Source organism: Streptomyces sp. NPDC107581, assembly GCF_055657175.1.
In genome coordinates, this window is record NZ_JBVKBH010000010.1 from 166,727 (window position 1) to 223,972 (window position 57,246).

Annotated in this window: 47 protein-coding genes and 3 pseudogenes (2 of these 50 only partly in view); 24 read left to right on the top strand and 26 right to left on the bottom strand. The window is 70.1% G+C overall.

Translation table 11 applies throughout. The features are described from left to right. A protein-coding gene (locus tag ACZ7P3_RS25815; RefSeq protein WP_472085415.1) for an inorganic phosphate transporter crosses the window boundary here: on the bottom strand, positions 1-284 show its 5' portion. It extends 856 nt beyond the left edge of the window; 284 of the gene's 1,140 nt are visible here — the first part of the coding sequence; the start codon lies at positions 282-284; the stop codon falls past the left edge of the window. A gap of 382 nt (positions 285-666) precedes the next feature. On the opposite strand from ACZ7P3_RS25815, the gene ACZ7P3_RS25820 reads away from it, so the two are divergent. Next, a complete protein-coding gene (locus ACZ7P3_RS25820; RefSeq protein ID WP_472085416.1) occupies positions 667-1,581 on the top strand; it encodes a hypothetical protein in 915 nt (304 codons plus the stop codon). 248 nt (positions 1,582-1,829) lie between these two features. Further along, positions 1,830-3,440, top strand: coding sequence for a purple acid phosphatase family protein (locus ACZ7P3_RS25825; protein ID WP_472085417.1), 1,611 nt, complete (start codon positions 1,830-1,832; stop codon positions 3,438-3,440). A gap of 485 nt (positions 3,441-3,925) precedes the next feature. Here the strand turns inward: ACZ7P3_RS25825 and ACZ7P3_RS25830 are convergent, their stop codons facing one another. After that, positions 3,926-4,780, bottom strand: a complete 855-nt coding sequence (locus ACZ7P3_RS25830) for a MurR/RpiR family transcriptional regulator (RefSeq protein WP_472085418.1) — start codon at positions 4,778-4,780, stop codon at positions 3,926-3,928. Positions 4,781-4,840: 60 nt separating this feature from the next. On the opposite strand from ACZ7P3_RS25830, the gene ACZ7P3_RS25835 reads away from it, so the two are divergent. Further along, complete coding sequence (locus ACZ7P3_RS25835) at positions 4,841-5,677, top strand: EamA family transporter (protein ID WP_472085419.1); 837 nt, start codon at positions 4,841-4,843, stop codon at positions 5,675-5,677. 164 nt (positions 5,678-5,841) lie between these two features. Here the strand turns inward: ACZ7P3_RS25835 and ACZ7P3_RS25840 are convergent, their stop codons facing one another. Next, positions 5,842-6,396, bottom strand: a complete 555-nt coding sequence (locus tag ACZ7P3_RS25840; RefSeq protein WP_472085420.1) for a TetR/AcrR family transcriptional regulator — start codon at positions 6,394-6,396, stop codon at positions 5,842-5,844. A 316-nt stretch (positions 6,397-6,712) separates the two neighbouring features. On the opposite strand from ACZ7P3_RS25840, the gene ACZ7P3_RS25845 reads away from it, so the two are divergent. After that, on the top strand, positions 6,713-7,585 hold the full coding sequence (locus tag ACZ7P3_RS25845; RefSeq protein ID WP_472085421.1) for an SGNH/GDSL hydrolase family protein: 873 nt from the start codon (positions 6,713-6,715) through the stop codon (positions 7,583-7,585). Between the two features lie 233 nt (positions 7,586-7,818). Next, positions 7,819-9,270 carry a WGR domain-containing protein gene (locus ACZ7P3_RS25850; RefSeq protein ID WP_472085422.1) on the top strand — a complete coding sequence of 484 codons (1,452 nt, stop codon included), beginning with the start codon at positions 7,819-7,821 and terminating at the stop codon, positions 9,268-9,270. 118 nt (positions 9,271-9,388) lie between these two features. On the opposite strand, the gene ACZ7P3_RS25855 is transcribed toward ACZ7P3_RS25850, so the two are convergent. After that, on the bottom strand, positions 9,389-9,529 hold the full coding sequence (locus ACZ7P3_RS25855; protein ID WP_472085423.1) for a hypothetical protein: 141 nt from the start codon (positions 9,527-9,529) through the stop codon (positions 9,389-9,391). Positions 9,530-9,754: 225 nt separating this feature from the next. Continuing rightward, positions 9,755-10,354 (bottom strand): TetR/AcrR family transcriptional regulator, encoded by a 600-nt coding sequence (locus ACZ7P3_RS25860; RefSeq protein WP_472085424.1) that lies wholly within the window; start codon positions 10,352-10,354, stop codon positions 9,755-9,757. Between the two features lie 100 nt (positions 10,355-10,454). Here ACZ7P3_RS25860 and ACZ7P3_RS25865 point away from each other — a divergent pair, with 100 nt between their 5' ends. The 4 genes and pseudogenes from ACZ7P3_RS25865 (at position 10,455) to ACZ7P3_RS25880 (ending at position 16,037) form a co-directional block, all read left to right on the top strand. Then, positions 10,455-11,468 carry a zinc-binding dehydrogenase gene (locus ACZ7P3_RS25865; RefSeq protein ID WP_472085425.1) on the top strand — a complete coding sequence of 338 codons (1,014 nt, stop codon included), beginning with the start codon at positions 10,455-10,457 and terminating at the stop codon, positions 11,466-11,468. A gap of 467 nt (positions 11,469-11,935) precedes the next feature. After that, positions 11,936-12,208 (top strand): annotated as a pseudogene (locus tag ACZ7P3_RS25870) (TetR/AcrR family transcriptional regulator); the annotation flags it as partial. Positions 12,209-12,361: 153 nt separating this feature from the next. Beyond that, positions 12,362-13,231 (top strand): hypothetical protein, encoded by an 870-nt coding sequence (locus ACZ7P3_RS25875; RefSeq protein WP_472085426.1) that lies wholly within the window; start codon positions 12,362-12,364, stop codon positions 13,229-13,231. 325 nt (positions 13,232-13,556) lie between these two features. Beyond that, on the top strand, positions 13,557-16,037 hold the full coding sequence (locus tag ACZ7P3_RS25880; RefSeq protein ID WP_472085427.1) for a CehA/McbA family metallohydrolase: 2,481 nt from the start codon (positions 13,557-13,559) through the stop codon (positions 16,035-16,037). A gap of 40 nt (positions 16,038-16,077) precedes the next feature. Here the strand turns inward: ACZ7P3_RS25880 and ACZ7P3_RS25885 are convergent, their stop codons facing one another. The 3 genes from ACZ7P3_RS25885 to ACZ7P3_RS25895 all read right to left on the bottom strand — a co-directional run bounded on the left by ACZ7P3_RS25885 (position 16,078) and on the right by ACZ7P3_RS25895 (position 17,606). Then, positions 16,078-16,551, bottom strand: coding sequence for a hypothetical protein (locus ACZ7P3_RS25885; RefSeq protein ID WP_472085428.1), 474 nt, complete (start codon positions 16,549-16,551; stop codon positions 16,078-16,080). Between the two features lie 83 nt (positions 16,552-16,634). Then, entirely contained in the window at positions 16,635-17,012 is a 378-nt protein-coding gene (locus tag ACZ7P3_RS25890; protein WP_472085429.1) for a VOC family protein, read from the bottom strand. Positions 17,013-17,144: 132 nt separating this feature from the next. Next, a complete protein-coding gene (locus tag ACZ7P3_RS25895; protein WP_472085430.1) occupies positions 17,145-17,606 on the bottom strand; it encodes a MarR family winged helix-turn-helix transcriptional regulator in 462 nt (153 codons plus the stop codon). A gap of 102 nt (positions 17,607-17,708) precedes the next feature. On the opposite strand from ACZ7P3_RS25895, the gene ACZ7P3_RS25900 reads away from it, so the two are divergent. Continuing rightward, positions 17,709-18,557 carry an SDR family oxidoreductase gene (locus ACZ7P3_RS25900; RefSeq protein ID WP_472085431.1) on the top strand — a complete coding sequence of 283 codons (849 nt, stop codon included), beginning with the start codon at positions 17,709-17,711 and terminating at the stop codon, positions 18,555-18,557. 434 nt (positions 18,558-18,991) lie between these two features. On the opposite strand, the gene ACZ7P3_RS25905 is transcribed toward ACZ7P3_RS25900, so the two are convergent. From ACZ7P3_RS25905 to ACZ7P3_RS25920, 4 genes are all read right to left on the bottom strand, one after another. Beyond that, positions 18,992-19,507 (bottom strand): CGNR zinc finger domain-containing protein, encoded by a 516-nt coding sequence (locus ACZ7P3_RS25905; protein ID WP_472085432.1) that lies wholly within the window; start codon positions 19,505-19,507, stop codon positions 18,992-18,994. 366 nt (positions 19,508-19,873) lie between these two features. Then, entirely contained in the window at positions 19,874-22,258 is a 2,385-nt protein-coding gene (locus ACZ7P3_RS25910; protein WP_472085433.1) for an FUSC family protein, read from the bottom strand. Positions 22,259-22,973: 715 nt separating this feature from the next. Beyond that, positions 22,974-23,957: a zinc-dependent alcohol dehydrogenase family protein gene (locus tag ACZ7P3_RS25915; protein ID WP_472085434.1), complete on the bottom strand. Its 984-nt coding sequence runs from the start codon at positions 23,955-23,957 to the stop codon at positions 22,974-22,976. 119 nt (positions 23,958-24,076) lie between these two features. Continuing rightward, on the bottom strand, positions 24,077-24,649 hold the full coding sequence (locus ACZ7P3_RS25920; RefSeq protein ID WP_472085435.1) for a TetR/AcrR family transcriptional regulator: 573 nt from the start codon (positions 24,647-24,649) through the stop codon (positions 24,077-24,079). Between the two features lie 294 nt (positions 24,650-24,943). Between ACZ7P3_RS25920 and ACZ7P3_RS25925 the strand changes: the two genes are divergently transcribed. From ACZ7P3_RS25925 to ACZ7P3_RS25945, 5 genes and pseudogenes are all read left to right on the top strand, one after another. Then, positions 24,944-25,351 carry a YciI family protein gene (locus tag ACZ7P3_RS25925; protein WP_472085436.1) on the top strand — a complete coding sequence of 136 codons (408 nt, stop codon included), beginning with the start codon at positions 24,944-24,946 and terminating at the stop codon, positions 25,349-25,351. Between the two features lie 8 nt (positions 25,352-25,359). After that, on the top strand, positions 25,360-26,505 hold the full coding sequence (locus tag ACZ7P3_RS25930; protein ID WP_472085549.1) for an RNA polymerase sigma factor: 1,146 nt from the start codon (positions 25,360-25,362) through the stop codon (positions 26,503-26,505). A 426-nt stretch (positions 26,506-26,931) separates the two neighbouring features. After that, the gene (locus tag ACZ7P3_RS25935; RefSeq protein ID WP_472085437.1) at positions 26,932-28,989 is read left to right on the top strand and encodes an ATP-binding SpoIIE family protein phosphatase; all 2,058 of its coding nucleotides are present in this window, start codon (positions 26,932-26,934) and stop codon (positions 28,987-28,989) included. 107 nt (positions 28,990-29,096) lie between these two features. Then, positions 29,097-29,339: pseudogene (locus ACZ7P3_RS25940) on the top strand (IS256 family transposase); the annotation flags it as partial. A 104-nt stretch (positions 29,340-29,443) separates the two neighbouring features. Beyond that, on the top strand, positions 29,444-30,025 hold the full coding sequence (locus ACZ7P3_RS25945) for a shikimate kinase (protein WP_472085438.1): 582 nt from the start codon (positions 29,444-29,446) through the stop codon (positions 30,023-30,025). Positions 30,026-30,241: 216 nt separating this feature from the next. Here the strand turns inward: ACZ7P3_RS25945 and ACZ7P3_RS25950 are convergent, their stop codons facing one another. Together ACZ7P3_RS25950 and ACZ7P3_RS25955 are read right to left on the bottom strand one after the other, a co-directional pair. Then, entirely contained in the window at positions 30,242-30,679 is a 438-nt protein-coding gene (locus tag ACZ7P3_RS25950) for a subtilase-type protease inhibitor (RefSeq protein ID WP_472085439.1), read from the bottom strand. A gap of 496 nt (positions 30,680-31,175) precedes the next feature. Further along, positions 31,176-31,553: a VOC family protein gene (locus ACZ7P3_RS25955; protein ID WP_472085440.1), complete on the bottom strand. Its 378-nt coding sequence runs from the start codon at positions 31,551-31,553 to the stop codon at positions 31,176-31,178. Positions 31,554-31,759: 206 nt separating this feature from the next. Here ACZ7P3_RS25955 and ACZ7P3_RS25960 point away from each other — a divergent pair, with 206 nt between their 5' ends. Continuing rightward, entirely contained in the window at positions 31,760-32,524 is a 765-nt protein-coding gene (locus ACZ7P3_RS25960) for an SAM-dependent methyltransferase (protein WP_472085441.1), read from the top strand. 57 nt (positions 32,525-32,581) lie between these two features. Here the strand turns inward: ACZ7P3_RS25960 and ACZ7P3_RS25965 are convergent, their stop codons facing one another. The 4 genes from ACZ7P3_RS25965 to ACZ7P3_RS25980 form a co-directional block, all read right to left on the bottom strand. Next, positions 32,582-33,040, bottom strand: a complete 459-nt coding sequence (locus tag ACZ7P3_RS25965) for a MarR family winged helix-turn-helix transcriptional regulator (protein ID WP_472085442.1) — start codon at positions 33,038-33,040, stop codon at positions 32,582-32,584. Between the two features lie 154 nt (positions 33,041-33,194). After that, entirely contained in the window at positions 33,195-34,634 is a 1,440-nt protein-coding gene (locus ACZ7P3_RS25970; protein WP_472085443.1) for an MFS transporter, read from the bottom strand. Positions 34,635-34,642: 8 nt separating this feature from the next. Continuing rightward, a complete protein-coding gene (locus ACZ7P3_RS25975; RefSeq protein WP_472085444.1) occupies positions 34,643-36,655 on the bottom strand; it encodes a PEP/pyruvate-binding domain-containing protein in 2,013 nt (670 codons plus the stop codon). Further along, on the bottom strand, positions 36,652-38,025 hold the full coding sequence (locus ACZ7P3_RS25980) for an ATP-grasp domain-containing protein (RefSeq protein ID WP_472085445.1): 1,374 nt from the start codon (positions 38,023-38,025) through the stop codon (positions 36,652-36,654). Before ACZ7P3_RS25980 ends, ACZ7P3_RS25975 begins: the two co-directional genes overlap by 4 nt. Before the next feature lie 440 nt (positions 38,026-38,465). On the opposite strand from ACZ7P3_RS25980, the gene ACZ7P3_RS25985 reads away from it, so the two are divergent. Then, positions 38,466-39,755 carry a PAS domain-containing protein gene (locus tag ACZ7P3_RS25985; RefSeq protein WP_472085446.1) on the top strand — a complete coding sequence of 430 codons (1,290 nt, stop codon included), beginning with the start codon at positions 38,466-38,468 and terminating at the stop codon, positions 39,753-39,755. Between the two features lie 184 nt (positions 39,756-39,939). After that, complete coding sequence (locus tag ACZ7P3_RS25990; RefSeq protein ID WP_472085447.1) at positions 39,940-40,713, top strand: hypothetical protein; 774 nt, start codon at positions 39,940-39,942, stop codon at positions 40,711-40,713. 157 nt (positions 40,714-40,870) lie between these two features. Here the strand turns inward: ACZ7P3_RS25990 and ACZ7P3_RS25995 are convergent, their stop codons facing one another. From ACZ7P3_RS25995 to ACZ7P3_RS26010, 4 genes are all read right to left on the bottom strand, one after another. Then, positions 40,871-41,620 (bottom strand): transposase, encoded by a 750-nt coding sequence (locus ACZ7P3_RS25995; RefSeq protein WP_472085448.1) that lies wholly within the window; start codon positions 41,618-41,620, stop codon positions 40,871-40,873. A gap of 167 nt (positions 41,621-41,787) precedes the next feature. After that, positions 41,788-42,864 carry a hypothetical protein gene (locus ACZ7P3_RS26000; RefSeq protein WP_472085449.1) on the bottom strand — a complete coding sequence of 359 codons (1,077 nt, stop codon included), beginning with the start codon at positions 42,862-42,864 and terminating at the stop codon, positions 41,788-41,790. 191 nt (positions 42,865-43,055) lie between these two features. Then, positions 43,056-44,276, bottom strand: a complete 1,221-nt coding sequence (locus ACZ7P3_RS26005) for a hypothetical protein (protein ID WP_472085450.1) — start codon at positions 44,274-44,276, stop codon at positions 43,056-43,058. Positions 44,277-44,280: 4 nt separating this feature from the next. After that, the gene (locus ACZ7P3_RS26010) at positions 44,281-44,760 is read right to left on the bottom strand and encodes a hypothetical protein (RefSeq protein ID WP_472085451.1); all 480 of its coding nucleotides are present in this window, start codon (positions 44,758-44,760) and stop codon (positions 44,281-44,283) included. Between the two features lie 429 nt (positions 44,761-45,189). Between ACZ7P3_RS26010 and ACZ7P3_RS26015 the strand changes: the two genes are divergently transcribed. Next, complete coding sequence (locus tag ACZ7P3_RS26015; protein ID WP_472085452.1) at positions 45,190-45,978, top strand: AAA family ATPase; 789 nt, start codon at positions 45,190-45,192, stop codon at positions 45,976-45,978. Positions 45,979-46,184: 206 nt separating this feature from the next. On the opposite strand, the gene ACZ7P3_RS26020 is transcribed toward ACZ7P3_RS26015, so the two are convergent. Both ACZ7P3_RS26020 and ACZ7P3_RS26025 read right to left on the bottom strand, forming a co-directional pair. Further along, positions 46,185-46,742, bottom strand: a complete 558-nt coding sequence (locus ACZ7P3_RS26020) for a hypothetical protein (protein WP_472085453.1) — start codon at positions 46,740-46,742, stop codon at positions 46,185-46,187. Positions 46,743-47,099: 357 nt separating this feature from the next. Beyond that, positions 47,100-47,855: a hypothetical protein gene (locus tag ACZ7P3_RS26025; protein ID WP_472085454.1), complete on the bottom strand. Its 756-nt coding sequence runs from the start codon at positions 47,853-47,855 to the stop codon at positions 47,100-47,102. A 401-nt stretch (positions 47,856-48,256) separates the two neighbouring features. Between ACZ7P3_RS26025 and tap the strand changes: the two genes are divergently transcribed. The 5 genes and pseudogenes from tap to ACZ7P3_RS26050 all read left to right on the top strand — a co-directional run bounded on the left by tap (position 48,257) and on the right by ACZ7P3_RS26050 (position 55,744). Then, positions 48,257-50,401 (top strand): telomere-associated protein Tap, encoded by a 2,145-nt coding sequence (gene tap / locus ACZ7P3_RS26030; RefSeq protein WP_472085455.1) that lies wholly within the window; start codon positions 48,257-48,259, stop codon positions 50,399-50,401. 75 nt (positions 50,402-50,476) lie between these two features. Further along, positions 50,477-52,315, top strand: a complete 1,839-nt coding sequence (locus ACZ7P3_RS26035; protein ID WP_472085456.1) for a helix-turn-helix domain-containing protein — start codon at positions 50,477-50,479, stop codon at positions 52,313-52,315. After that, positions 52,312-52,914, top strand: a pseudogene (locus ACZ7P3_RS26040) (AAA family ATPase); the annotation flags it as partial. The gene ACZ7P3_RS26035 and the pseudogene ACZ7P3_RS26040, both read left to right, overlap by 4 nt. Before the next feature lie 71 nt (positions 52,915-52,985). Next, a complete protein-coding gene (locus tag ACZ7P3_RS26045; RefSeq protein ID WP_472085457.1) occupies positions 52,986-53,438 on the top strand; it encodes a hypothetical protein in 453 nt (150 codons plus the stop codon). Continuing rightward, positions 53,435-55,744, top strand: a complete 2,310-nt coding sequence (locus tag ACZ7P3_RS26050; RefSeq protein WP_472085458.1) for a TniQ family protein — start codon at positions 53,435-53,437, stop codon at positions 55,742-55,744. Before ACZ7P3_RS26045 ends, ACZ7P3_RS26050 begins: the two co-directional genes overlap by 4 nt. Positions 55,745-55,784: 40 nt before the next feature. On the opposite strand, the gene ACZ7P3_RS26055 is transcribed toward ACZ7P3_RS26050, so the two are convergent. Next, complete coding sequence (locus ACZ7P3_RS26055) at positions 55,785-56,654, bottom strand: IS5 family transposase (protein WP_472085459.1); 870 nt, start codon at positions 56,652-56,654, stop codon at positions 55,785-55,787. Between the two features lie 485 nt (positions 56,655-57,139). Then, positions 57,140-57,246 carry the 3' portion of an ornithine cyclodeaminase family protein gene (locus ACZ7P3_RS26060; RefSeq protein ID WP_472085460.1) on the bottom strand. It continues 967 nt past the right edge of the window, so 107 of the gene's 1,074 nt are visible here — the last part of the coding sequence; the start codon falls outside the window, past its right edge; its stop codon occupies positions 57,140-57,142.

Sequence of the window (57,246 nt, forward strand, 5' to 3'; positions counted from 1 at the left end):
ATCAGGTTCCAGAGGATCGCCCCGACCAGACCGGCGAAGATCATCACCAGGGACACCTTCGCGTCGTCCACGATGCCGCCGGAGATGGTCTTGGCCACGGCCGTGGACAGGTATGCGCCCGCCAGGTTCAGCACCCCCGCGACGGCGACGGCGAGACGTGGTCTCAGGGCCCCGGTGGCGACCGAGGTCGCCATCGAATTGGCGGTGTCGTGAAACCCGTTGGTGAAGTCGAAGGCCAGAGCGGTCAGAACGACCACGATGAGCAGGAACGAGACGTTACCCACTGGGAAACCTCCCGAGGCATGCCAGCACCCGCGCCCGCCGTGCGTGCCTCGGACGCGCTTTGCGTCCCACGCTAAGCGGCACTTCGAGAGCCCGCGACCGCGGAGACCGCGCACGCCCGGGTTGCACCCGATGACCGCGCACGCCCGGGTCGCACCTGATGACTGCGCACGCCCGGGTCGCACCTGATGACTGCGCACGCTCGGGTCGCACCCGATCACCGCGGCGGATCCGGCGGGTGGCGCGCGGTGCTCCGGGTGAGGACATGGAAACAGCCCGGTTCTCGGTGCTCTCCGCGCCGGTACGGCTGCGGTCGGGCGGCGATCGGGTCACGTGTCGGACGCGGGAGGTGGATGGACCACGCCCGGGCAGAAGGCTGTCCGCATGGGGATGAACGGGGAGTGGAGAAGGGCCGGCCACGAGCCGGTGCGGATGGCGGGTTCCGTTGAACGGGGTGGTGTCGTCGGGGGTCTGTTGAACTGCTGTCTCGCGGTGCTGGTGCTCGTCCTGCTGGTGACTGGCGGCGTATGGCTGTGGCTGTGGCTGGCTCCCCGCCACTGGGAGCACGAGGCTCGCGACGAGATGGATCAGGGCGTGGCGGAGACCAGGTCCAGGCTGGCGGACGCGGCCGCCGACGGTGACCTGCTCGGCACCGAGATCGACCGGGACCTGCGGCTCGGACCCCTGGCGGGTCCGGTCGAGGTGCGGCGACAGGGCGGCACCGTGACCGTGACCGCGCCGTTCGAAGGGTTCGGGCCCGGTCTCATGGGCCGGACGCAGACGACGGGCTGCTACCGGTTCCGTGTGGTCGGGCGCCGGGTCACCAGTGCACGCGTACCCGACGGTGCGTGCGGCCGCCGTACGCTCACCGTGTACCGGCCTCCCGCGGAGGTCGCGGACGACGTGGTCGTCGAGGCACGCGCGGCCCTCGACCAGGGCGGCCTCGTGGCCGTGAGTCATGCCGAGGTGTGGCGGACCCGCGGTATCCAGGTCGAGCGCGAGGAGCTCACGCAGGGCGGCCTCACGGTCACCGTCCAGCTGCTCAAGGGCGTCGGCGGCTATTCCACCGACTGCTACGCCTTCCGTGTCCGCAAGGACCCGCCCTCCGTGACGGCGCGGGAGCTGGCACCGGGCGGCTGCGGCCCCACCGGCGGCCGGACGGAACCGGCGGGCGCCGCCCCACGACCTGCCGGCGATACGGTCGTGCCGGTCGCCGCCGTCCGCGCGGCCACGCCCTGGCTGAGCCGCCACCGCGCCCATGGAGGCCCCGAACCTGTCGGCCACAGGCAACCGGCCTGACCCGAACCACGTCCGCCGCGGTCGAACCAGTATTTGTCGTAGGGCTGTTGCACAGGTCGCCCACAGAGTGCGCGACGCTCGGGGCAAGGGCGAGGCGGTCACTGGCAAAGGCGTGGGCAAGGAATGGTTTCGCGATCCGCTCGGCTGTCGCGCGATGGCTGTGTGGCCATACGGCGTTCACTCGGACGCCGTTGAGGGGCGGCAGTGTGCGGTGCTCGTCAGCTCAACTGCTCGTCAGGGAGGGGACCATGACCGCACAGTCAGGTACATCGGACGGGGCGCCGCAGTCGTCCGAGGGGGTCAGCCGCCGACACGCGCTGGGCCTTCTGGGTACCGCAGGGGCCGGAGCCGCCGTAACTCCGTTGCTGGGAGCGGGCACGGCACAGGCCGCCCCGTTCGCGGCTCCGGCCCTTCACCGCACCGCGGACTCGTCCGGCGCGCCACCGGTCCAGGGACTGCACCTGACCTTCGGGGCGGACCCGCGTACCCAGATGACCGTGTCGTGGATCACCGACAGGCCGGTGACCAGACCCGTGGTGCACTACGGCACGCTGGAGCACGGTTTCGGGTCCAGCACGAGGGCCCGGACGGTCAGTTACGTGGACGGCACGTCCAGCCGCACCGTCTACGTCCACCACGCCACACTGAACCGGCTCACTCCGGGCACCGACTACATCTACCTGGCCACCCACGAGGGAGCGACGCCCGACAGCGGTACGTTCCGTACGGCGCCTCGGGGACGGATGCCGCTCACCTTCACCAGCTTCGGTGACCAGTCCGCTCCGCAGGTGACGTGGGCGGCCGACGGCACGGTGGCGCTCGACGCGAACTCGACGCCCGCGACGAAGGACATCGTCACCGGCATCGAGCAGGTCGCTCCGCTCTTCCATCTCCTCAACGGCGACCTGTGCTACGCCAACCTCGACGTCGACCGGGTGCGCACCTGGAACAACTTCTTCACCAACAACTCCCGTTCGGCGCGCTTCCGACCCTGGATGCCGGCCGCCGGCAATCACGAGATCGAGAAGGCCAACGGCCCCCTCGGCCTCGGTGCCTACCAGGCCTATTTCTCCCTGCCCTCCACCGAGACCGAAGCGGAACTCGCCGGTCTGTGGTACGCGTTCACGGCCGGCTCGGTACGGGTGATCGTGCTGCAGAACGACGACAACTGCCTCCAGGACGGCGGCGACGTCTACATCAGCGGATACTCCGGCGGACGCCAACTCGCCTTCCTGGAGAAGGAACTGAAGGCGGCTCGTGCGTCCCGCGACATCGACTGGGTGGTCGTCGCCATGCACCAGGTCATGATCAGCTCCTCGGACGCGAACGGCGCCGACCTGGGCCTGCGCCAGAAGTACGGCCCTCTGTTCGACAGGTACGGCGTGGACCTGGTGCTGTGCGGTCACGAGCACAACTACGAACGTTCGCTGGCCGTCCGCGGAGTCGTCCAGGGCAGCGAAACCCTCACGCCGAACCCCGTCTCCCGGGCCACCGACTCCATCGACACGGGACTGGGCACCGTGCACATGGTCCTCGGCGGCGGAGGCGTCTCGGGCACCACCAACCAGAAGTTCTTCACCGACGGCACCGCGAAGGTGATCACCGCGGTGTCCGCGGCAGCCGGAGCGAACGGCAAGCGCACCTCCACCTACACCAAGGAGGAGGCGGTCTGGAGCGGCGTCCGTGACGTGGAACACCCCTACGGCTTCGCGGCCTTCACCGTCGATCCCGGCCGGCACCCCGGTGACACCACCCGGATGCACGTGACCTATTACAACGTGGACAAGCCGCACGGCGAGCTGTCGGTGTTCGAGACCTTCACCCTCCACCGCAAGCGCTCCGACGGCCACGCCGGATAGCGGCGCGGCGGTCCGCGACCGGCCCGTGGAGGCGGGCCGGGCAGCTGCCGTCCGGCCACCCGGGGCCGAACCGCCCGGTTCATCCCACCGCGGAGCGGCGCACGTGACACCCCGGCGTGCGGGGAGGAGCACCCTCGTTCATCTGGGGGTTGGAGGACCAGCACCTTCGAGGGCCCGCCCGGCATCCACCGGGCGGGCCCTCGTCGCAGGTGTCCGGGGGCGGCTTTCCGTTCCGGCTGACCTGTGGAGGCGGACAGGCCCGAGTGTTCCCGGCCCTTTGCACTGGGCCCGCCGGAGCGCCACTGGCCGCCCGGAGTGCCACTCGCCGCAGACCCCACCCCCGTGCAGAAGCACCAGCGGATCAGCGCAACTGCGACGACGCAGCGTGCCGTCGACACCATGGGCATCAGCGGGCGCCGCTCGCCGGGCGGTGTACGGGCCGGTGGGGGACCGGGCTGTGCGGGCGACAGCCGTGGACGGGAGGGTCAGTAGGCGTGGTCGGCCGTGATGTCGGCGGACAGGTCGAGATGGTGCTGTGCCGTCTCGGGGCGCAGCGCCATGAGGGTGTGCGTGAGGGCGTCCACCGCGGCGAGGTGGGCGATGCGGCTGGCGGAGGTCTCCAGACCGAAGACGAGGTCTTGTCCACCGGCGACCAGGATGTGGGTGCTGGTCTCGCTGAGCGGTGACCGGGCATAGCTGGTGAGGGCGACGACGGTGGCTCCGGCGCGGTGTGCGCGGCGCGCGGTGTCGACGGTCGTGCGGGTCGCGCCGGTGTGACTGATGGCGAGGCAGACGCCGTCAGGGGGGAGCTGGGCAGCGGCGAGCTGGGCGGTCAGGGCGTCGGCCGGGGCATCGACCGGGCAGCCGAGAGCGCGCAGGCGGTAGGCGGCGTCGAGGGCGACGGCGGCGGAGAGCCCGGCCGCTGCCACGACGACACGGGGAGCCGTGTGGAGTGCGGCCGCCGCCGCGGACAGAGCGGCGGCATCGAGGGTCGTGGCGACGCCGTCCAGGGCGTCACGCGAGGCTCGGACCGTCTCGGTGATCGCACGGTCCGCCGGGTCGTCCGAGGGCGGCGGGGCCGGGGCGGTGGTCAGTCGTGCGGCCTCGATCTTCAGCTCCTGGAAGCCGCGGAAGCCGAGCCGCTGGCAGGCGCGTACGACCGTGGACGCGGCCGTGCCCGCCAGGGCGGCCACGTCGCTGACGCTGAGGTGGACGAGTGCGGCGCCCTGGTCGAGCACCACCTGTGCCACCCGGGCCTCGGTCTCGCGCAGCTCCGGGAGCCGGGCCCGGACCTGTGCGGCGAGCCGGTTCCCGGACCCGCTCGCGGAATTTGGTTCCATGGGCATAGTCTAGCGGGGAATTCCATTCCAGTCCTCCCCTGTCTCAGGAGTCGCTCCGCCATGCCCGCATCGGCCTACGCCGCCGTACTCACCGCCGCGGTCCTGCACGCGCTCTGGAACGCGATGGCCCACCGGATACCCGACAAGTTCATCGGCTTCGTGCTGATCAACTGCGCCTACACCGCCGGCGCGGCCGTGCTGGCCTGTCTGACCCCGCTTCCCGCGTCCGGTGCCTGGCCCTTCCTCGCGGCCTCCGCCGTCCTGGAGGTCGCCTCGCAGCTGTTCCTGCTCCGCGCCTACCAGCTCGGGGACTTCGGGCAGATGTATCCCCTCGCCCGCGGCATCGCCCCGCTGCTCGTGGCCGTCGTCTCGGTCACGGCCCTCGGCGGCAGGCTGACCCTGGTCCAGGGAGCGGGCGTGCTCCTCGTCTCCGGCGGCCTCGCCGCGCTGGCCCTCGCCGCCGGACGCCTCGGCCGCGCCCAGCTCCCGGCCCTGGGCGCGGCGGTCGGGACTGGCGTGCTCATCGCCTCCTACACCCTGGTGGACAGCTCGGGCGTGCGGCATGGCGGTGACGTCCTCTCGTACATCGCCTGGCTCTTCCTGTTCCAGGGCCCCGTCCTGCCGCTGATCGCACTGGTCCGGCGCCGTGGCGCGGTACTCGCGGAGGTGCGCCCGGTTCTCGGCACCGGACTGGCCGGCGGGTTCCTCTCCTTGGCCGCATACGGTCTGGTGATCTGGGCCCAGGCGCACGGTGACGTCGCGGCTGTCGCCGCGCTGCGCGAGACGGGCATCCTCGTCGCCGCGATCATCGCCACGCTGTTCTTCCGCGAACCCTTCGGACGCCTGCGGCTGGTGGCCGGCGCGGTGGTGCTGACCGGCATCGGCCTCATGCACTGAGGGTCCGTCCGCGCAACCACCGGCGAGGCCGTCGCCGGCGCCCACCTGCTGACTCAAGGGGGGTGCGTCACGGGCTCGGGCCCGGGCTCCCCGCCCGCGTCCCGGAAGTGGGAAAGAGGCCGGAAACGCTCGGCGAACCCGGCCCCCGGGCCCGCAGCGACGTGTCATGGACGAGGTGTCAGAACCTCCTGGAGGAGGGCGCCGTAGCGCGTGATGAGTTCCTTGCGGTCGGTCCGCCGCAGGGACTCGTCCCGCGCCACCCACAGGGCGTACAGCAGTCCGCCGGCCATCGAGGCCGCCAGCCGCGCACGCAGGTCGGCGTCAGGGCCGGACAGCCGGCTGCGCAGCGGCTCGATGAACACGTTCTCGTGGGTCTGCCGCAGTCGGTCCAGGATCTGCGGTTCGATGCTGCCGTGGACCAGGGCCAGGAAGATGCCCCGGGCGGAACCGTCTAGATCGAGCAGGAGTTCGGCGAGCCGTTCGCCCAGCTGTTCCAGCGGGACGTCGAGCAGCGGTGCGTCGTCGATGGTCAGGTGCATCGTCTCCAGGAACAGCAGCTCCTTGCTCTTGAAGTGACGGATCACCAGCGCCGGATCGGTCCCGGCGTCCGCAGCGATCCGGCGGACGGTGGTCCTGGCGAATCCCTGGTCCCGGAACAGCTGGGTGGCGGCGGCGTGGATGGCATCGCGGGTGGTCGAACCGGATCCGGTCTGCAACATGCGGCACAGCATAGGCGGCGCACCGGCCGCCCCCGGTGCGCGTGAGCCGCTGGTGAGCGATTCAAGAAGTTCGGTCAACAATGTTGACTCCGCCGTTCGGCGCCCGCACATTACCTAGCAGTAGAACCGCGTAGTAATCCCGTGACAGCCGAGAGACCGGTCCTCCACGGCCGTTGGCGTGCTCCGTTTCGCCTGCGTCCTCGGCCTGCACCTCCCATGCTCCGAGCCGCCGCATTCTCGCGCCCCACAACGCCCGCGGGCACCTCCCTGTCCGCGTCCCGCGTCCCGCGTACCCGTCCCGAGAAGAGAGAGCATCATGCCCCTGCATGGCCTTCGCCGTGTCATGAGCGCGACAGTCGCAACGATCGGTGCCCTGACCCTCGGCGTCACCGGCACCACCGCCCACGCGTCCACACCCTTGGACTACGCCGCCCTCGGCGACAGTTACAGCGCCGCCTCCGGCGTGCTCCCCGTCGACCTCACCAACCTGCTCTGCCTGCGCTCCACCGCCAACTACCCGCACGTCATCGCCGCCCGCACGGGAGCCCGTCTGAAGGACGTCACCTGCGGCGCCGCCCAGACCAAGGACTTCACTGCGTCCCAGTACCCCGGAGTCGCACCCCAGGTGAACGCGGTCACCCCGGACACCGACCTGGTGACACTGACCATCGGCGGCAACGACAACGGCACCTTCATCAACGCCATCCTCGCCTGCGGTACGGCGGGCGTCCTCAGCGGCGGCACGGGCAGTCCCTGCAAGAACACCTACGGCACCTCCTTCGACGACGCGATCGACGCGAACACCTATCCCGCGCTCGAGTCCGCCCTGCGCAGCGTCCGGGCCAAGGCGCCCAATGCCCGTGTGGCCGTGCTGGGTTACCCGTGGATCACACCCGCGACGGCAGACCCGTCGTGCTTCGCCCGGCTGCCCATCGCCTCCGGCGACGTGCCCTACCTGCACGCCCTCCAGGCGCACCTCAACGCCGTCGTCGAACGCGCGGCCAGGGAAACCGGTGCCACCTACGTGGACTTCTCCCAGGTGTCCGCGGGCCACGACGCATGCAGCCCGGCCGGCACCCGCTGGATCGAACCCCTCCTGTTCGGGCAGAACATCGTCCCGGTCCACCCCAATGCCCTCGGTGAGCAGCGCATGGCCGAGCGCACCATGAGCGTCCTCGGCCTCGGCTGACCGGGGACCGTGCGGCGACAGGGCCGGCCCGCCATCCGCTCGACGACGATCGTCTGCGGATGGCGGGCCGGCCCCGGCAGCAGGGCTGGGGGACTCTTCGCAGGCCGGCTCCGCCGCAGTGCCCGTCTCCAGGCCCACCGCTCTGTCCGGGTGATTGTCAGTGCCTCGCTCTACCTTTTGATCAGTTGGACCTGCGGAGCGGACCGCGGGTTCGTTCCGGGGAGGGGTCTGGCATGGCCGACAGGTCCGAGGTGTCCACGACGTATCTGGAGCTGTCGCAGGAAGGGCGCGGGGCGCACAAGTTCTACGAGGTGGCCGTGGCCGGGCCAGTGGTGACGGTGCGTTACGGGCGGATCGGCGCCGCCGGGCAGACGCAGGTGTCGACGTTCTCGACGGTCGACAAGGCGCGGGCCGCCGCGGCCAAGAAGGTGGGGGAGAAGGTCCGCAAGGGCTATGCGCCGGCGGTTCCCGGGACGCGCGCCCCACGCTCGGTGACCCGGCGTCAGGTGGTGTCGGCCCCGTCCACCGCACGGGCGGTCGCACCGGTGCTGTGGCGACTGCGCACCGGCTCGGCGGCGTTCGGCATCCACATCGACGACGAGCGCTGCTGGGTCGGCAATCAGGCCGGCGATGTCTACACCCTGGACCATCACGGCGACGTCCTGGCCCGCTTCAGCCTTCCGGACGGAGTGAAGTGCCTCGTCGCGGACGAGTTCTGGATCTACGCCGGCTGCGACGACGGCAAGGTGTACGACCTGTCCTCGAAGCTCCCCTTCGCCGCCTACGACATCGCCGCCGACGTCGACATCTTCTGGCTGGACATCCACGAGGGCGTCCTCAGCGTCTCGGGCCGTGACGGCCGGCTCACCGTCATCGACCACGAGGACGAGCACCAGTGGGCCCGCCGCAGCCAGGGTGAGCACGGTTGGATGGTCCGCGCCGACGAGCGGGCCGTGTACCACGGCCATCACAAGGGTGTCACCGCCTACGCCCCTGACGGCAGTGGCGAGTTGTGGCACGCTCCCACGCGCGGTGATGTGCTGTTCGGCTGGCAGGAGAGCGACGCCGTCTACGCGGGAACCGCGCGTCATGCGGTCCAGCGGCTGTCGAAGGCCACCGGTGCCGTCGAGGCCACCTATGCCTGTGACAGCGCCGTGTACTCGTGTGCCACCTCGCCCGGCGGACGGTTCGTCTTCGCCGGTGACGCGGCGTCCTCCGTCTACTGCTTCGACCAGGACGGCACACGCCTGTGGAAGCTCGGTACGGGCGGCGGCTCGGCGCTGTCCATGCAGTACCACGACGAACGGCTGTACTTGGTGACCACGGACGGTTCGCTGGTGTGCGTGGACGCCGGCGAGACGTCCATCAGCGCCGCTCAGCAGGGCACCGTGCCCGTGGCGCGGGACGTCAAGCTCGCCGCGGCCATGCCCGCCTCGGTGCCGGCGACAGCCGCGAGCGCGGTGTCCACCGTGACCCGGGCGCCGGCCGGATCGATCGTGGTCGAGTGCGTTCAGGAGCACGGCAGGGTGCGGGTGCACGTGGTGTCGGCGGGCTACGACTCCTCGTGGAAGGTCCAGTTCCCGCGGGCGATACGAGAGCCCGGGGCGCGCTACGTGGTGGACGCGCTGCACCCGGCCCCCGGCGGTTTCTACCGGGTCCGCGGGGACATCCGTCGGCTGCTGTGAGGGAGTGGCCGCCGGCCACGACGCCGTTTCGGTCTGCCGCAGCCGCAGCCGCAGCCGCAGCCGCAGCCGCAGCCGCAGCCGCAGCCGCACGGCCCGGGCACCTGCCTGGGCTGAGCGCCTACAGGCCGATGTTGGTGAGGGGGATGTTCCAGTCGTTGCTGATGACGTTGTCATGGCCGTCCTGAGCCGTGACCGTTCCCGCGGACAGCACCAGTCCGGCAACGGCAATGGCCAGGACGGCGACGATACGACGCTTCACGGTGCCTCCTCGACGACGACAGCACCGACCACCTTGCTCGGGAGCGGCAGCCCACCCGTCCAGACACGCCGGTGACCACCTCCGAGTTCGGCACCTGGCCCTGGAGCAGAGGGCGAAACCCTGGGCATCCCGATTCATTTGGGCGTGGGGCCGGGCGGTGCGGGAAGTCCGCGAGGCGGGCCGCTCGGCGTGGGGCCGGGCGGTGCGGGTAGTCCGTGAGCGCCCTCACTCCGTCCGGGGCAGGGCGCCCTTCAGCGTCAGATCGACCAGTCCCGTCACGAGCGTGTCGTCAAGCGGAGCTCCACTGAGCAGCACGCGGACGAAGAGGGGGCCGGTGACGGCTTCGATCACCAGGCCGGGATCGGTGTCCGCTGCCAGCTCGCCGCGCTCGACGCCCCGTCGGACCATGACCGTGGCACGTTCGAGGCGATCGCTCCAGTAAGGCCCGCGGCGGTCCTCCCAGGCCTCGTCGTGCTCCACACTCAGCCGCAGCAGCGCCTGCCCCTGTGCGGAGCCGAGCAGCCGGCTCAGGGAGGAGAAGAAACGCAGCAGGTCCTCGCGGACGAGGCCGGTGTCGGGGACCGGCAGTGCGGAGTCCAGCTCCGTGGCCAGCGCGTCCAGGATCAGGTTCTCCCGGGTCTTCCACCGCCGGTAGACCGATGTCTCGTGCACCCCGGCCGTGCGGGCGACCGCGGCGACCGTCGTGCCGGTCAGGCCCTGGCTCGACAGGAGCTCGACCACGGCGCCGAGCACGGCTCGCCGCATCCGCTCCCCACGGCGGCGCAGGGGCGGGGCGGCGGGCTCGGGGGACTGTGGACCGGTCATCGAACCAGCTTAAAGCGACTCCACTTGCGTTGGGTGTACGGTTAACGCAAGTCGACCTGCGATAGAGCACAGCGGTCGCCACCCGAAGGAGGTCATGGTCATGGAGCAGATGCTTGCGGCCCGCCTGCACGTGCCGAGCCGCACACTGCGTGTCGAAGAGGTGCCGCGGCCGCAGCCGGGCCCCCAGGAGGTGCTGGTCAAGGTCGAGGCGGCCGGGGTGTGCCTGTCCGACGTGCACCTCATCGACGGCACCCTCACGCCTCTGTACCTCCAGGGCGACACCGTCACCCTCGGCCACGAGGTGTCCGGAACCGTCGCGGAGGTCGGCGAGGGCGTCACCGCCTGGACACCCGGACAGCGCGTGGTGCTGTACGCCGGAGAGCTCCGCGGCGGGAAGACGTACACGCGGGGTGTCGACTACGACGGCGGCTGGGCCCAGTACGCCGTGACCGCCGCGAACGCCCTGACTCTTCTGCCCGACTCCATCCCCTTCGACCAGGGCGCGATCATCCCCGACGCGGTGTCCACGCCCTGGGGTGCCCTCACCGCGACCGGCGGCGTGCGGCCCGCAGAAGCGGTAGGTGTGTGGGGCGTGGGCGGGCTGGGCGTGCACGCGGTGCAGATGCTGCGGGCCATCGGCGCCTGTCCGATCGTCGCGGTCGATCCGAACCCTGTCGCCAGGGAGCGCGCCCTGTCCGCCGGAGCCGACTTCGTCCTGGACTCCGCCGACCCGGGTCTGCGTGCGGCCGTAGCGAAAATGACCGGCGGTGCCGGGTTGGCCGCCGCGTTCGACTTCGCGGGCGTGCCGGCCGTGCGTGAGCAGGCAGTGTCCGTCCTCGCCCCCAAGGGGCGACTGGTCCTCGTCGGACTCACCAACCATCCGCTCACCATCACCGACGGCACCCGTTTCAGCTATCTCCAGCAGCAGGTCCTCGGCCACTACGGCTCGGACATGCCGGTGGCCCTGCCACAGCTGCTGCGGCTCGTCCAGGCGGGCCGCCTCGACTTCTCCGGATCCATCAGCGCGACCCTGCCGCTGAGTCAGGCCGCCGAGGCGGTCGCGCGCCTCGAGAAGAAGGAGGGAAACCCGATCCGCCTGATCCTGCGCCCGTGAAGCGACAGGTTCGCCAGGGTGCGCAAGGCGCTTGAGCGCCATGTGATCCGACTCGGCGAACAGCCGGGGACGTGCACGAGCCCGTCACGACCGGACACGTGCACGAGGCCGTCACGACCGGCCATGTGCACACGGCCGTCACGACCGGCTGCCCTTCGCGTCGGCCGACGGGTACGGGGCAATCCGGTGCCGGCGCAGGGCAGTTCGGAGGTCCGGCTCCCGGAGCGGTCCTCGTGCGTCCCGCCCGGCACATCGTCTGGCGGACGTACCGTGCGCCCGCCGAGGACCCCGAACCGCCCGGCATCCCTGGTTCCTCCTGCGTGTCACCGGCCGTGAACGTCGTCCTTCGGCCGGGCGTCCGCCGTCTCCTCGGGCGGGAGAGGCACGGGGTAGGACTCGGCGAAGTCGGCCGAGCGGCTCACCGGCTCCCAGGCGGTTGCCTGGGTGAGCCTGCGGCGGTCGTGCTCAAACTGGCGACACTCCATGAGGTCGCGCTGATCGGCGGTGAGTTGCAGCGACTGCTCGGACTGACCGAGCAGCAGGCCGTCGACACGATCGCCACGGCGACCGGCCTGGCCGGCGCGCTGTGGCAGATGGCCACTCCAGGCCCCCGCCTGAGAGAGCTCTGCACGAGCGACCCGCGGCTCGCGCATGCCGTCGTCGAGGTGGAACCCCGGCTGAGCCGCGTCCTCACCGCCTTTCTCGCCGGGCTCGGTGTGGAGCCCGCCGCGAACGTCTGAGGTGCGGACCGGGGCGCCGGGGCGACGGCGAGGTGCTCCCGGGCATGTCACGCGGCCTTCTTCACGGCCGACGGCGGGCTGATGACGGGTCGATGGCGGCCGACGGTGCCGGTGTGCTCCGCCGGATCAAGGGCGCGGCGATAGGCTCAGCGAATGGGGCAAACCGGACAGTGTGGCGAAGGTGCGGGGCCGTTCACCACTCGGCTCACCTGGAACCTTCCCGAGGGCGGTACGGCGATCTGGGAGTCGCGTCCTGCGCGCAAGCGCGGACAGCTGACCGTGCGCGCCGAAGGGGCGGCTGAGGGCCGGCCGCGCAGCGCGGACACCCTGTCGCTCGTACGGCTGCGCAGGCTGAATGCCGTCGCGGCTGTTGCGTTCTGTGCCGGCGGACTCCTGTTCGCCCTGGGTGCGGGTCTCGCGCAGTTCGGCTCGGGCGGCCCGACGGCAAGTGCCTCGACCTACTTCACCGGGGGCCTGTTCTTCAACGCCGGTGGCTACGCCTCCCTGCTCCAGGCGATCAACACGCCGCACCGGGCCGACCACGGTGCCCTGCTGACCTCCGACTGGAGGTGGTGGAGCTACGAGCCGTACCGGATCGACTGGCTGAGCACCTTCACCCTGTTTGCCGGAACGCTCGTCTTCGGCGTCAACCTTCTCGATTCCTTCCTGCGCGGGCTCAGCGTGCAGCAGGCCAACCGGCTGGTCTGGACCCCGGACATGATCGGATGTGCCCTCTTCCTCATCTCCGGGCACCTCGCGTTCGGTGAGCTCTGTCATGGGTGGCCGTGGCCGTGGCCCTGTCTGCACGTGCGGAGTCTCGGCTGGTGGATCGTCGCGATCAACCAGCTGGGTTCCTGGCTCTTCCTGGTGTCCGCCCTGGCCGCCTTCACCCGCCCGGCCACCGGCAGCCTGGTCAACACCTCAGTGGCCAACTGGGGCACCCTCGCAGGCGCGCTGTGCTTCGCGGTCGGCGGAGTCCTCCAGTACTTCGAACGGCCGGCCGGCACGGGCACTTCCTCCTGACCGCCCTGAACGGTGCAGCACACGGCGGGAAGGGGTGGGCGGCGGGCCGACGGTGCCTTTCCCGTCGCCGCCGACATGCGGTCACGACGGAGTGGCTGGGCGCAAGCGACAGGAACAGGCGGGTGCCTGCAGGGAGGGGCTTGTTGGGCCATCTCCGGGTACTCTGCTGCTCGTTCGAACGAACAGCAGGGGCCTCGACCGAACGAGGGAGGCCTCGGCCGAACAGGAGAGACCTCCCTTCCGTCCCGGCGGTTGACGGGGGCGGGAGGGGTGGCAGGTGCACAGATGCTCTGAGTTGACAGGTTCATGATATTCGGAGGAAGCCATGCCGAGTGATCTCGGTTCTGCCGGACACGGAGAGCCGGAAGCGGACGGCCTGCCGCATCGCCGCGACCTGCTGCGCCTCGGCACACTGCTGGCCGTCGGCGGCCTTGCCGCCATGGTGCCCGCCGGCGTCGCCAGGGCGGACGTACAGACCGATGGCAGTCAGGTGACCAAGACCTATCAGGGGCACTCCCCGCTGGGATTCGACCAGTGGGCCTACATCGATTTCGACGTCCCCGCCGGAGTGAACCGAATCTCCGTCACCTCGACTTTCGACCCCTTTGTTCTGGTGCCGGGCGTCATGTCCAACGTCCTCGACATCGGCATCTTCGGCCCGTCGGGGTTCCGCGGGTGGTCCGGCGGAGCCAGACGTGACTTCACTCTCTCGGCGGCGGACGCCACTCCGGGCTACGTCCCCGGCCCGATCGAAGCAGGCAAGTGGTCCGTCGCCCTCGGTCCCATCGTCTACAAGGCCTCCGGCATGGGCTGGCAGGTCGGCGTCACCCTGGACCACGGCCCTCCGCTCCAGCCGGTGCCCTACGACACGCTGCCCGACTCGGTCCGCGGCCGGGCCACCGCCTGGTACCGCGGCGACCTGCACCTGCACAGCGTCCACTCGGACGGCGCCCGGACCGTGGACCAGATGGTCGCGGACGCCCGCACGAGCAAGCTGGACTTCATGGCCACGTCGGACCACAACACCAGCTCCACCGGCGTGTCATGGCACGGCAACATCCCCTCGGACCTCCTGGTGATCAATGCGGAGGAGGTCACCACCCGCCATGGCCACTGGCTGGCCCTGGGACTACCGCAAGGGGAGTGGGTGGACTGGCGCTACGCCCCCGGCGACCAGGGTGAACTCGACCGGCATGTCCAGCGGGTGCACAGTCTGGGCGGATTCGTGGTGGCCGCGCATCCCATGACTCCGGGGCCCGGATCGTTCTGGGAATTCGGCCTCGACCACGTCGACGCCATGGAAGTGTGGAACGGCCCCTGGACACTCGACGACGCGGCCAATGTCGCCGTCTGGCACGGCGCGCTGTGCCTGGGCAAACGCATTCCGGGCCTGGGCAACAGCGACGCCCACGCCACGACGGACACCATCGGTCTCCCGCACAACGTCGTGAACGCCTCCGCACTGTCCACAGCGGCGATCCTCGACTCGCTCCGGCGGGGCAAGTCCTACGCCGCGGAATCGGCCACCGTCACCGTGGACTTCACGGCCGCCGGTGCCGGCCGCACCGCCGGGCCGGGCGAAGAACTGCCGCTGGGCCTGTTCGACGCGGTCGATGTCACGGCCTCCGTCTCCGGCGCCCCCAACACCGTCGTCACCCTCTACACGGAGTGGGGGATCATGGCGTCGGAGTCCATAGGCGACAGTGGTTCGGGACACCTGCACTGGCGTGGCTGGGGCAAGGCCTCGCTGTTCGCCCGTGCCGAGGTGCGCCGTCTGCAACCCGGCTCCAGCACGCTCGACCAGATGGTGGCCATCACCAACCCCGTCTGGTTCTACGGTGCGAACCGCCCGCCGTACGCCGTCGAGCAGCGCGTGCTGTTCCGGAGCGCCCGCAGACCGGACGGAAGCTGGACCGGCATGAGGCCTCTGTCCGGCACCGGAGGCGACCCCGCCTTCGCCGGTGTCCAGGTCTCCGCTGCCGGCATGCCCGACGGGTCCGTACAGGTCCTCGGACTGAAACCGGACAACAGCCTGTGGTTCGCCACCCTCAACGCATCCGCCGTGTCCCGGCCGTGGCAGCGCCTGGACGCTCCTGATCGGCAGAGCGACTTCACCGCGCGCGAGGCGGCCATCACGGCGCTGCCCGACGGAACCAGCCAGCTCGTGGCCACCGGCATGGACGGCACGCTGTACCACCAGCAGCGTCGTACGGACGGCACACTGACCGGCTTCCGCCCGGTGCCCGGCTTCACGCCGAGCAGCGCCTGGGGTGCTACGAAGGTCGCCCTGGCCGGCATGCCCGACGGCTCGGCCCAAGTCCTCTCGTACAACACTGACGGTGCCATGTATCTGTGCGTCCGCCGCAAGGACGGATCCTGGACGGCCTGGACCCGGCCGGCCGGATTCGGCGGGGCGCCCACCTTTTCCGGGCCGGCCCTGGCCATCACGGGGCTGCCCGACGGTTCCTCGCAAGTCGCGGCGATCGGCCTCGACGGATGCGTCTACCACCAGGTGCGCCATTCCGACGGGCGCTGGGACGGTTTCGCTCCTCCGGCAGGTGTCGACTCGAACAGAATGGGCGCCAGCAGCATCGACATCGCCGGCATGCCGGACGGGTCGGCGCAGATGGTCGTCGTCGGCCGCGATGGCAATGTCTGGCACAGCATCAGGAAGGACCACGTCTCCTGGACGGGCTTCGCTCAGATTTCCGGCCCGAGCGGAAGCGACCCGTTCCCCGCCGGACAGGTCCGCATCACAGCCCTGGCCGACGGCACCGCACAGGTCCTGGGCATCAGTGCCGGCTAGGCGGTCCGGGCGATCCTGTGACTGCACCGTGTCCGGGTCGTCAGTTGTCGAACCAGACCACCAGGCGGACGTTCTCGGCGCCGTGCCGCTTGGCGAGGGTGCGCATCACCGTCCATACGTCGCCCCACTCCTCGTCACGCACCGCCTGCCGCCGGGTCAGCCGTTCCTCACGCGCCGCCTGCCGTGTGGTCGATTCCCTTTCGTCCCAGTCCGCCTCCTGCAGTTCTGCCCAGCTGATCCAAGAAGGGCTGTGCGAGTCCCCCCGTTCCCGCTCAAAGGCTCGTGCGACAGCTCGGGAGGCGTCCTGCGGGAACCCCCGCTGCGCCGCAAGTGGCGCGAAGGACCGTCCACGGACGCCGAAGAGGCAACCGAAGGCCGGATAGGACCGATCGCCATAGGCTTGGTCAAGGGCCATGGCCGGATGCCAGCGGAAGAACAGCTCGGCGTCCTCGGGTTCGGAACTGTCGATGCAGCTGTTCCTGACCTCGATGAATCCATGGATGTCCGTGCCCATGAATGCGATCCTGCCTGGCGGGCGGGATGCTGACCAGCGGATATTCGCCGTTGTGCTACGGCCCGTTGTGCCGGGCCCCGGCGTCAGCCGGTCGCCCGCTCCGCCGCGCTGCGTTCCACGCAGAACTCGTTGCCTTCGGGGTCGTACAGCGTCACCCACCCGGTTCCGTCGGGCCTTCGGTGGTCCCCCTGGAGCGTGGCACCGAGCGAGAGCAGGCGCTCGACCTCCTCGTCCCGGGTGCGGTCCTGGGGCTGGAGATCCAGATGCACACGGTTCTTCACCGCCTTGCGGTCATCGACCGTGACGAACAACAAGGTGGCAGCCTCAGACGTGACCAGGGCTTCCGGATCCCCCGGAAAGTCGTCATCGGCGAGCGAGCCATTCAAAGCCTGGGCCCAGAAGCCCGCAAGGGCATAGGGGTCGGCGGAGTCGATGGTGATGTGACGGATCAAGGAACTCATGCCCCGAGCCGATCATGAATCCCGGTCGCCGTCCAGGGGCAGCAGACGTCGGCGCCGTCCAACTGGCAAGACTCTGAACGTGGTTCTTCACCTCGCGGCCGTCTTCACCGCAGATGGCCGAAGAGCCGGAACCTAGGCGTCCTTGTTGGCCTTGAGCTTCTGCCACACCGTGCTGAGTGCCTGCAGGTCGTCCTGGTCGAGGAGGTCCGTGAAGACGGGGGCGAGGCACTCGCGGCGGGTGGCATCGGCCGCCTCGAAGAGCCGGTGGCCCTCGGGGGTGAGCGAGACCTCGACGGAGCGGGCGTCGCGCGGCGAGGGGGTGCGGGTGACCAGACCGCGGCTCTGGAGGGCGTCGACGACACGCGAGACCTGGCTGCGGCTGAGCATGGTGCTGTTGCCCAGGACCGAGGCCGGAACCGGGTCGGGGCTGGAGGCCAGCCAGAGCAGGACCTCGAACCAGGAGACCGGAAGGTCGTGCGCCTTGCTCAGGGCGCGGTCCACCCGGTCCGTCAGGACGGTCCCGGCCCACACGAGCCCGTAGAAGGCGTGGTCGGCCACCGGCATCTCCGCCTGTGTGAGCTTCTTCTTCGGCATGTCACCAGCTTAGCGGTTGCGTGTACACGCACGTATCTGCATGATGGTGTGTGTACACGCACTCAAATGCGTCGAGATCCTCGTGCTGCGAAAGGCTTCGTCATGTCCTCCCAGTCCCCCAAGGTCGTCCTCATCACCGGCACCTCCTCCGGCATCGGCCTCGCCGCCGCCGTTTCCGCCGCGCGCGCCGGCTGGACCACGGTCGCCACCCTGCGCGACCCGCGCCGCTCCGACGCCCTGCGCAAGGCGGCCGCCGAGGCGGGCGTGGAGCTCGACATCCGCCGGCTCGACGTCACCGACGAGGCGTCGATCGCCTCCGCGATCGACGGTGTGATCGCCGACCACGGTCACCTGGACGCCGTGGTGAACAATGCGGGCGCCGGACACCTCGGCACCCTGGAGAACGAGACCGTGGCCGAGGTCCGCAAGGTCATGGAGGTCAACTTCTTCGGCGTGCTCAACGTCTCCAAGGCGGCCATGCCCCACCTGCGGGCCACCGGCGGCCGTCTGATCACCGTCACCAGCGTCGGCGGCGTCGTCGGACAGCCCTTCAACGAGGCCTACTGCGCGGCCAAGTTCGCCGTCGAGGGGTACATGGAGAGCCTGGCCCCCGTGGCCGCGGCGCACGGTGTGTCCGTCTCCGTGGTCGAGCCCGGCGCCGTGGCCACCGAGTTCGTCGCCAACGTGGGCGTCGAACTGGAGGAGGCCGTTGCGGCCGCCGGGGTGTACGCACCCCAGCTGAGCGCCTACCTGAACCGCACGGTCTCGCAGTTCCTCGACGGCGCGCAGACCGCCGAGGGCGCGGCCGAGTCGGTGATCGAAGCACTCACCGCGGACGAGCCTGCCTTCCGGCTCCAGACCTCCGACTGGGCCCGCGGCTTCGTGGGCACCAAGATCACCGACCTGGACGGCTCCGCGGTCCTGGGAATCACCAACGGCTGGGTCGCCTGACCCGCAGACATCCGGCGAGGGGCGAGCCACGACAGGTTCGCCCCGGACGCCGGTCGGGGCCGACGCGCAGCGAACGTAGCGACTGTGCTCGCTTTGCCGGGTTCGCCGACCCCGACGGCATTGCGTGGAACTGCAGGAGCGCGGTTTTCGCCCTTGGTGAGGTGGAGGCGCGGCTCAGACTTTGCAGGTGTATCCGGACGCGAAAATCCGGCCGCGGCGGGCGTTGCGTATCCCGGACCCCTGCCGCGCTGAAGAAGCGGTTCTTTGCGGTACTTGCGGAAACGCTTCATGGCGGCAGAAACGCTCTTCCGGTGCGGGGGTATCAGCGTCCAGCGCCGGGGGTCGGGGCGACGACCGGGACTGCGCACGGACACATCTTCCGGGGGCTTGTGGACGGCTCGTCCACCGGTGCCGGGACGCCTGGCCGGGAGGTGTCACCGGGCTGCGGCGTCGCGGGTGCGCCGGTAGTGGCGTCTTGCCTTCATGCGGTTGCCGCACAGGGCCATCGAGCACCAGCGGGCCTTGTTGGTCTTGCTGCGGTCGATGAGGAACCGCCGGCACTCCGGGTTGGCGCACGGCCGCAGCCGGACGGGCGCCGTCTGCTGGACGTCGCTCCAGGTCAGCACGGCTTTCACAGCCATCCGGCGCTCGGCAGGGGCGTCGATCCGCCACGACACTCCCGCAGCTGAGAGATACGGGTGGGAGGTGACGCCTTTGAGCAGCGGGGCCAGTGACGCGCCGGGCCGGGTGCCGCGCACCACGTCCTGGAGGGCGTCGCGAGCCTGCAGGAGGCTGACGAGTTCTTCCGCGGTTCCGCTGCCGCCGTGGGCCTGCTGCCAGGTCCTGGCCGCCTCCGGATCGGCGAGCTGGTCCTGCACGAGCCCGTGGACCACCGGCGTGCTGTTGAGGAGCTCCAGCAGCGCGTCTTCCTGCTCTCGGCCGGCCACCATCGCGCCTCCTGACCCGAGCGGTTCACTTCACAGGTTACGTGAACGCGGGGCTGCCTAACCGGAAAAGTTTATTCAACCGGTTAGGGCCGTTCGCGTAGCGGGCCGTTCGTTGGGGGCCGTTCGTCCAAGCCGCACGTCTCGACCGGGCGCCGCGTCGGCTGGGTGATCCGCAGTGGTGACCGACACAGGAGCGTGGGACGCTCTCGGCGGGCAGGACGAGGCCGAACCCAAGGGGCGTGCGGTGGTCGAGGAGACCCGTTGCCCCGGAGGCACCGGCACATCGCCGCCACCGCTCCCCACGGTGTGCGCCGCGGCTCGGCCACGTCCTCCGGTAGTCGGGGCTGCTTCCGCCGACACCCCCGGGTCTCAAGCCGATCCGATGACGGCAGCCCGCGCCTCAGCGTCACCCGCCGCGGCCGCGACGGTCGGCTGAAGCCGCCGCACCGCTTCCAGATGGTCGCCCGTCCAGATGATGCGGACGCCCGTCCCGGTCGCCCTGCCGTCGGCATCACGCAGGTCGCGGCGGACCGCCTCGACCAGCCGGGAGGTGATCTTCCGGTCGGTCTCCAAGGGCGCGGGCACCGGCCCCTCGCCCTGCAGCCCCTCGGCCAGACTCCGGTACCACCGCGCTACGCGATCCGCCATGACCAGCAGCTCCTTCTGGGCGGCGGCGCGGTCCTTGAGCGGCACGCCGCCCGCGGATCGCCGCCACAGCCCCAGCACCGCATCGGCGGCCAGGCGGAGCCCCACCACACCGGTGACCAGAGTGATCATCTCGCACAACGGGACGGCCTTCGCTCCGCGCTCGGCCAAGTACGTCCGGAAGGCGTCGTCCAGCCGGCGCGCCGCGGCCGCCGCCCGGCGGGCCTCCGGCGGGAACTCGAGGTTCCCGGGCCCTGAGACACAGCAGGACACCGCATAGCCCACGGCGCCGTGCAGGTAGCGAGCGCTGTCGGCGTACGCCTCCGCCAACGCGTTGGCGACGGCGACGGACGCGCCCCGCGGCCAGAAGAACAGGCCGACGACCAGGCTCACCGCACAGCCGAGCGCGATGTCCTCGATGCGGAACAGGACCACCGACAAGCCCGCAGGCTGGGCGATGCTGAAGAGGATCACCAGGGCGAGTGTGAAGGCGGCCTGCCCGGCGGCGAACGAGATCGCGGCCGGGACGACGCCCGCGGTCATCACCGCGACCGGCAGCAGGATCCACAGCACGGTCGTGTTGTCTCCGATGAGCTGGAGCAGACCGGCGCCCAGAATCGAGCCGGCCAGGGTGCCGCCGAGGACACGGAAGGCGTTCTGCCCGGTGTTGAGGGCGTTGGAACGCAGGACCGACAGGGCGCCCAGCATGACCCAGAAGGCGTGCTGAACACCGGTGAAGTCGGCCAGTGCGACCGCGATGCCCAGCCCGATGGCGCCGCGGATGCTGTTGTGGAGCCAGACCGAGTGAGGGTCGACATGGGCCGCCGCGCGTTCCGCGGCACTGGTCAGGGCACCGGTCGACGAGCCGGGCTCGCGACCGAGCAGACGGTCCGGCCAGCTGCGCTGCTCGGCAGCCCGGGCAATGTCGACGTTCTGGGCGATCTGCAGGACGACGAAGGCCATCTCCTGGGACCGGAAGGACACGTCGAGGCTGTCGACGAAGGCGTCGAGGTCAAGCCCGCCGTCTGCCCCGTCTGCCTCATCCACTCCGTCCGTGCCGTCCGTGCCGCCCAGCCCGTCCGTGCTGTCTGCCCCGTCCGTGCCGGCTGTGGCGTCTGCCCCTTCGCCAGGCGTCGGCAGGTGGTTCACGGCACTGTCCTCCAGCGCGGTCAGAGCCTGACGAAGGTCGTCTGCCCCGGTGCGAAGCCGGTCCGGCGTCATGCTTGGCTCTTCGAGCATCTCCGCCGACAGATCCAGCACTTCGGCGGCGGCTCGACGTACCGCCGAGGACTGCCGGGTGCCCGTGGGACCGGCCTCGACCGCCGGGGCGGCCTCCGCGAGGATGGTGCTCAGCCAGGTCAGCTCGTCGACGAGGCGGACCAGTGCCCGCGACCCGGTGGACAGGCCGGTGGGTCGGTAGGGGGTGGCCGTGAAGGCGCGCTGCAGCCGCTGCGTGCTCGATACGGTCTCCCGGGCGCAGGCGCGACACTCTCCGAACACGGGGTCGCAGGTGCGGCCCGCGAAGTAGTCCGCGTCGGTGCGCAGCTGCTTCGCCGCGGCTCGGCAGACCTGCGCCGCCGGTGCACTGAGCGGGTCCGCCTGCGGCCTCGGCCAGAACAGCCAGACCGCGATCATGGACACCCCGGCTGCCAGCGCCACGCCGATCAGCCGGTCGGCCAGCTGCGCCGGCGGAGCGGGGGTCGACACCGGCAGAAGGAACGCCAGGAGCAGCGATGTCGTGGTGTCGGCCAGCACCGAGCTGACCACGCCCGAGAACAGCAGGGCGAAGCTCACCACGACCGTCGCCGCCGTCGCGGTCCAGACCGACGGCGCGACCAGGGTGCCCAGCGTGACGAGCACAAGCCACGCCGCGGTGAGCGCCGTATGCGCCCCCAGCCGCTGCGCCGTGGAGCCGGTGAAGTCGACCAGCAGGAGCATCGCGAACGCGCCGAACGCGGCGAAGGTGCCTGTGACCGGCGCGTGGAAGACCTGGGTGCACAGCGCGAAGAGGAAGGGCATCACCACAGCGGCCCTGGCCGCACGCCGCGTGGCAGCCAGGTCCGGATCCCGGCGGCGCAACCACGCGGTGAGCTGACGCATCTGGTTCATCACCCTCCGCCTCGACGAGTCGGTAGCACGGAAAGCTCAGCCGTATCCCTCACCTTTCTCAGTACTTGACCTGTCCGCCACTCGGCGGCCCCGCACCAAGGCCGACAGGGCAGGCCCCGGCCGATACGGCCGATACGGCCGATACGGCCGACGCGATCGGCACGAAGGCCGACACGGCAGGCTCCGGTCGACGCGATCGGCACCTCCGCCCCACAGCCGACCATCCGGCGTCCGCAACCCCACCGCTCATCGGGCCCGGCACCCGCGCTCACGACATGGCCGGCGCTGCTGCGGGACCCGGCACGCATCGGAGTCGCCCCCGGAGCGGTGGATACGGACTCCGGCACCGACCTGGCCGAAGCGCACCCGCCACCCGAAGCGCACCCGCCGCCTGAACTGCACCGGGCACCTGAACCGCACCCGCCACCCGAAGCCCGTGGCGACCTTCGATGAGAGGCACTACAGCCACATCCTCGCCGCTCACTTGGCCCACCGCCTGGCGGGGGAGGCGGGAACGGGAACAGTGACAGCCGAGGCTCGCCCTCATTCCGTGAGTCGTGGCCGAGAGACACCGCGCCTCAATCGATTCGAACCGAACCGAACCGATTCGAATTCGAACCGATTTGAACCGAATCAATCGAACCGGCCCGGCTCGTCGAGCCGTACTGCGCACCTGCCTGCCCGTGCACACCGGTCGATGGCGGACGGAGGGGCGTCAGCCGACGTCGACCACGATCTTTCCCTGGGCGGTGCCGCTCTCGACGGCCGAGTGGGCGTCGGCGACGTCGGCGAGCGTGAAGTGCCTGGGGTCGAGCAGCGGCTTGAGCGCCCCCGCATCGGCGAGGGCGGCGGCCTCGCGCATGATCTGTCCGTGGTGCTCCCGCCCGCGGCCGGTCAGCATGGGCAGCAGCGTGAAGATGCCGCTGTAGGTCGCCCCGCGGAAGGAGAGGGGCGCGATGCTGTGCGTCCCCCAGCCCAGAGCGCTCACGACGTGCCCCGTGTAGGTGCGAACCGCCGCGAAGGATGCGTCGAGGACGGAACCGCCGACGGTGTCGAAGACGACATCGAAGCCCTCGCCGCCGGTGTGCTCGGCGACGTACTCGTCCACGGCGGTGGTGGTGTAGTCGATGGGAGTGGCCCCGAGGCGCTCGACGGTCTCCAGCCGAGCCGGCGAAGCGGTGGCGAAGACCTCGGCACCGCGGGCCCTGGCGATCTGCACGGCGACGTGGCCGATGCCGCCGGCCCCGCCGTGGACGAGAACCTTCTGCCCCGCGCCGACCTGGGCCCGGTCGACCAGGCCCTCCCAGGCCGTGATGACGACCAGGGGCAGGGCCGCGGCCTCGCACATGGTGAGCGAGGCCGGCTTGCAGGCGAGCAGACGGGCGTCGACCGCCGCGAACTCGGCGAGCGAGCCCTGCAGATCACCGACGCCTCCGGTCATGCCGTACACCTCGTCGCCGGGCCCGAACTCGCAGACGCCCGCACCGACCTCCTCGACCACGCCGGCCAGATCCAGGCCGAGGACGGCCGGCAGCGTGCGCCGGGCGTGGGCCGCCCGGCCGGCCCGGATCTTGGTGTCCAGCGGGTTGACGCCGCTGGCCCTCACCTTGACCAACACCTGGCCCGGGCCGGCGTCGGGCTTCTCGATCTCGCCGAGAACCAGCGGAGCGCCGAACTCTTCCAGGACTACTGCTTGCATGGCTGCGGCTCTTTCCTGTCATGTCGGACGGGAGTGCGGGCGGTGCATCGCAGGGGGCTGCCCAGAGAGCCGGGGACGCGTGCGCCGCTCGCCGCGCCCCGGGGTGCGTTCGAGTGCGATCAGGTGTGATCGGCGACGAGCCGGCGTGCCGCGGACTTCGCCTCGTCCACGACGGTGCGGTCCTGGAGCAGGCGCCCGGAGGCCAGCGCGCCGTCGATCAGGAGACCGAGATGCCGGGCGAGCGTCGCGGGGGCACCGGCGCCGGCCTTCTCGCTCAGCTCGGTCAGCCATGCCTGACGGCGCCGCGTGTGCTGCACGGTGATGGCCCGTGCCTCCGAGTCGAGGTCCGATTCCACCGCCGCGCTGATGAACGGGCAGCCGAAGAAGCCGTGCCGGTCGAAGGCGTCCGCCAGCGCGTCGAACAGCCCGACAAGCTGGTCGCGGGAGTCGTCCCCGGCGCGTGCCGCGGCGTCCTGCAACTGTGCCGTCCAGGAGTCGTCGGTCCTGCGCAGATAGGCCGCGACGAGCTCCTCCTTGGTGCGAAAGTGCACGTAGAGGGTCGATTTCGCGACGCCCGACGCCGCAATGACCTGATCGATGCCCACTCCGCGCAGACCGTGCGCATAGAACAGCCCGGCCGCCGCAGCGAGGATCTTCTCTTCCGACTTCGTCTTCCTGACGCGCGTCGCCATGTCACCGATCACCTCCTTAATCAAACAGACTAGTTCGTTCGATTAAGCCCGGCAAGCGTGCCGCCCGAACCATGGTGTGGGCCGCACCGGGGACCGTCACCGTCCTCCCTCGGGGGCGGCACCGGATACGAACCCTCGCGCCACGCCGTGAACCGGACACTGCGGGACGGCTCATTCGGGTTCATCCACGAGAAGCAAAAAAACTTGGACGGCGATGTCGAGAACGCGTAACCGGCTCCGTCCCCGGGGTGAACGCGACCACAATGGGTCGCAACAGCACCGAGGAGACCCACGATGGCCAAGTACCTGCTGCTCAAGCACTACCGCGGCGCTCCGGCCCCGGCCAACGACGTGCCCATGGACCAGTGGACGCCGCAGGAGATCTCCGCGCACGTGCAGTACATGCAGGACTTCGCGGACCGGCTGGAGAAGACCGGCGAATTCGTCGACGGTCAGGCTCTCGCCCCCGGGGGCACCTGGGTCCGCTACGACGGCGAGGGCCGCCCGCCGGTCACCGACGGCCCGTTCGCCGAGACCAAGGACCTCATCGCCGGCTGGATGGTGATCGACGTCGACACCTACGAGCGCGCCGTCGAGCTGGCCGGAGAGCTGTCGGCCGCCCCCGGGGCGGGCGGGAAGCCGATCCACGAGTGGCTCGAACTGCGCCCCTTCCTGGTTGCCCCGCCCACCATCACGGAGTGACCTCATCGATGAACGAGGCCCTGCTGCGCAGCCTCACGCCGAGCGTGCTCGGGATCCTCGTCCGCCGCGGAGCCGACTTCGCGGCGGCCGAGGACGCCGTCCAGGACGCGCTGGTCGAGGCGGTCCGCGTCTGGCCGGCCGACCCGCCGCGGGACCCGAAGGGCTGGCTGGTCACCGTGGCCTGGCGCCGGTTCCTCGACGCGACCCGTGCGGATGCGGCCCGCCGCCGGCGTGAGGACCTCGTCGACGAGGAGCCTGCGCCCGGGCCCGGGCCCGCCGTGGACGACACGCTCCAGCTCTACTTCCTGTGCGCCCACTCGTCGCTCACGCCGTCGTCCGCGGTCGCCCTCACGCTCCGCGCCGTCGGCGGGCTGACCACCCGCCAGATCGCCCAGGCCTACCTGGTGCCCGAGGCGACCATGGCGCAGCGCATCAGCAGGGCCAAGCGCACCGTCTCCGGTGTCCGGTTCGACCAGCCGGGCGACGTCGCCACCGTGCTGCGCGTCCTCTACCTGGTCTTCAACGAGGGCTACTCCGGCGACGTCGACCTCGCCGCCGAGGCCATCCGGCTCACCCGACAGGTCGCGGCCGCGATCGACCACCCCGAGGTGGCGGGGCTGCTCGCCCTCATGCTGCTCCACCATTCCCGGCGCGCCGCCCGGACCGCGCCCGACGGCAGCCTGGTGCCGCTGGCCGACCAGGACCGCGGGCGGTGGGACACCAGGACGATCGCCGAGGGCGTCGAAATCCTGCAGACGGCCCTCGCCCGCGACCGGCTGGGCGAATTCCAGGCCCAGGCCGCCATCGCAGCGCTCCACGCCGACGCGCCCACCGCCGAGGAGACCGACTGGGTGCAGATCGTCGAGTGGTACGACGAGCTCACACGCCTGACCGACAGCCCGGTCGTCCGGCTCAACCGCGCGGTGGCCGTCGGTGAGGCCGACGGACCGCGCGCCGGCCTGGCGGCGCTGGCAGAACTGAACGACTCACTGCCCCGCCACACCGCCGTGGCCGCGTACCTCCACGAGCGCGACGGTGACCTGGCGACGGCGGCACGGCTGTACACCGAGGCGGCCCAGAAGGCCCCCAACCTCGCCGAACGCGACCATCTGACGCGCCAGGCCGCCAGGCTCAACGCCCGCCCTGCCGGCTGAACGGCACCATGGAAAGTGACCGGTATACGACGGCTCGGCCACCCGAAATACGGCAGGTCCCAGCTTGTCCACGAAGAGCCGTGAACGCATTGGTCCACACAGTCGGAGAATTCACCGACGGGCGTCGCTCGCCGGGACAATTCAATGCCGCCTTTTATTGATTGCATGCGGCTGTGCGTCTGGATGAGAGACAACCCGTGATGCTGACCATGATGATGCTTACCGCGGTCTGAAGCCGGACAAATTACGAAGAGTGTGAGATCGGCGACGCGGAATTAGATCACGCACGGCCGCGCGTGCGCACGGTATGGAACGCCTTGGTCTGCGTGGCAGTCGCGAACGGGCCACCGGCAGAGTAATTTTGTTGAGACCAAGGGGAGCGAGGTGGATCATGCCCGGTGCGCAACATCGTCAGGGGTCCAGCTCATGACAGGCAACCTCACATCGGACGGTGACGGTGCTTTCGAGGAGGCTTTGTTCCGCCAGTCCAAAGCCGGGATCGAAGTCTATGACAAGCGGCTGCGGGTGATACGGGCCAACCCTGCGGCACTGATTATGCGCGGCCTTCCCGCTCGTTCGGTGATCGGAGCCACGCTGGAGGACTTGGGGTCGTCATTGCCCATTGCCCATCTGATGAGAGGTGTGATCGACTCCGGTGACACCTCCTATGGCGAGAGTGTTTCGGTGGGTCCAGGCGTCGATGCGCATCCTCGACGCGACTATGCGGTGACGGGCTTCCCTCTTTTCGGCAATGGAAGTCGGCTCGTAGGCGCCGTCGCAGTGATTCATGACGTCACGGACCAGGTGCGGCAGAAACGGGACGTAGACCTCCTGACCGCTGCACAGGGCAGGATCGGCAGGACTCTGGACGCGCTGCGCACCGCGCAGGAACTCGCCGATGTCGCCGTGCCCCGACTCGCGGACGCGGTCGCCGTCGACCTGCTGGAGTCGGTGCTCGTCGGGGACGCTCCCGTAGGGCCGCTGAGCACGGCGCCGACGATGCGGCGAGCGGGATTTGCCGCGGGGGAGGGGCAGTACGGCGCCTACCCGGTCGGCGGGGTCAGCTACGTCGCATCACCTACGCCTTACACCCAGGCGCTGGGGGACCTGCAGCCACGCCTGATCGGAGTGCTGCCGTCGGATGCGAGCTGGCTGGAGTACGACCATGTGCGGGCCGATTTCTTCGCTCGGTGGCGGGTCCACTCCCTCATCGTGACGCCGCTGGCCACGCATGGAGTGGTGCTGGGCGTGGCCAGTTTCTACCGAAATCCCTCCCACCCCGTTCCTTTCGACGAGGAGGACCTCTCACTGGCCACCGAGCTTGCGGCCCACACCGCACTGTGCCTCGACAACGCCCGCCGCTTCACCCGGGAACACACGATCGCCACCGCGCTCCAGCGAAGCCTGCTGCCACGGGCGGTGGCGGACACTGCGGCGGCGGAGTCCGCGCACTGCTATCGACCGGGCCGGTACGGTGCCCACTGGTTCGATGTGCTCGCGCTGCCGAGCTGCCGCGTCGGGCTGGTCATCGGGTACGTCCCCGGTGAGGACCTGCGTGCGTCGGTCGCGATGGGGCGGCTGCGGACCGCGGCGTCGACGCTTGCCGCGATGGAGCTGCGCCCCGACGAGCTGTTGATCCACCTCGACGACGTGACGCAAGGCATGGCACAGGAGCAGGAGAACGACCCCGCGGCCCTGCAGGGTTCGCAGCCCGCGCTCAGTGCCTCCTGCCTGTACGTGACCTACGACCCGGTCACGAGGCGCTGCGCCGGTGCCGCGGCCGGCCATGACGGTCCCCTGCTGGGCAGTTCGAGCGGTGCGGTCCGGATGCTCGACGTGCCCCGCGGGGCACCGCTCGGCAGAGGAGCCACCTATGAGATGGTCACGGCAGAACTGCCCGAGGGGACCCTGCTGGCTCTGTATTCGGACAGCATCGTGGGGCGCTATCCGGCCGAGGCACAGGACCGCCTCAGCCGATTGCGGAGCGTGCTGGCCGACACCTCGGCAACCCCACAACAGATCTGCGACACCGTCGCCTATCAGTTGATGCGCAGCACCCCGCAGGACGGGGCAGCACTGCTCGTGGCCAGGGTCCATGGCCTCGATCCGGACCGAGTCGTCGCCTGGACCTTTCCCGCCCAGGCGTCCTCGGTCCGCGAAGCCCGTGAGACGACCCGTGAACGACTGCGGCATTGGGGGCTGCAGGAGCACGCCCCGCTCACCGACCTGGTCGTCAGCGAACTCGCCACCAACGTGATCCAGCATGCCGACGGCCCCATCAGGTTGCGTCTCATCCTCGACCGCTCCCTGACCGTGGAGGTCTCCGACGACGCCGACACGGTCCCGCACCTGCGCCACGCCAGGCTTCAGGACGAGGGCGGACGCGGTCTGTTCATCGTCGCCTCCCTCGCCCATCACTGGGGCACCCGTTACGAGGAGGACGGGAAGACGATCTGGGCGGAGCTGGATCTGACCGCCGCGTGACACCGAGCGCGCGGTGCATCGGCTCGGGAGGGCGTACCTTCGCGAGTGATCGATCGACTGGTGTCGAGTAGACCCGGCGTTGCCGCGCGGGTCGGGAGGACGTGCCCGTGCTGAGCGTAGTGAACGCCGACGGAACCACCGCCCATGGATCCTCCCTGATCGACGAGATCGTCCGAGAGGGGGTCCGGCGGGTGCCGGCCGCCGTCCTGGAGGCAGAAGTCGACGCCTTTATGGCCGAGTTGTCTGACGAGCGTGACGACAGCGGGCGCCGTCCGGTGGTGCGCTACGGCTACCACAGGCCTCGGAAGGTGAGCACGACGGCCGGAATGATCGAGGCGCAGGCACCGCAGCCGTGGCGGGCCGTGGACGCATCCCACCTCGCCGCCCTCGTCCGTGCCGGAGCCGCATGCTTCGAACGCGGACTCCTCGTCGAACGTGTCGAGGTGACCGTCGCGTGAGCAGGCATGCGCCCGCAGAGGCACCTTGGACGGTTCTGGTCGGTCCGGCCGGCACCGGAAAGACCGCACTCGGCCGGGAGATCGCGGCAAGGACGCAAAGACCGTTCATCGACCTGGACGCCGTTGCGGACGGGTACTACGCGCAGGTGGGATGGAGCATGGCCAGACTCCGCGAGCGCATCGCCGCCATCGGGCGCCTCGCGGCCGAGGCCGAGTGGGAACCGGCCCGAGCACACGCCGTGGCATGTGCCGTCGCCGACCACCCTGACGCGGTGATCGCGCTGGGCGCAGGCCACACCAGCTTCACCGACGAGCAGCACCTGGCCACGGTCCGCACCGCACTGGTTCGCTGCCGTGAGGTGGTCCGTGTCCTGCCCTCCGCCCACCGTGAGACCTCGTTGACCGTCCTGCGGCGACGCTGCACGGCGGACAAGGGCCGTACCTGGATCATCGACGGACACGACTTCCTCGCCCACTGGCTCGACGACCCGGGCACCCAACTGGTCGCGACACGGACGATCTACACCGGAAACGAGACTCCCGCCCAGACCGCAGCACGGCTCCTCAGACACAGCTGAGCAAGGCACACGACCAACACAACACAGACCCACGGATATCGACAATTATTCAGTGACGCCGATGCCCACCGACATCGGTTCTCGCTCTTCACCTGCGCAGCCACCAAGGCGGCGCCCGGACCGAGATCCGAGCGCCGCCTCCGGCTTCGACGCAACCGCCGGCCGGCCGTCACCTCGTCGACCCGGCCGGCCTGGGCCGGGTCTGCGCCGGTGAGGTCAGAAAGCGAAGAGGCTGCTCTGTCCGACCGCGTTGTTCATTTCGCAGGAGTTCGCAAAGGTGTGTTTCCAGGCGGTGCGTGTACCCTGCCAGACGCCGTCGACCGTGATGGTGACGGGAGACCAGAGCCGCATACAGGCCTGCCCGGGTGCCGCGGACAGCAGGGAGTCGAGCCTGCCGTCGGCGTTGCGCAGCTCCGAGCAGGCCGCCGCAGGGGCGGGATGGCTGCCGGTGGCGCCGGGCGCACAGCTCAGGGTGACCGCGCGAGCTGCGGTGTCGGTCGATCCTCCGGGGTAGGACAGGGTGAGGACCAGTGCCGAGGGTGCATAGAGGCCGGCCGGCGCTGCGGTGGCCGTGCCCGAGACCGCGGTGAGTGCGGCACCGATCAGGGTGACGGCGGCTGCGGTGGCACCGGCGAAGCGCAGGTTCATGCGCATGAAAGCTCCTTGATGAGGATTGGGGGCCTTGTGGGCCGGGAGAAGCTTCACCTGAGCAACGGTGCAAGGCCAGTTGATCGAGCACCTTTTGGACGTGCTCGAACTGTGTGCATGCTGTGAATCACATGTGTGCAGGTCAAGTGCGTGACCACGACTGAGAAAATCTTCATTCACTGTGAACGTGTTTGAATTTGTATAGTCTTGATTGGGGATAAGGCCAGTTCAGGCAGGTCGCCGCGCTGCACAGAATGGCCGGAAGTCAGGGCGTGCGGTCGTCGTGGCCTCCAGGCCTGACGTTCCGTCGGGCAGCCCGAGAGAACGACGCATCCCGGCGGCACAGCCCACCGGTGGGGCCCGGGACCCAGCCACGAGGAGTACATCAGGGGTCGGCCAGGGCAAGCGAGGAGCCGCGTTCCTGGGTACCGTCACCGCCGCCGCACACGCTGCCTGGCTCCGGTCGTCATCACACTGGGCGTCGGCGCCCGCAGCCTCTTCGTCAGTGACGGACCAAGCAGAACGGATGGCCCGCAGGGTCGGCGTATACCCGCCAGCTCCGTCCGTCCGCACCGTCGTCCAGCAGCCTGGCGCCCTGGGCCAACGCCTGTTCTTGAGCGCGGTCCAGGTCGGCCACACCGAAATCCAGGTGGAACTGCTGTGGCCGGCTCGGGTCCGGCCACAGCGGCGGCTGGTACTCCGCCGCCCGCTGGAAGGCCAGGACGAGGCCGGACGCCGTGTGCAACGTGGCCCAGTCCTCGCTGAGCGCCCATCGCCGGTCCGGCTGATCGACGGTGCCGCCAAGGAGCGACCGGTAGAACTCGGCGAGTTCACCGGGGTCGGAACAGTCCAGCACCACGCACTGCAGGTCAGCGATCACGGGTGTAGATCCTAGGCGGCTGTCCGCAGGCTCGACCACTCATAATGGAGAACGCCGGCACCCTCACCGCACTCCTCATCCGGCTCCACGCGTGACCGGAGAGACGGGATCGACGGCGGCGGCATCGTGACACGCGGGCGTAGAGCCGCGGTGGTGAGGCGAAATCAGGTTGTGTCCGGGGCGGTGATCGGCTTGGGTTCGTGCTCGTGACTGCCTTGAGTGACCTTGCACGTCCGGACCGGTATCCGCGCTCTTCTCGCTATGCCCCGGCCTGGTTGCTCGACCTCGACATGGGCCCCAATCCGTTGTGGCTGCTGGAGGACCTCGTCGAGAACCTGGATCTGCGCCCGGGAATGCGCGTTCTCGACCTCGGCTCCGGCAGGGGCGCCACGTCGGTGTTCCTGGCTCGCGAGTACGGCGTCCAGGTCGTTGCCGCCGATTTGTGGATCGCCCCCGAGGACGCGGCAGCCGTCTTCGCCGAGGCAGGCGTAGGCGACCAGGTGAAGGCCGTACGAGCGGAGGCGCACGCCTTGCCGTTCGAGGAGGAGAGTTTCGACGCCATCGTCAGCGTGGACGCGTTCGAGTACTTCGGTACGGCGGACGGCTATCTGCCCTACCTGGTGCGGTTCCTCCGTCCCGGCGGACAGCTGGGCATGGCGACGCCCGGCATGACACGGGAGGTCCGTGAGCTCGGGGCGATCCCGCCCCACATCAAGGACGTGGTCGGCTGGGAAGCGATCGGCTGGCACACGGCGGACTGGTGGCGCTTCCAGTGGGAGATCACCGACTTGGTGGAGGTCACGTCCGCGCGGCTGCAGCAGGACGCCTGGCGGGACTGGCTGTTGTGGGCCCGGGCAGGGGCCGAGCACCGGCCGGACGGCCGGAGCGCGAACCAGCCCGTCATCGACGTGCTCACCACGGACGGCGGGGAATTGCTCTCCTTCGCTCTGATAACCGCACGCAAGAACTGAGCGGTCGGCAAGCCGTCGGCCGTTCTGTCTCTCCAGTCGTGACCGGAGAGACAGAACCTAGTGGTGCCAGGCACGCCCCCCTGTGTTGTGGATGAACCGCTGCAGCACCTTCAGAGTCGTCACGTACTCCTCGTCGGAAATGCCCGCGTGCCGTTCCGCCCAGAGTTCGTCCTGGAGAGCCGCGGCCTTGTCGTAGAACGTCCTGCCTTCGGCTGTGATGCTCAGGCGTCCCTCGGAATCCTCGGTGATCCAGCCCTGGGCGAGGGTCGTGTCGATCTCCGACTCCATGGTTTCCGGGCCCGTGTCGAGGTAGTTCCGCAGGAGGCGGGACACCTCGTCGCGCGTGGTGACCGTGCGGGCCCGTGCGACCTGGGCGAGGACCCACCACTGCGGCTGGGTGGTCCCGATCCCGGCGAGGGCGGTCCGGACGCGGGTGACGACGGCGTTGAATGCGGCCCAACTCCAGTAGCCGATGGGCTGCTGGAGCAGCTGGGCGTCGTTGTGCGAGTACTCCACGGCCGGTTCCTCCGTCTTTGTTCGATCTGGTCCGACGAGATCGACCGTAATAACTCGACCTGACTTGAGGTCAAGGATCGGATCCGCTCCCTGAACCGCCGGATGGTGAGGTCACCCGGACCGTCCCGCTGAGCGGTGGATGCCCTGCCCTGCCTCACGGGTGCGGGGCGACGCCCTCGTCGACCGGCAAGGGAACGGGCTCGTCCGCCCCGCACGGCCCCGCCTCGACCGATTCCCGCAGCCCGGACACCGAGCCGGAAGACGAGCCGGGCACCGAGCCGGAGATCGAGCTGGAAATCGCACTGGTGCCTGCCCGACGAGCCCGTGTGCGCGCCACACGCCCTCCGCGGGTGCCTGTCGGTCCCAGCCGGTGCAGTGCGAGATGCAGGACCGGTATCAGCACGCATGTGATCGCGGCACTCTGCCACAGCAGCGCGTCCAGGCGGCCGGCCGCCAGGTACGCCCCGGCGGCGACCGCGGCCAGTGCGCAGACGCCACGGTCGACGATGCTCTCCACCGACAGCAGCGTGGCCCGCGGCGCGTCCGCCGGAATGGCGTCGTTGACGAGTTTGCGCTGTACGGGATAGACGAACCCGGTGATCGCGGCGAACGCGCACAACAGCGCCACCACGAGCCAGGGCCCACCGAGCGCGGTGCCCGCCAGCGCCGCCGCGAGCGCCACGCTCAGCAGAGACACCCACATGGCCGGCGACAGCCGGCGGCTCAGCCACTGGGGACGGGCCGAGGCCACGGCTTCGGCCACCGTCATGGCCGCAAGCACACTGCCGTGCGTGCTCTCCCCGATCCCGTGTTCCAGGAGGACCGGCTGGAAGAGGTTGACCTGGCAGATCCGCGACAGCGTGAACACCGCCACGCCCTGCACCATGAGCAGCGGCAGCCACGGCGACGCACGCAGGGCACGCAGAGCGGCACCGGTGTCACGGACGAGGGCTCCGGTCCGCCGCCCGCGCGCGCCCGGCCCCGTGCCCGTACCGCGCGGTGCCAGGCGCGGCAGCGCGAGCGCACAGCCCAGGGACCCGGCCGCGCTCGCCGCGCTGAGCACGTACGGGGTCTGGGGAGCAAGCGCCATGAGCGGGCCGACGAGCGGCCAGCAGACCACCTTGGCGGCCAGTCCGAGGGACCGTGCGGTCCCCTCGGCCTTCAGGTAGTGGGCATCGGCACCCTCGGCGCGCAGACCGTCGTAGAGATAGGCACTCGCCGCGCCCGACGTGAGCGACCGTCCGGCCGCGATGGCGAGGAAGTGCACGAGGAAGCCGGTGTATGACGGGGCCAGCACCGGCGCCAGGTTCGCCGCCGTCATGACGACCGCGCCCGCGCGCAGGCAGTTGCGGGCGCCGATGCGGTCGGCGACCACCCCCGTCGGTATCTCGAACAGGCAGAACGCTATGTAGTAGATGCTCTGGATGCCGAAGATCTGACTGTCGGACAGACCGGCGTCGCGCTGGTAGGCGTAGAAGACGGGCATCCACCACAGCAGGTTGAACAGCAGCTGGAACCCGTTGTTGAGACGGATGATGCGCCGGGCGGCCGGGGAGGTGACCGGCTCCGTACGACGGCGCAGCAGGGCGGGCATGCGGCGGCTCACCGGGCGTAGGGGCGGATCTGGACCAGGTGGAACGCCCCTCGGTCCGTCATCAGCCACTCGATGTCCAGCGCGTCGTCGGCGTCGGCCTCGCTGAAGTGGGACTGCAGCAGCCGTCCGGTGAAGGCGAGCCGGGCGAGCGCCGCACGTGTCGGCGACGGGAGATCCGTGCCCGCGGAGCCGATGTCCACCGTACGTCCGCCTCCCTCCACGGTGTTGTACAGGTACTGCTGGGGCAGGACGCTGCCGTCCACGACCCGCTCGGGCGACCCCGGCGTGCAGTTGAGGTACACGTTGCGGAAGTCCTCCCGGCGGGTGGGGTTGCAGGTGACCAGCACACCGCCGAGGCTCGCGGGCACGTACTCCTGGACGATCACGCCCATGTAGGTGTCGTCCAGGGAGATGCCGACCTGGTGCCGCAGACGCACGCTGCGCGGCGACAGCAGTGATGCCCACACCTGTCGCACGGCGTCCAGGAGCTGTTCCGTCCCGCGCACGGTGGTCACCGAGTCGTAGATCCCCGCCGCGGAGAAGCCGGGCAGGTCCTCGGCGTTGGAGGAGGAGCGCACCACCATGCGGCGGCCGTCGGCCAGCAGCTCCGGCACCGCGCCCGTGATCGCCCGGTGCACCTCGTCCGGCACCGGTGTGCCACGCACGAGGTGCTGGAGGCTCAGGCACAGCGGATCCACGATGTCGAACGCTTCGAGTTCCAGGGCCATCTTCAGCTTGCCTATGCCCTGTTGGAGCGCGGGGGAGGAGGTCAGGAACAGATGGTGGAGGCGGAACGGCAGCGCCACGCCCTCGGGGGCACGGACCGTCCTGGCCACGTGCTCGACCGCCGCGGCCCGCAGTCGCTCCGGTGCGGCCTCCCGTTCGCCGAGACGAGCGGCGAGGTGGCCGAGGAGATGGGGGCGCGGCGGGCGCGGACGCGCGTAGAACACCGTCAGGTCGGCGGTCCGGCTGTCCAGGACATGGTGCAGTTCCCCCAGGTTGGCCGCCTTGGTGCCGTAACTGTCACGGTCGGTGCGCCGCAGCCGGTGCAGGGCCAGGACGGGTGCCTCCTCCAGCAGCGGTGTCTCGATCCGGATGCGCTGCTGGTGCCAGGCGGGCCTCTTCAGGGCCGGCGGACCGGACAGGGGCTCCAGCGTGACGGAGTCCTCACGGACCCGGTAGCGCACCCAGGCACCGTCCAGGCCGTCGCGCCGCACGAGGGCGTCGAGGTCGCGGACGATCGCGTTCGGGATGCCCCAGCCCGAGGCCAGCACGTTGGTGTGCGAAAGCGGTGTGGTGGGGGCGGTGTTGACGAATCCGGCGACCCTGGGCACGTCGTCGGGGAGCCGGGGCATCGCGACAATGTCCGACCAGCCGAGATCCGCGGCGGCGGTCTCGTACTCGGCCATGGTCCGGAAGCGGCGCAGCCGCCCCTCGGCCTCTCCGGGGTTGAGGCAGGTGCGGGTCCGGTCGCCGAACAGCTCGTGGCTGAGGATGCGCGGTACGCGCGCCTCACCGACCGAGGAGAGTTCGTGCTCCTGGCCGTGGTTGGCGGGTTTGAGCAGCAGCGGCAGACGTCCGTCCACCCGCCCGCGCACATAGAGATAGAACTCCTCCAGCAGCGGGCCGTGCATGGTGTCCGCCTCGGTGGTCTCCAGCACCAGGAAGGGACGCTCGGTGCCGTCCGGGTCCTCGTCGGTGTGGAGGGACAGCACTCCGAGGAGGAATCGGCGTTCGGGGTTCATGTACACGGATGCGTTGAAGGCGTCCAGGTCCGCGTCGAGCTCGTCCAGGGTCAGACCGAGGACTCGGGTGGCGATGTAGTCGACGTGGAAAGGGTGCACCTGCGTGTCCAGCAGGTGCCAGGTGTCCTCGGCACGGTCCACCACGACCTTCAGATACGGATGCCCGGCCAGCACTCCGGACAGCGTCCGGAACAGGGGCAGCGACAGGTTGGCGCCGACGACCGTACGGTCGCCTCCGGCAGCGGGTACGTCGGCCTCGTCCAGGGCGAGGTTCATGCCCGCACCCCCTCGGTGACGTCGGTGGGCAGGATGCGCGGCAGAGCGTCCACCAGGGCGGTGAAGTCGCGGATGACGCTCTGCGGCCGGTCGGCGGAGAGCAGGCACAGCCCCGCCATGGTGTTGGCGCCCGCGACCGGGTCGTAGACCGGTACGGGTGAACCGTCCGGCAGTGAACTCTCACGCACGACGGACAGGGTGCTGCCCGCGCCGACCGGAGCGGAGCGGACCACCGACGCGGAGTCCCACCGATGCCGGCGTGCCCATGGGGCGCCGGCGCCGTCCACGGCGAGGACGACGAGGGACCCGGCCGCGCCCTCGGCGTCCTCGGGCGTCAACGCCCGGGCCGGCCAGCGCGTCGGCTCCCCGAGCAGCTGGCCGGTGAACATCGCGACCAGGTCGAGCCCGAAGACCTCCTCGATCTGCGGCACCGTCATCGCGCCGCCGAAGCGCGCCGCCGTCTCGATCACCCACATGCGGCCGTCCGCGCCCAGCTTGATCTCCGTATGGGTGCCGCAGTTCTCCAGCCCGAGCGCCTCCACGGCCCGCCGGGCCAGCTCGACGATCCGGGTCTGGGCCGCGGCGCCGACGGCGGCCGGCGTGATGCCGGCGCGTTCGGTGAACGGTGCCACCGTCGGCATCCGGCCGCTCAGACAGACCGGCCGGAAGACGCCGTCCACGACCACGCCCTCGACGCTGACGTAGTCACCCCAGCCCGATCCGTCGAACCACTCCTCGGCACAGCCGCTGACGATCTCCTCGACGATGAAGTCCTCGCCGGCGCCCGCGACATGGAGCTCCGCGTACCCGAGCCGCGCCGACTCGGCCATCACCGTGCGCGACCGTTCCCAGGCGTCCGGTACGTCCGCGGACCCCTCGATGATCTGGTGCGCGGTCGAGCCGGCGCTCCAGGCCGCCTTCAGCAGCAACGGGCAGGTCAACTCTGCTGCCGCGTCCTGCAGTTGCCGCGCAGTCGCGACCGCCCGGAAGCGGGGCTGGGGTATGCCCTGGCGTTCCCAGGCCGCGCGCATCAGACGCTTGTCGCGGGCGAGGGCCGCGGCCGGCCCGGCGCCCCGCAGCCCGAGCAGCCGGGAGGCCTCGGCGACCGCGACCACCGCATACTCCGAGAAGGTGATGACGGCGTCGGCGCCGACCTCGCGGGCGCGGGACACGATGAGTCCGACCAGATCATGTCCGTCCGCGTCCACGCCCGCGACGACCGAGGCGCACAGCCCCGCCGCGTCCGCAGCCACACCGGCGGGCAGGTCGCTGAGTGCCAGCAGGTGCACGGCTGACCTCGCGGCCACCCGGGGCAGGGCGTACCCGACCGGAGGGCCGCCCTTGGCATGCACGTACAGCACCTTCGTCACGAAATCCCATCTCCTCTGCTCACTGGGGCGCTTGCTTCCTGATGCACGACGTTCCGTGCGGCGTTCCGTGCGGCGTTTCGTACGACGTTGGCGCGATGGTTGGCCCGATGTGTCGCGCTGCGCGTGGCGCGGCCGCGTCGGGGTGCGCAGGTCGGTCGTGCACCGTTGCGCCGTCTCGTTCAGTTGCGCCGTCTCTTCCAAGCGAAGCAGCCCGGTTGCCCGCTTCCGGGCGTGCGAAGCGCCGGAGTCTCAGGCAAATGCCCTACTGATGGCGGCGATTGACGCCATGTGAAGGTCCCGTGATGCGTTAGTGCCCGGCCCGGGTACGTGCGCGCTGCGCCCGGACGCGTGCCGGACCGCCCTGCATGCCGCACGCGCCTACGGGACACGCATGAGGTGTTACTCAAAGTAATGTCGTGGAATGTTGAAGGAGTTGACTCGTGGACGAGGCCGATTTCAAGACGCTGCTCGCGCCCCTCCCGGTGTCCTGGTGGGAAGCGGACGGCGGCTCGGAGCTGGTCGAGAGCGGGGGCGGCGCCTTCGCCGACGAGCGCACTGCCCGCCGCTTCCTGCGGGCCCTGTGCGCCGATCACGGCGGTCCGTCACCCTTACCCGGCGACGGCCCCTACCAGGCGCGCTTCGAAGGCCGCACGTTCGACGTCAACTGGCCGGCCCAGTCAGAAGGCACGCCCTGCCGCCGCAGCAGGGGAGTCGCGGTCGAGGTGGGCGGCGTGGCGGCCGGGACGGGACCGTACGCGTCCTTCGCCGACCTGAGCCCGGCCGCGGTCTTCGTCCGCGACGCCGACGGCCGCTACGTCTGGGCCAACCACGCCTACGCCCACCTGTACGGAACCACGCGCGACACCCTGATCGGCCGGCACCTCGCCGAGGTCGACGGACCCGATGACGCGGCGCGCTTCCGCGCCCTCGACGAGGAGGTCCTCACCGGCGGGCACTCCGTGCGGCACACCCTCGTCTACCGGCGAGCGGACGGTGCTTCCGGGCACGTGGCCGGTTACCGCTTCCCCGTCCGCTGGGGCTCGCTGCGCTGCGTGGCGGGCATCTACGTCGACATCACCGACTACACCCGTGCCCTGGACCAACGGCGTCAGGCCGAGGCGGACCTGCGGGCGCTGCGGGACCACAGCGGCCTCGCCTGCCTGCGCCTGTCCGCCGACGGAGTGGTCAGAGAGGCGGGCGCCGCCGTCGCCGAGCTGCTGCGCGTCCGTATGGGCGACCTCGTCGGATCGCCCGCCGACACCCTGCTGGCCGAAACGCCCGAACGGACGGCACTGCACCGGATCTGGGACGAGCTCATCGCCGGCCGGCGCAGAAGCGCGCGCACCAGCGCCGTGCTCGTCGACGGGGACCGCCGCATGCGCCGAGCCTGGATCCACCTGAGCGTCGTACACCGCGCCGCGGAACACGTGCCCGGTGTCTGGGCGGTCATCACCCGGCTCGGCCTGAGCCACGAGGCGCACCCACCGCTGACGGCCGCCCAGGTGCGCATACTCGCCCTGCTGGCCGCCGGGCACAGCAATGCGGACATCGCCACAGCGCTGCACCTCTCGCGGCAGACCGTCGACTACCACCTGAGCCGCCTGCGGCACCTCCTGGGAGTCGCCACCCGCCCGGCGCTGGTGGCCCGGGCCTACGTGCTCGGCATCCTCTCTCCGCACTCCTGGCCGCCGCGCTCCACCACAGCGGCACATCCGCTCAGCCCTGCCTGACGGGTCGGGCCCCGCCGCGCAGGAGTGTGCCGCGCTCCCGGATGCTCCCGGGCCGGACAACTGCCCTGTTCCCCGCAGCCGTCGGGAAACGGCGGCACTCCTGATGAGCCGTCCGGGATGACGCATTGGGCCGGATGCCGCGTCCGGATGCGGGTGGCGTCCGTCTCGCCACAAGATCCTGGTCATGCAGATATTCACGCAGACCCCGTCCTCCCGTCGGCCGACGCAGCGCGGCGGTGTACGCCATGCCATATGCACGGCGCTGGCCTGCGGCGTCCTGCTGGCGGCCGGGACGGGGTGCGGCCACGGGACCGAGCGGAAGGTCCCCGGCGGTGCACCGGGTGCCGCGTCCGCCTCTCCCGGCGAGGCCGTGGGCACTCGCCTTCCGGGCGTCGGAGACCGGATGTGGGGGCAGGTACCGGCCAGTACCAGCCAGGCGGTGGTCGTCTACGGCGAGCGCTGGGACTCACCCGACAGCCTCGCCGTTCTCTACCAGAAGCGGGGGTCGACCTGGGAGCGAACGGCAAGCTGGCCCGCGCACAACGGTAAGGCGGGCTGGACGACGGACCACCACATGGACGACGAGCGCAGTCCCGTCGGCGTGTTCACCCTCACGGACGCGGGAGGCACGCTCGCGGACCCCGGGAGCCGACTGGAGTACTGGCAGGACGACAACGCCTACGCGTCCATGCTGAACCCGGACGAAGCCCACGCCCATGACTTCGACTACGTCATCGCCATCGACTACAACCGGCTCAAGGGCGCTCCCCCCTTCGACTGGAGCCGCCCCGACGGAGTCGAAAGGGGCGGCGGAATCTGGCTGCACACGGACCACGGCGACGGCACATCGGCCTGCGTCACCGTTCCGGCGGACGGTATGAGGACCCTGCTGCGCACCCTGGATCCCGCGCAGCACCCCGTCGTACTGATGGGGGACAGGGAACGACTCGGTTCCTGAAGCCTGAGAAGCCGTGCGCGTGCCCTGCCCACTACAGCTGGGCAGTACGTCGCTGGACCGTCGCGGTGGTCCGGTCACCGCGCCCGGGCGGCAACGGCCGTGCTGCTCCTCGCTGGGGACCGCGGTCTGCTCACGATGCCCGGGCGATTGAGCTCTTTCAGCGTTGCCGCTCCAGGGTGAGCACCGCAGCCGCGATTGACGACATTCGATTTGGGCTGCAGCGTGCGTGGTGGAAGATCCGCCAGGACTTCAGGCGGGCCACGCCCCGTTCGACCGGTGCCCGTGTTGCCGAGAGCGCGCGGTTGACGGTGCGCTGGGTCGGTGACAGGTCACGACCGGGTGGGCGTCTGACCGGTGTTGTCACCCAGGGGCCAGCTCCAAGGTAGGCGCGGTCGGCGAGGACCGGGATGCCCTGGCGTTCGCAGATCCGGATGATCCGGTGGGTGCGGGCCGCGGTCAGGTCGTGGGTACGGCCTGGCAGGGCGGGTGAAAACCACAGAACCCGGCCGGCTGGGTCGGTCACGATCTGGACGTTCACGCCGTGGCGTCGGTGCTTGGCGGAGTAGTCGGCCCGGCCATCGCCCAGGCGGTCGCATGCGGCGAGGGTGCCGTCGAGCAGGACGAAGTCCGGGTCGGCTTCCCGCAGGACTTTGAGCAGGCCAGGTGCCCGCACCGCGAGCAGGTCGACCACGGTGTGGGCGTAGGCGTGGGCGGTGCCCACCGAGATGCCGAAGCCGGCGGCGATCTGCGCGAGGGTGTCGTGCTTGCGCAGGTACACCAAGGCGACCAGCGCGCGCTGGCGCGGTGGGAGCTTGCAGCGGCGGTCACCCTCACGGGTGACGATGAGCATGGTGACCCACTCAACCAGGGCGTGCGGCAGGTCGAGTGCGGCAGGATGGGGAACCAACGAGGCTCCTGTGCCGACGGGTTGGGACTTCGAACACCTCCCCCAACGGCACAGGAGCTTCGTGCGTTGCGGGTCCCGCCGCCGTGAGGCGAACAGCCTGTCACGCACCCTGGCGCGGCGGCACTTCTGCCACAGGCTGCGGGAGGGTGCGTGACAGGCCCGGCAGCTCATTGGATCAGGTCGGTGTGCGGATGCTCGGGGGAGATGGGGCAGATGTAGATCTGCATGTTGTCGGTGCTGCCGACTTCGACCTTGGTCGGCCGCGACGGGCTCTGGCCACAGCAATGACCAGCTGTGTTGGCGGCGGCCTGGTCTTCGCAAGGTGCCCAGCTGTGTCCCTCGCCGCCGTCCCATTCGCGGGAGGCGATGGTCAGCAGCGGGGCCATCTGCACATCGCAGACAGTGCAGTACCGGGGGTTGGGGTCGGTGCGGCCCCACGGGGGCCAGCCGCCGACCTTCCAGCCGGGCGCGTCCGCCAGATGGACGTCATGGAAGTCCCGCGGACAGTCCGCGTGCTCGGAGCTGTCCACGTCGACGCCCGCCGCCTGCCATCTGCCCCGGTCCTCCACCATCAGCCGCATCTGCGGGCTCAGATCGAGGCTGGCGGGGTAATCGATGATCGCTTCCGGTGCGAGCACGCACGGCTCCGGCACATATCCCTGCCAGTTCACCTCGTACGGTTCGGGCGGTGTGGCGAGGATGTCGACGACCTCGGCGGCGGACCGCCAGAACAGTGCGGTCGACGGCTTGTGATGCGGATCGTGGTCGTAGGGGCACCATAGGACCTGGAGCAGATCGGCCCGTCCGGGCGGCCGCAACAGGGGTATGTCACGCAGATACAGCTGGGCCACGGGCAGCATGGGGACCGGGCAGTCCGCGGGCGGAGGGCCAGCGTCGAGCCGCTCCGCGAGCCTCGCGGCGTTCCGTTCCTTGATCGCCGCCTCCTCGGGCGTCATCCCAGGACCATCGTGATCGCCGTGCCATCGGACCTGCATGCGCCTCATGAGCCGCACGTCGGCCGGCGACTCGCGGAACCCGCTGTCCACGTGCAGGTGCGAGGCTTCGCAGTGTGGCCACGGCTCCTCCACCGGCCACAGCAACGGCCCCCCGACCGAGCTCTCCCCGACCGAAGGCGACCCGGGGCGAGGGTGCAGCCGAATCGCAGGACGTGCCAACGGTGCCAGCTCGGGAAAGACCGCGGTCACGTCCACGGGCCGCGGCGGAGTAGTACGTACGAAAACCATGCCAGTGATCCTCTCACCAGCCACTGACAACTCCTGGCCGCCTCAACCAGCTTCGGTGGCACCGGTGTTCAGCTGGTCAAGTCCAACGCATGCAGCCCCGGCCACAGCGACAGCGACAGCAAGCCTGCCTACGTGACAACCAGCGTGCTTCGGCCCAGCCATCACTCGATCAGTGGCCCCTCTGAAAAGGCTCATTGAATCGAAATCGTGAGAATGCCCGTGAGCTCACACACCGCGGTGATGACGATGGGCAGAACGTAGCCTGCGGCCATCGCAGTCGTAATGATCAGCCGTTTCCTCAGTGCGGGTACCAGCGAGTCATCGGCGAGTGACGCGAGCCGGAGCCGCTTCTCCGCGCTCGGGTGCTTGTCCTGCAGTTCCTGGAGGAATTCCGTCATGTGAGACGTGGTGACGGCGTCCCGGCACGCTTCGGAATCCGCGCGCAGCTCCTGAACGAGCGGGACGAGCCGTGCCGCACGCCGTACGCTCATGACGCCCAGTGTGACGACGATGACCGAGCTCACGCCGACGACCAGCAGGTTTGCGGTCAGCGAAGAGACCGTTGCCACGTTGAGAAAGGCCAGGCACTTCCCGACACCGGGGCATACGGTCAGCAAGCGTCGCTTGCCAGGGTCGTCGTGCTGCACATGCGAGACCTCGTGCAGCAGCCGGACCGTGGTCTTCTCGTCGTGACGCAGCAGTGGCCGCCATTCCATGGGAATGAACACGACGGTGTCCGGATCCCTCAGGTTCAGCCGGACCTGCCGGGAACCGTGTATCCAGGCGACGGGGAGCATGGCGGTCACGGCACAGACGAGGAACACCATGAATGCCGGAGTGTCGGTGAATTCCGTGATCCGGTTCTGGAAGACCGCCGCGACGATCCCGACGACCCCGCCCAGCGCGGACAGAGCCCCGTTACGAGGCACGGTCCAGTCGTTCATCCGGCCCAACCGACCCGGCGACGGGCGGGCGATATGACGCGCCCGCAGGTTTCCCTTGCGGTCCCAGAAACTCAGCGCACGCAGGTGTTCCGGATCCAGCCCGGCCGAGACGAACACCGCGCGCACGCGTGACCAGCCCGGGTCGGACCACACCACGGGACGGTATTTCGTGCCGCTGTGACGGTGGCTGTACGAATGCCTGGCCCAGACCTGAAGCATCCCCACCAGCACGACCGCCACGGGCAGCAATCCGGCCGCGATGCCGAAGAGCAGGACACCGACGGGATGAGAGACCGGATCGTCGCCCTCCTGACCGATGGTCACCACGACCAGGGAGAAGAGAACGAAGGGGGCGAACAGGACTGCCCACAGCAGACGGAGGGCGTGGATGAGCGAGCGCGTCTGGCGCGACCGACACAGGACAACCGCCTCGGCCGCGCCCGGGGCGCGGCCGGATGCCGTCTCCACGCCGCTATGCCCGGTCGGACGACCGGTTCTCGGCCCTGGCCCACGCTTCCAGCTGCGCTCGCACGATGACGCGCAGCGTCTCCTCGTCGACTTCCGCCGGCGTGGTCAGCCCGGGCGCGATCTCCTCCGCGACATCGTCCACGGAGGGCTGTCCCGCCTCGTCCCCGCGGAGCAGCTTCACCACGAAGACGACGGCCTCCCGGATGCCGCGCTCGACCGCCATGTCGGTCGCCACCGACACGACTTTGACCGCGATCTGACCGAGGAGGGTGAGCCCGATGCCGAGGAACACATGGGTGTCGGCGATACCGGCGTCGGCATCGTCCAGCGGGGCCGAATCGTCCCCCGGGATACGACCGGTCTCCCGCAGGTCCTCCGCGAATTCCTCGAACAGATCCTCTCGGTCCTCCGGAGCCACCACGGCGGCCGAAGCGTCGACCATGGCAAGAATCCGTTCGGCGTCAATGGCGTTCGACCTCTGCATGGTCCCCCCTCGTCACGCGCATCGCGCGTGTCGGCCCCCTCGGCGCGCCCCGACTGACATGCGGGAGTCTATCGCCGGAATCCTCCCGCTTCAGCCGGATTCCCTGCTTCCGGTCGCCCCGGTCGCCCCGGTCGCCCCGGTCGCCCCGGTCGTCCCGGTCGTCCCGGTCGTCCCGGTCGTCCCGGTCGTCCCGGTCGTCCAGGTCGTCCAGGTCGCCCCGGCCGGACGGCGGCGGGGCGCCTGTGCCCGGGTTGGCTGGAAGGCCACCCCTCACCCAGACTGTCGGTCGGGGCCGGTAGCGTGATCGGGAACGTAGCCTCACTCTTCACAGTCGGCATGTTGGGAGCCCCGCGTGGCCATGGACGGCGAACTTTCGGGCCCCGGCAGGTATCTGGTCATGGCTCTGCATGCGGGTGTGGTGTGTGCCCCATGACCACTGCTCACGGCCGGTTCATCCAGCAGATTCGGCTCGCCCCGGGCGTCGACGACACCCGGTACCCCTTCAGCCTTCCCGCCGTGAGACAGCTGGCCCGTACCGGCACCCTCACGCTGCCGCCGGGAGTCACCTTCCTGGTGGGTGAGAACGGCGCGGGAAAGTCGACGCTGATCGAGGCGATCGCGGTGGCCGCGGGGTTCAATCCCGAGGGCGGCAGTCGGAACTTCCGGTTCGCCACCCGTGCCACCGAGTCCGCACTGGGCGACCACCTGATTCTGACCTGGGGGATCCGGAAGCCCCGTACGGACTTCTTCCTGCGGGCGGAGTCCTACTACAACGTGGCGAGTGAGATCGAACGGCTCGACACGGCCGGAGGCCGACCACTGCTGCCGGCCTACGGCGGGGTGTCCCCGCACGAGCGCTCTCACGGCGAATCGTTTCTCGACCTGGCCACACACCGCTTCGGACCTGCGGGGCTGTACCTGCTGGACGAGCCTGAAGCCGCCCTCTCCGTCCAGAGTTGCCTCGCCCTCCTGGCCCGCATGCACGAACTTGCCGCACAAGGAAGCCAGCTCCTCGTGGCCACACATTCGCCGGTTCTCCTCGCCCTCCCCGACGCGACAATCATGGAGATCTCCGACGAAGGCACCTTGGAGCGGGTCGACTTCGACCAGGCCCTGCCCGTGCGCCTGACACGCGCCTTCCTCGGAGCGCCCGGCCGATTCCTGAAGAACCTTCTGGAGGCCGACGACATCAACGGCGCTCAAGACAATCGACACTGAGCGCGTGTGGGGCGAGATCTCTCAACTCGTCGCGGATTTGGCTCGGTTGCTCTGGGTGCGCCACCGCGGCAGCGTCGGCGGAAGCCGCCGTGTCCTGGGCCGGCCGAGGAGCCGACACAACGCCTCGTGCCCGTGACGCATGCGCAACTCGATCTCACCGGTCGTCAGGATGATCCGGGCCGATGCGGTGCTCCAAGGAACTGCGCTCACTCGTGAGACGGCCTCGTCACTCCCAGATCCGTACGCATCATCGCGCGCATCCTGGACAGGTCTTGCCAGCCCTGCTTGATTGCCTCGCGTACGTTCTCGATGTCGTCGCCCTCGCGTGCCGTGCCGTGGGTGAGGCGGGCCAGGATGCCGTAGACAGAGCCCAGGACCCGATCGACCTCTCCCACCTCCGACAGCACGATGTCCGGCACGATCATCTGGGCCGTGGCGTACTGGCGACGGTAGTCCACGCGTGCCGCCTCGACCGTGGCCAGTGAATCCTGAGGGTTGTGCCCGATGCGCAGTACGTGGGCGTGGTCATTGAGGGTCGCCAGGTAGTGGCGGGCGGCGGCGTTGAACTCCGTGTACGCCGCTCGACGGGTCTCCCGGCCCGACTCCGTCTGCTGAGTGGCCAGTTCGGCGCGTCGGGTTCGTTCGCGGTGTTCCCACTCCTCGCGGCGGGACGTGTCTCCGCGGCGCTGGGTCAACCACGCCGAACCCAGGGTGCCGCCCACGCCCACCGCCGCAGCCAGCAGGCCCGTCACGGCCGAATCCATCGTGCCTCCCCGTACCAGTCACCGCTTCCGTACTGCTTCTCAGTGTCCCTGATGGGTGTCCCTGGCAGACCGAAGTCACCCACAGCTCCAGCGAGCGGACGGCGCCGCAGCCACGGCGGGTGGCCGCCCCGAGCGGGGACAACTGCCCCGCCCGGGGCACCCGGTCCGCCCCTCGATCACTTCTCGGCGCGGTTCCAGGACGTCCCTGCACGTCGATCGCACTCAGCATCACGTCGCCACACGAGGGGACTTGGACCTGGCGCAGACAACGGTGCCGGGCCTGGGGTGGCCCCCACGCCTCAGGTCATGCTCCCAGGCCCGCCCCCACCTGCGAGTGGCAACGCCGAAGGCGTCTTCCTACGCGCTGTGCTCCGCACGGTGGCGCTCGATCTCCAGGGCGAGGTCACTGCGTTCCCTGCGGGCCGTGTCAGCCTCCTCGCGAACCTTGTCGAGACGGTCCTCGAGCTGGCTGACGCGCTCGCGGTAGCGTTCGAGCTCGGCACGGACGAACTCGGCGTCGGCCACCTGCTGCGCGGTTTCCTTGCGGATGCTCTGCGTCTCTTCTTCGAACCTCTGCATGGCCTCATCCAGCTGGGCGACGGCCAAATCCGCGGCGTCTTCCGCCAGTGCGGTGCGCTGCTCGGCGGCCAGGGTTCGCTGAGCCGAGGCCTTGGTCACGGTCTCGATGCGCGCCTCGGCGGCAGCTGAGTCCGTGATGATGGCCAGCTCTTCGATGTAGGCGGGCAGGTCTGTGGCGAGCCTGGACATGAGCGCTACGAGTGCGTCGCGAGCCGCGGACCCGTCCTGCACGACTTCCGTCGCCTCCTCGACTTCGGAAAGCCCGGAGTCGGGCGTCTCGACCACCAGTGATGGCGCTGAGGCCTGAGCGGGAGGCTGAACGGGATCCGCCGCTTCGGCTGCCTTCTTGGCCTCGGCGGCCTGGCGCCTCTCTTCCTTGCGCTGCTGCCTCTTGGCACGGAACTTGCGGAAGGCTCCCAGGGCGTTGTGCTCGGGATGAGCGCAGTAACGGGGCGCCGGGTCGGCGGGCGTGGGCGCTGCGGGGGGATTGGTGCATTCCGGATAGGCGCACACCGGAAGTGTCTCAACAGTCATCTTCTCGCCTTTCTAGTGACATTTGGGGTCCCTGAAGCCGCACTGACGTCCGGCGCGGCATACGCCTACCGGTCGTACTCAGGGGGCTTACCGATCACGCTAGACGCGGACGGGACTTGGCAGCCGCCGTACGGGGTGGTCGTCAGCAATCGGTAAGGCTTCACGGCCACCCCGGAACTGCGGTGTGGCACTGGCAAGATGTGTGCGCTCCCGGCGTGTGGAGCGGCCCCGCGCCACTGGATGTGCCGGCGTGCCCGCACCGCACAGAGGCGGGATGTGGTGCCCGTGTCGCACGTGCCCGGTCGGTCGACATCACCTCACTCAATTTCCCTGAAAGGGTTAAGTAATTGAGTTAAATGAAGGGCTAAATCATGCTAGTGTCAGGGTGGAGGTAGAGGTATATGGCATCAGAGGAAGAGCTCTTCGCGTCGGTCGACGCGCTGCTGGAGGAGGAGCCGCAGCTCCCGCCCCCCGCGGAGCGCGCCCGTCTGCGGGAGGCCGCCGGTGTCACGCAGGCCCGTCTGGCCCAGGCCCTGAAGTCGACGACGCAGTCGGTGAAGAACTGGGAGAACGGCCGGAGCGAGCCGAAGTCGCCGCGCCTGGAGGCATATCAGCGGCTGCTGCAAGGCTGGGCAGCGAAATACCCGGACTCCGGTACCGCCCCGATCCCCGCGCCCACCCCGGCCAGGCCGCAGGCGCAGCCCGCTCCGGAGGGGACCGCCGGTAGGAAAGGGACCGACCCGGGAACGACCGCGTCGGCAACCCCGGCTCCGCGGGCGGAACTCGAGGGTCCCGCAGGCCGCTTTGTGCAGCCGACACCGAACCATCCGGCCGGTGGACGGCCCGCACAGTCGACGTCGAACCGTCCGGCCGTCAGCCGCACCGCACAGCCCGTCGGTAGCGGCTCGTACCCGCACGGTCCGCTCGCGGTCCTCGACGGCGACGGTTGCGCGTACGGCGTCGACGGGATCGTGCTGGACTGCCCCGCGACCACCGTTCCGGACCTGGTGGAGTGGACGCTGCGCGAGTCGGGACTGGGTGCGTCGAAGCTGCACCGCAAGGGCAAGGACTCCGACCCGCTGATCGTGCTCACCGCGGCCGCTGCGGTGAAGCTCGGGCTGCCGGAGCGGCTGGAGGGCCATGAGCAGCGCCGCTCCCTGCGACTGCCGGCTGACCACCCGGTCGTCAAGCAGGTCGCCAAGGCGAAGTGGAAGCTGACGCAGCGCGGGTTCGGCCCGTGGGCGCGGATCTACCGCCCGGCCCAGGCGGGCAAGCGGCAGTGCGTGCAACTCGCCGTCCTGTCCTGGGACGCCCTGGACTTCCGCGCCTGGCCGGGCGTCGCCGAGGCGGAACCGGCCGACATCGCCCGTGTGCTGGGTATCTACGCCCGGCGAGTCATCACCCCGCGCGGGTCGACCGCCGTGTCGGGACTGGAACTGATGACGGCGCTGCGCCCACCGACCCGGGCCGTGCAGGACAGTGCGACCGGCAACTGGGTCGCCAGCCACAATCCCGGCTCGCTCGGAAGCGAGCCGGTCGACCCCGCACCGCCGGAAGCCACACAGGAACACCCCGTCGTCGTCAACTCGGCCTGGAACGGCGGGTTCCTCGACGAGGAGGCGTACCAGTGGGTGCGCGACGTCGACCTGCTCACCGGCGAGGAAGTCTCGCTGCCCTTCGCGGTCGGCCTGGACCTGAACACGGCGTTCCTCGCGGCCGCATCCCGCCTGGTCGTCGGGCTGTCCGGCCCGGAACACGTGAAGCTCCCGGTGTTCGACAAGAAGGTCCCCGGCAGCTGGTTCGTGAATCTTTCCCACATCGAGCTGGACGCGCGCCTGCCCTCCCCGTTCACACCGTCCGGCCGACGTCCGGAGGGCCCGGCCTGGTACCAGACGCACACCGTCGCCTACGCACAGGAACTCGGCTACAACGTCCAGCCCGTCGAGGCGTATCTGCGGCGGGAGACCGGCGCCTACCTGGACCCGTGGCACGACCGCCTCAAGATCGCCTACGTCGATACCCTCGCGGAACTGGGCGTGACCAAGGACCTCAGCGACACCGAGTTTCTGGCGGCGATGGAACGGCACAAGCAGGTCGACCCCGGTCTGGCAGCCGTCCTCGCGGCCGTCAAGGCCACTGTCAAGGGCGGCGTGGGCAAACTGCGTGAGCGGCCGCAGGGACGGCACTACAAGGACGGCGACCGCTGGCCGGCGCTGGAGCGTCCGACCTGGCGTCCGGACATCCGGGCTGCCGTCATCTCCAAGGCCAGGGTCAACATGCACCGCAAAATGCTCAAGACGGCGGAGTTCACCGGCCTGTACCCGCTCGCCGTACTGTCCGACTGCGTCGTCTATCCCTCGCCGGGCCGCTCTCCGCTGGACTTCCTGCCCTACAGCACCAGCGGCAAGCCGATCCCCGGTGCCTTCCGCCTCGGCCCCACCCCGGGCCTGGCGAAGGTCGAAGGTGTCCAGACGATGGTCTGGGCGGTCGACCTGATGGAGCAGGGGCTCAACCCCGCGCGCCACATCAAGGGCGACGGCCTGTAGGTACTCAGAATCCGCGTCCGCCTGGCCCGCCTGGACGCCGGCGAGCGGGAGCAGGTGCTGGAGCGGGCCGCGCACGTGAGGGAGGTGCTCACGGGGTTCCGCAGCGGCAGCGAGGAGTTGGCGGCCGAGGGGGAGCCCCGCGCTGCCTACACGGTGGGCCAGCCGTTGGAGAGCCGGTACGAGGCGAAGGCGGCCGAGCTGGGGGTGGCCGCGCGTACGGTCAAGCGGTGGGCGGCTGCCTTCCGCCAGGCCGGCGAGGCGGGACTGGTGCCGGCCCGCAGCGGGCCGCGGTCCGGGCACCGGAACGCGGAGCCGTGGTCGGAGGCGGCGCTGGAGGTGATGGTCGAGCACACGGGGCAGTCCAAGCCGTCGCGCAAGATGGTCATCGAGCGGACCCGGGCCCGGCTGCTGGCCCGGGGGTTGGAGGAGGAGGACCTGCCCAGCCGGGCGACGGCCTACCGTCTCCTGGAGGACTTGGAGCGGCGTCATCCGACGTTCCGGCTGTCCACGAAGCGGAACCGGGACATCGCCGCCCGGCCCGGCGGGGTCTACGGGAAGCTGCGGCCGACCCGGCCGGGCGAGTACCTGCTGATGGACACCAACCGTCTGGACGTGTTCGCGCTGGACCCGGTCACGCTGCAGTGGCTGCAGGCGGAGCTGACCGTCGCGATGGACTGGTACACCCGCTGCATCTTGGGGATCAGGATCACCCCGGTGTCGACGAAGGCCATGGATGCCAGCGTCGCCCTCTACCAGGCGTTTCGGCCCCGGCCCGCGGGGGAGGACTGGCCGGCGCATGCGGTCTGGCCCGAGCACGGCATCCCGAGGTCGGTGCTGGTGGAGGCCACCGTGCTGGAGGGGCCGATGCGCTCGGCGGCGTCGCCGGCGCTGGTGCCGGAGACGGTGCTGGTCGATCACGGCAAGGTGTTCGTCTCGGAGCATCTGACCAGCGTCTGTCGCCGGTTGGGGGTCTCGGTGCAGCCGGCCCGGCTGCGGACGGGCCGGGACAAGGGCCCGCTGGAGAGATTTTTTCTGACCCTGCGCGGGGACCTGCTGCAGGGCCTGCCCGGCTACAAGGGCCCCGATCTGCACTCGCGCGGCGAGCGTCCGGAGGGGGAGGCGTTCTTCTTCCTCCACGAACTTGAGGCGATCATCCGCGAGCGGGTGGCCTGCGTGTATCACGTGAGGCCGCACACTTCGCTGGTCGACCCGGGGGTGCCGGGGCTGCGGATGTCGCCGGCGGCGATGTTCGAGCACGGGCTGAACCGGGCCGGTTACATCGAGGTGCCCCGCGATCCGGACCTGGCGTTTGAGTTCCTGCGGGTCCAGCGGCGCAAGATCCAGCACTACGGCATCGACCTCGACGCACGCCGCTACAACGGCCCGGCCCTGGACCCCTACCGCGGCATGCTCAGCGGTGAGCGGGACGGCAAGTGGCCGATCGCGGTGAACCCGGACGACATCAACACGGTCTACTTCCGCGATCCCGCCGACCGCCGGTGGCACGCGCTGGCCTGGGAACACGCGCCGGGCCGGGATATGCCGGTGAGCGAGGAGGCGCTGCAGTTCGCGCGCCGTCTGGCCGCGGCCCGTGACCGGTTCCCCGACGACAAGGCCGCGGTCCGGGACCTGTTCGAGCGGTGGAACCTGGGCCTTGGCACCTCGCTGGTCGAGCGCCGGATGGCGCTGCGGCTCGCCCGGGAACAGGCGGCTCTGGACCTGCCCGAGCCCGAGGAGAGCGTCGCCACGTTGCCGAGCGTGAGGCGCCTGATGGAACTCCCCGACGCGGCAGAGCCGCAGCCCGCGGCCGGGGCCGTGCCCGAGGCGGGCGACGACGACGTGGCTGATGACGCAGAGCTGGTCGAGCTGGAAGACGACAGCGACTTCTACACCGACGCCCTGGAGGACGCGTGACCAGCGAGAACACCTGGACCCCGGGCGATACCCACCGCCTGGACGCGCTGACCCTGTCACGCAAGGAGGGCTGGGCAGCGTTCGCGGACGCACAGACGCGCGTCCAGCCCGAACTGCTGCCTCGCAGCCAGTATTTGGCGCTGGGCGAGCGGGCGCGGGCCGAGTACGACCAGGCCCGGCGGATCTGGCACGCGAACCTCGGCCCGTTGCGCACCCCGCAACTGGCCGAGCTGCACGAGGACTTGTGGGACATTGTCGACAGCAACCTCCAGGACGGCGACAAGGCCAAGGGCGCCGTCGCGGTCGACGCCTTCCCCGCGCTCGGCAAGACCACCGCGGTCCTGGCCTTCGCCCGGGACTTCCACCGCCGGGAGATCGCCGAAGGCGGCGCGTTCACGGCCGGTGGGCACGAACGGCTCCCCGTCTGCCGGGTGGGCCTGACCGGCAACACCGGAATGAAGGACTTCAACCGGGCGATGCTGGAGTTCTTCGGCCACCCCGGCCGCACCACCGGCACCACGGCCCAGTTCGCCCAACGCGCCCTGGACTGCGTGCTCTCCTGTGATGTGAAGCTCTTGATCGTCGACGATCTGCACTTCCTCCGATGGAGGGCGACCGGCGGTGTCGAGGTGAGCAACCACTTCAAGTACATCGCGAACGCCCGGTCACCTTGCTGTTCGTCGGCGTCGGCCTGGCCGCGCGTGGCCTGTTCTCCGAGGGCGAGACCTACGACAACGCGGTCCTGGCCCAGACGGGCCGGCGCACGACCCGCCTGGGCATGCGGTCCTTCGAGCTCAAGACCGACCACGGCCGCGCCGAGTGGCGGCAGCTGCTGCTGGCACTGGAGAAGCGCCTGGTGCTCAGGGAGAAGTACCGGGGAATGCTCGCCGACGACCTGTTCGACTACCTCTTCATCCGCTCCAGCGGCCACATCGGCTCACTGATGACCCTCATCAACCGCGGCTGCCAGCGGGCCGTGCGCACCGGCGCCGAGCGTCTCGACGAGGAACTGCTCAGCCGCGTCAAGATCGACCAGGCGGCCCACCTGGCCCAGGACGACGTACGCAATCTCCTGAAGAGCCAGCGCTCCCGCCGGCCCCGTCGTCAGGCGGTTGGCCGGTGACGCACGCACGGACCCTGCCGATCCGCCTCGCCCCGCACCCGGGCGAGGCACTCGACTCCTGGTGGGAGGCGATCGCCCACCGGCTGGGCACCAACACCGGCGACGTTCTGTCCGCGATGGGTCTGCTGCCGCGCAGCCGGCGTGGGCCGGTGAGCTCGGGCCTCCTGGGCCACCTCGTCACGCTCCTCGATGAGGACCAGGCGGCGACAGCCGCCTGGTCCGCCGGCATCCGCCCGGAGCAGGTGCACGCCATGACTCTGGCCCGCTACGACCGGCGGGTCCACGTGATTGATCCTGGGCGGCGCCGGGTCGCGGCGCGGTATGTCTGGGGACGGGCCCGCGGTTCTCGCTACTGCCCGGCCTGCCTGGCCGAGAACGGCGGCAGATGGCTGCTGAACTGGAGACTCGGCTGGTCCTTCGCCTGCCTCGACCACCATCTGCTGCTGGTCGATGCCTGTCCCCGCTGCAGCCGTACGCCAAGGCACTTCCCGGCGACCACCAGGCATCCTCTTACCCCAGGCCACTGCCACAGCCCGGCGCAGGACGACTCCTCGCGGGCAGCGCGCTGCGGTCAGCCGCTCGAGGAGGCCGGCGCCATCGAGCTCACCGCGCAGGGGCCAGTGATTGCGGGCCAGAAGCTCATCGAGAACGCGATTGCCTCTGGGCAGGCCGATTTCGGCGTCTATCAGGACAAGCCCCAGCCCAGTCTCGCGCTGTTCGGCGACCTTCGGGCCCTGGCCTGCATCCTCCTTCTCCGCGTCCCTGAACGGCTGGTGGACTTCGTCCTACCCGAGATCCTGCCGGCGCATCAGCACCCCGGGCCCGGAGCACCGCGGACCTTCGACCCCACCACGGAGACCCGGCCGGGCCGTCTGGCCCCGCTGCGGGCCGCGACCACCGCCCTCGCCGTCAGCGCGGCCCTGCACATCCTCGGGCACGACGATGCTCACACCGCTGGCGGCGCCCTTCGCCGCCTGATCGCCGGCGCCGACGGCGTCATGCCGCTCAAAGTCGTGCACCGGTGGCGCCACGCCAGCGAGGTCTTCGACGCGATCCACATTGCGACGCTGGTCCCCCGGCTCAAACACAGCGACCAGCTGCGCTACCGCACTGCAGACCGGTTTCCCCGCAGGCCCAACCCTTCGGCCTCAGCCCAGGTCGCCGCGCGGGCCCACAGGATCCCGACGCAGCTGTGGCCGGCGTGGTCTGCACGGCTGAGCCCTCCGAGTGGGGCCCTGTCGCGCACCATCCGGCCAGCCCTTTCGTGCTACCTCCTACTCATCGGCGGCACGAGAGGGGACTTCACCACAGCGGCCCGGATCCTTCGGTCCCCGGCAGAAGTCCGGCTCGGTCCCCGCATGGCGCACCGGCTGACGAAGCAGGGCCACTTCAAGGCCATCAGCCTCGGCCTGTTCGCGCTGGCGGACTACCTTGACCAGGATGGATCACCGATCGACTACGATCGCCGCCGCGCAGTCGACTACCGCGACCTGCTGCCCCTGGACACCTGGATACAGCTCTGCCGGGACATCGAATTCGAGGCCGGCGGCGTGCGGCGGCACCAATTTGCCCGAGCGCTGCTGTTCGAGCGGATCAGCGGACTTCCCCCAGCCGCCGCTCCGGCTGCCTACGCGCCCGCCACGCCGGAGCTGCGGACCATGCTGCGAACCTTCGAAACGGATCTCACCCCCGCGCTGGTGAGCCAACTCAAGGAGCACGCACGCGAGTTCCTCGCCAAGCAGGGCATCCGCGACGAACCGCTCACCTGGCAGCCGCCGACGGACATCATCGACGGTCTTGACCTGCCCGGGTGCGACCTCGGGGACATCGACCTCGGCATCTTGCACCGCCTCATCCGGGAGGAATCCCTGACGACAGCCGGGGCGGCCCGTCGCCTGGGCGTCAGCCATGACGCTGTCCGCTTCGTACTGCAGGAGCAGCCGGCACCCCCCAAGAGATCCGCGATGTGGGATAGAGGAGCGACCATCCGTCGGGCCCGTGCCGCGCTCCCCAGGGACACGTTCGCCCGCCTCTACCTCGAGGAGTACCGCCCGCTCAAGTGGATCGCGAAGCACGTCGGCGTGAATGAGGAGGCCATCAAGGTCCTGGTCCGCGAGTACGGCATGAGCCGCGAGGGCAAAGCGACCCGATGGCGCCAGATCGATCTCGACTGGCTCCGCGATCAACGGGCCGCCGGACGCACCTGCCGCGAGCTCGCCGAGGAGACCGGCTTCTCGCTCGGCATGATCAGCTACCTGGGTCGACGGCATGACCTGCCCGGCCGCCGGCTCGCCCGGAAGGGCTGACCTGCCGCGTCACGCGGCGGAGTCGTCGTCGAGCGCCAGCTCAGCAACCCAGGTCTGGGCGGCGGCGAGGTTCGGCGCGGTGCCGACCACCTGGTAGGTGAAGTCGTCCCCACCGGCTCATCGCCCACGCCGACCAGCGAGAACTCGCCGAACTCCGCGAACGCCGCACCCGTCCGCCTGGCTGGTACAGCCGCCGCATCTGGACCGAGACAGCCAAGACAACAGGGCAACAGACTCCATGAGTGCACCGTGCTTGACAGATCTCTACTACCCACCGTCTTGGCAGCACGACGAACCCCGTGGTGTCGTCGGAGCGTTTGACGATCTCAAGGGTGAGCTGGAGCTTCTCGGCGGCCCAGTCGACGAGCCGGCCCGCGTAGCCGGAGTCCGCCCATACCAGACGGATGGAGAAGTACCGCTGGCGCAGCCGGGTGAGCAGCGGCACGGCTGCGTGGCGGTCCTGCACGCTCGCCGCGGTCACCAGCACCGCCAGGATGAGGCCGAGACAGTCCACCACCACGTGCCGCTTCCTCCCGCCCACGTTCTTCCCGCCGTCCCATCCCGACGTTGACCTGGGGATATTCGCCGCTGCCCGCACCGACTGCGAGTCCACGACCGCCGCACTCGGATCCACGTCGCGGCCCTCCCTCGCGCGCACCCGGTCCCGGAGCCGGTCGTGGAACTCGGCGAGCAGACCGGTCACCTGCCAGCGTCGGACGAAGGTGTGCACCCGCCGGTACGGCGGGAAGTCCGCGGGCAGGTTCGCCCACTTGATCCCGTTGTCGACGACGTACCGCACGGCGTCCAGCATCACGCGGTGGCAATAGCCCTCGGGCCGGCCGCCCCGCCCCTGAAGCCACGCCGGGACCGGCAGCGCCGCCCGGACGACCTGCCATTCCGCCTCCGTCATGTCCGAGGCGTAGCACGGGACGCGGTCCAGGCGATCTGCGGCGTTCCCGAACCGGTGCGCGAGGCAATCGACAGCGACACGCGGGAGTTGGACGCGGCGGACACACTCACGCAAGACTGCGACAACAGGGCCTCCGGAAGCTCGGGTCGACTCGCAATCGCCGAGCTACCAGGAGGTCTGCCTTCATGCGCCGATACCGTCACGACCACCCGAACAGGAACCCTGTTCGATCACACCCGCTCACGCCCGGAATGCGGATGGCTTCTAACTCCAGCTCAGCGCAGGCAAATCCACAAAGTCGCGTCTCTAGGGGAATCTGGCCGCGTCACCAGCCTCCACCCCGCTGACCTGTACCTTCAGCCCGGCAGGTACTCCAGAACCCCTGAATCACGAGGAACGCAGGCCTGTGCGCGGGCAGCAGGTCGGAGCGGTGTCGGCGGCCACGGTGAGCAGGCCGCCGACACCGCCCGGTCAGCGGGTCGCCGTCATGCTCCGAACCCGCTCGTGACGTCCACGGGCAGGAACGCGTAGGGGTCGTACGGGTCGCCGCTGTTGGCCTCGACGCGGATCAGGCTCCCGATGCCGAGCTCGT

Bases quoted from the DNA above. Each gene is read 5' to 3' on its own strand.
- ACZ7P3_RS25820 (WP_472085416.1), top strand. From the start codon at position 667: ATGGGGATGAACGGGGAGTGGAGAAGGGCCGGCCACGAGCCGGTGCGG.
- ACZ7P3_RS25825 (WP_472085417.1), top strand. From the start codon at position 1,830: ATGACCGCACAGTCAGGTACATCGGACGGGGCGCCGCAGTCGTCCGAG.
- ACZ7P3_RS25830 (WP_472085418.1), bottom strand. From the start codon at position 4,780: ATGGAACCAAATTCCGCGAGCGGGTCCGGGAACCGGCTCGCCGCACAG.
- ACZ7P3_RS25835 (WP_472085419.1), top strand. From the start codon at position 4,841: ATGCCCGCATCGGCCTACGCCGCCGTACTCACCGCCGCGGTCCTGCAC.
- ACZ7P3_RS25840 (WP_472085420.1), bottom strand. From the start codon at position 6,396: ATGTTGCAGACCGGATCCGGTTCGACCACCCGCGATGCCATCCACGCC.
- ACZ7P3_RS25845 (WP_472085421.1), top strand. From the start codon at position 6,713: ATGCCCCTGCATGGCCTTCGCCGTGTCATGAGCGCGACAGTCGCAACG.
- ACZ7P3_RS25850 (WP_472085422.1), top strand. From the start codon at position 7,819: ATGGCCGACAGGTCCGAGGTGTCCACGACGTATCTGGAGCTGTCGCAG.
- ACZ7P3_RS25860 (WP_472085424.1), bottom strand. From the start codon at position 10,354: ATGACCGGTCCACAGTCCCCCGAGCCCGCCGCCCCGCCCCTGCGCCGC.
- ACZ7P3_RS25865 (WP_472085425.1), top strand. From the start codon at position 10,455: ATGGAGCAGATGCTTGCGGCCCGCCTGCACGTGCCGAGCCGCACACTG.
- ACZ7P3_RS25875 (WP_472085426.1), top strand. From the start codon at position 12,362: ATGGGGCAAACCGGACAGTGTGGCGAAGGTGCGGGGCCGTTCACCACT.
- ACZ7P3_RS25880 (WP_472085427.1), top strand. From the start codon at position 13,557: ATGCCGAGTGATCTCGGTTCTGCCGGACACGGAGAGCCGGAAGCGGAC.
- ACZ7P3_RS25885 (WP_472085428.1), bottom strand. From the start codon at position 16,551: ATGGGCACGGACATCCATGGATTCATCGAGGTCAGGAACAGCTGCATC.
- ACZ7P3_RS25890 (WP_472085429.1), bottom strand. From the start codon at position 17,012: ATGAGTTCCTTGATCCGTCACATCACCATCGACTCCGCCGACCCCTAT.
- ACZ7P3_RS25895 (WP_472085430.1), bottom strand. From the start codon at position 17,606: ATGCCGAAGAAGAAGCTCACACAGGCGGAGATGCCGGTGGCCGACCAC.
- ACZ7P3_RS25900 (WP_472085431.1), top strand. From the start codon at position 17,709: ATGTCCTCCCAGTCCCCCAAGGTCGTCCTCATCACCGGCACCTCCTCC.
- ACZ7P3_RS25905 (WP_472085432.1), bottom strand. From the start codon at position 19,507: ATGGTGGCCGGCCGAGAGCAGGAAGACGCGCTGCTGGAGCTCCTCAAC.
- ACZ7P3_RS25910 (WP_472085433.1), bottom strand. From the start codon at position 22,258: ATGAACCAGATGCGTCAGCTCACCGCGTGGTTGCGCCGCCGGGATCCG.
- ACZ7P3_RS25915 (WP_472085434.1), bottom strand. From the start codon at position 23,957: ATGCAAGCAGTAGTCCTGGAAGAGTTCGGCGCTCCGCTGGTTCTCGGC.
- ACZ7P3_RS25920 (WP_472085435.1), bottom strand. From the start codon at position 24,649: ATGGCGACGCGCGTCAGGAAGACGAAGTCGGAAGAGAAGATCCTCGCT.
- ACZ7P3_RS25925 (WP_472085436.1), top strand. From the start codon at position 24,944: ATGGCCAAGTACCTGCTGCTCAAGCACTACCGCGGCGCTCCGGCCCCG.
- ACZ7P3_RS25930 (WP_472085549.1), top strand. From the start codon at position 25,360: ATGAACGAGGCCCTGCTGCGCAGCCTCACGCCGAGCGTGCTCGGGATC.
- ACZ7P3_RS25935 (WP_472085437.1), top strand. From the start codon at position 26,932: ATGACAGGCAACCTCACATCGGACGGTGACGGTGCTTTCGAGGAGGCT.
- ACZ7P3_RS25950 (WP_472085439.1), bottom strand. From the start codon at position 30,679: ATGCGCATGAACCTGCGCTTCGCCGGTGCCACCGCAGCCGCCGTCACC.
- ACZ7P3_RS25970 (WP_472085443.1), bottom strand. From the start codon at position 34,634: ATGCCCGCCCTGCTGCGCCGTCGTACGGAGCCGGTCACCTCCCCGGCC.
- ACZ7P3_RS25975 (WP_472085444.1), bottom strand. From the start codon at position 36,655: ATGAACCTCGCCCTGGACGAGGCCGACGTACCCGCTGCCGGAGGCGAC.
- ACZ7P3_RS25990 (WP_472085447.1), top strand. From the start codon at position 39,940: ATGCAGATATTCACGCAGACCCCGTCCTCCCGTCGGCCGACGCAGCGC.
- ACZ7P3_RS26000 (WP_472085449.1), bottom strand. From the start codon at position 42,864: ATGGTTTTCGTACGTACTACTCCGCCGCGGCCCGTGGACGTGACCGCG.
- ACZ7P3_RS26010 (WP_472085451.1), bottom strand. From the start codon at position 44,760: ATGCAGAGGTCGAACGCCATTGACGCCGAACGGATTCTTGCCATGGTC.
- ACZ7P3_RS26015 (WP_472085452.1), top strand. From the start codon at position 45,190: ATGACCACTGCTCACGGCCGGTTCATCCAGCAGATTCGGCTCGCCCCG.
- ACZ7P3_RS26020 (WP_472085453.1), bottom strand. From the start codon at position 46,742: ATGGATTCGGCCGTGACGGGCCTGCTGGCTGCGGCGGTGGGCGTGGGC.
- ACZ7P3_RS26025 (WP_472085454.1), bottom strand. From the start codon at position 47,855: ATGACTGTTGAGACACTTCCGGTGTGCGCCTATCCGGAATGCACCAAT.
- tap (WP_472085455.1), top strand. From the start codon at position 48,257: ATGGCATCAGAGGAAGAGCTCTTCGCGTCGGTCGACGCGCTGCTGGAG.
- ACZ7P3_RS26055 (WP_472085459.1), bottom strand. From the start codon at position 56,654: ATGACGGAGGCGGAATGGCAGGTCGTCCGGGCGGCGCTGCCGGTCCCG.